This is a genomic window from Streptomyces sp. NPDC013187 (assembly GCF_042899705.1).
Taxonomy (GTDB): Bacteria; Actinomycetota; Actinomycetes; order Streptomycetales; family Streptomycetaceae; genus Streptomyces; species Streptomyces hawaiiensis_A.
This window is the reverse complement of sequence record NZ_JBIBAF010000015.1, coordinates 111,665-169,335: the sequence shown is the minus strand read 5'-3', so window position 1 is coordinate 169,335 and position 57,671 is coordinate 111,665. Positions and strand designations below refer to the sequence as shown.

Genomic DNA, 57,671 nt, shown 5'->3' with positions numbered 1-57,671 from the left:
AGCCGCGCGGCGGTCGCCGACTTGCCCTGCAGTTCGGTGACTTCCCGTTGCAGGTCCTTCTCGGAGTAGAACTCGGACATGTGCGATCACACTCCTCGGTCGGGGTTCGGTCAGAACGAGAACGGGATGTAGCAGGCCGCGGCCAGGACGACCGCGCCCCAGCCCAGCAGGGCCGGCTTGCGGTACCAGGCCTCGTCCCCGGGTGCGGGCGGCTCCGCCATGCCGGGCGAGCGTGTGCCGTAGACCAGCCCCTGCAGCTCCTCCGTGGGCTTCGGCGCGGTGAACAGCGACACAGCCACCATGACGACCGCGCCCGCGACGAAGCCCGCGATCGCCGAGACGAAGTTGGCCCCCTGGTCGGAGGGGATGTCGACGATGTCCCGCTTGTAGAGGACGAAGTAGTTGACCATCGCGGCGGTGGTGCCCGCGATCAGCCCCCAGAAGCCCGACTTCATGGACGCCCGCTTCCAGAACATGCCGATGATGAAGACGACGAACATCGGCACGTTGAAGAAGGAGAACAGCGTCTGGAGGTAGGCCATGATGTTGGAGAAGGAGCGGGCGAGGAACGCCGTGCCGATGGAGGCCATGACGCCGATCGCGGTGATGAGGCGGCCGAAGCGGACGTAGTACTCGTCCTCGCGTCCCTTCACGACGTACTTCGCCCAGATGTCCGTGGTGAACACGGTGTTGAACGACGACACGTTGGCCGCCATGCCCGCCATGAACGCCGCGAGCAGGCCGGTGACGGCGATGCCCAGCACGCCGTTGGGCAGCAGCTGGGACATCAGGTAGGGGATCGCGTCGTTGTACTGGAGGTCGGAGCCGGACGTGCCGATCTTCGGCACCAGCACCGCGGCGACCAGGCCCGGGATCATCACCAGGAACACGATGAAGATCTTCGGGAACGCGGCGATCAGCGGGGTGCGCTGGGCCGCCGAGAGGTTCTTCGCAGACAGCGCGCGCTGCACTTCGGCGAAGTTCGTCGTCCAGTAGCCGAAGGAGAGGACGAAGCCGAGGCCCAGGACGATCGTCAGCCAGTTCGCGCCGAGCGGGTTGTCGCTGCCGATGCCCGTACCGCCCCAGGACGTCATGAAGTCGGCGCCATGGCTCTTCGTGAGGGAGTCGGACAGGCCGTCCCAGCCGCCGACCTTCTTCAGGCCCAGCACCGTGATCGGGATGAGCGCGGCGAGGATGACGAAGAACTGCAGGACCTCGTTGTAGATCGCCGAGGACAGGCCGCCGAGGGTGATGTAGGCGAGGACGAAGAACCCGGCGACGACGATGGCCACCCACTCCGGCCAGCCCAGCAGCGCCTCGACGACGATGGCCAGGGCGTAGAGGTTGACGCCGGCGATGAGGATGGCGGCGAAGGCGAAGAGAATCGAGCTGAGCAGATGCGCCGCCCGGTCGAAGCGCATCAGCAGGAACTCCGGGACCGAGCGGACCTTGGAGCCGTAGTAGAAGGGCATCATCACCAGGCCGAGGAAGACCATGGCCGGGATGGCGCCGATCCAGTACCAGTGCGTGGTGTAGACGCCGTACTGGGCACTGTTGGCGGCCATGCCCAGGATCTCGGTGGCGCCCAGGTTGGCCGCGATGAACGCGAGACCGGTGACCCAGGCGGGCAGGGAACGGCCGGAGAGGAAGAAGTCGAGACTGGTCTTCACCGAGCGCCGGGCGGCGAAGCCGATGCCGAGGACGACGAGGAAGTAGATGCCGAGGATCGTGTAGTCGAGCCAGTTCGTGGGGAGTCGCAGCTCGGCCGACAGATATGTGGGGGTTTGCATGAGCCCTCGCTTCGTTGCGCGAACCGATACCTCGCCGGATCTTCTTCTCCGCGTTCAGCAATTGAACCCGTCTTTTGATGCACTTTGTTGGATTGTGATGTTGACGATTGGGGAGGGTAGTGTTTTTATATGTTGGGTTCTGTTTGAAGGACAAGGAGTCCGGCGTGAAGAAGACCTCGACCCGGCTGGCCGACGGTCGCGAGCTCATCTACTACGACCTGCGTGACGACAGCGTGCGGGACGCGACCGACCGCCGGCCGCTGGACCGCACCGTCACCACGTCCGAGATCCGCCGCGACCCCCTCCTCGGCGACTCCGTCGCCATCGCCTCGCACCGCCAGGGCCGCACCTACCATCCGCCGGCCGACGAGTGCCCGCTGTGCCCCTCGGCGGGCGATCGCCTGAGCGAGATCCCGGACTCCTCGTACGACGTCGTCGTCTTCGAGAACCGCTTCCCCTCGCTGGCCGGCGACTCGGGCCGCTGCGAGGTCGTCTGCTTCACCTCCGACCACAACGCCTCCTTCGCCGACCTCACCGAGGAGCAGGCGGGCCTGGTGCTGGAGGCCTGGACGGACCGCACGTCGGAGCTGTCCCACCTCCCCGCCGTCGAGCAGGTGTTCTGCTTCGAGAACCGGGGCGCCGAGATCGGCGTGACCCTCGGTCATCCGCACGGCCAGATCTACGCCTACCCCTTCACCACCCCCCGCACCGCGCTGATGCTCCGCTCGGTCGCCACCCACAAGGAGATGACCGGCGGGGAGAACCTCTTCGACGCCGTCCTGGAGCGTGAACTCGCCGGCGAGCGGGTCGTCCTGGAGGGTGAACACTGGGTGGCCTTCGTGCCGTACGCGGCGCACTGGCCGTACGAGGTCCACCTGTACCCCAAGCGCCGCGTGCCCGACCTGCTCGGCCTGGACGAGGGCGCGCGCACAGAGTTCCCCAAGGTCTATCTGGAACTCTTGAGGCGCTTCGACCGGATCTTCGGTGAGAGTGAGCCCCCGACGCCGTACATCGCGGCCTGGCACCAGGCCCCGTTCGGCGCGCTGGAGCAGTTCGACGGGGTCGTGCGCGAGGACTTCGCGCTCCACCTCGAGCTTTTCACCATCCGCCGCACTTCCGGCAAGCTGAAGTTCCTCGCGGGTTCCGAGTCCGGCATGAACGTGTTCATCAACGACGTGCCGCCGGAGCGCGCGGCCGAGCGACTGCGAGAGGTAGCGAGTTCATGAACGGGAAGTACCTGGTGACAGGCGGTGCGGGATACGTCGGCAGCGTGGTCGCGCAGCACCTGCTGGAGGCCGGCCACGAGGTCGTCGTCCTCGACAACCTCTCCACGGGCTTCCGCGAGGGCGTCCCGGCGGGCGCGTCGTTCATCGAGGGCGACATCCGGGATGCCGCCAAATGGCTGGACTCCTCCTTCGACGGTGTGTTGCACTTCGCCGCGTTCTCGCAGGTCGGCGAGTCGGTCGTGAGGCCGGAGAAGTACTGGGACAACAACGTCGGCGGCACCATGGCGCTGCTGGCCGCGATGCGCGAGGCGGACGTCCGCAAGCTGGTCTTCTCCTCGACGGCGGCGACGTACGGCGAGCCGGAGCAGGTCCCGATCGTCGAGTCGGCACCCACGTCCCCCACGAACCCGTACGGCGCCTCGAAGCTCGCGGTCGACCACATGATCACGGGTGAGGCGGCGGCGCACGGCCTGGGCGCGGTCTCCCTGCGTTACTTCAACGTGGCGGGCGCCTACGGCGAGTACGGCGAGCGCCACGACCCCGAGTCGCACCTGATCCCGCTGGTCCTCCAGGTGGCGCAGGGCAGGCGCGAGGCCATCTCGGTGTTCGGCGACGACTACGCGACGCCGGACGGCACGTGCGTCCGCGACTACATCCACGTCGCGGACCTGGCCCAGGCCCACCTGCTGGCCCTGACGGCCGCCGCCCCCGGCGAGCACCTGATCTGCAACCTCGGCAACGGCAACGGCTTCTCGGTCCGCGAGGTCATCGAGACCGTCCGCCGGGTCACGGGCCACCCGATCCCCGAGGTCGTGGCCCCCCGCCGGGGCGGCGACCCGGCGGTCCTGGTGGCCTCGGCCGCCACCGCCCGCGAGAAACTGGGCTGGAACCCGTCCCGCGCGGACCTCGCGGGAATCGTCGCGGACGCGTGGGACTTCGCGCAGCGACGCGGCAACTAGTACGTACGGAAAGGGTCAGGGGTCAGGCATGAGCGAGGCTGTGGCGCAGACGGTCGCCTCACGGTTCAGCGAGCTGTACGGAGCCGAGCCGCACGGCGTGTGGGCGGCGCCGGGCCGCGTCAACCTCATCGGCGAGCACACGGACTACAACGACGGCTTCGTCATGCCGTTCGCCCTGCCGCACACGGCGGTGGCGGCGGTGGCACGCCGCGACGACGGGGTCCTCCGCCTCCACTCGGCGGACGTCGAGTCAGGCGTGACCGAACTCCACCTGGACGACCTGTCCCCCGAGTCGGACAAGAACTGGACGGCGTACCCGGCGGGCGTGGTCTGGGCCCTGCGCGAAGCCGGCCACGCGATCACGGGCGCGGACATCCACCTGTCCTCCACGGTCCCGTCGGGCGCGGGCCTGTCGTCCTCGGCGGCGCTGGAAGTCGTCGTCGCCCTGGCCCTGAACGACCTGTTCTCCCTCGGCCTGCGCGGCTGGCAGCTGGCCCGCCTGTGCCAGCGCGCGGAGAACGTCTACGTCGGTGCGCCCGTCGGCATCATGGACCAGACGGCGTCGGCCTGCTGCGAGACCGGCCACGCCCTGTTCCTCGACACGCGCGACCTCTCCCAGAAGCAGATCCCCTTCGACCTGGCCGCCGAGGGCATGCGCCTGCTGGTCGTGGACACCCAGGTCAAGCACTCCCACAGCGAGGGCGAGTACGGCAAGCGCCGCGCCGGCTGCGAGAAGGGCGCGGCCCTGCTGGGCGTCGACGCACTCCGGGACATCCCCTACGCCGACCTGGACGCGGCTCTGGCCCGCCTGGGCGACGAGGAGGAGGTCCGCCGCCTGGTCCGCCACATCGTCACCGAGAACGCACGCGTCGAACGGGTCGTCTCCCTCCTCGAATCCGGCGAGACCCGCGCGATCGGCCCGGTCCTGATCGAGGGCCACGCCTCCCTCCGCGACGACTTCCGCATCTCCTGCCCCGAGTTGGACCTGGTCGTCGACACGGCCCTGGCCTCCGGCGCCCTGGGCGCCCGCATGACCGGCGGCGGCTTCGGCGGCTCGGCGATCGTCCTCGCGGAGGAGCAGGACGTGGACGCCATCACCAAGACGGTGACGGAGGCCTTCGCGTCGGCCGGCTTCACGACCCCCCGCGTCTTCGAAGCGGTCCCGTCCCCGGGAGCCCGCCGCCTCCACTGACCGACCGAAAAAGCGGCGCCCTCACTCCCATGAGGGCGCCGCTTTTCGTGATCCCTGTCAGCGGTTGACAGAGGGCGCGCCGTCCGTGGCCCGGAGGTGGCGGCCGCCACACGGCGGAGTCCGGTCGGCACCGCCCCTTGTGTACAGGGGCTTGGCCGTGGTCCCCGCCCGGACACCGGCCCCGGGCAGCGCTTTCGTGCACCGCATCAGCTGCATGCCCCCGGAACGGTGGTCAGCGCCGTGGTCTTCCACACGCCCTGGACGGACTCGTCCAGCCGGAGGCGGTACTGGACGAGCGACTCGGGCTTGTCCGGAGTCCTGACGATCTTCTCGGTCTTGCGGTTCTTCGTGGACGCCTGGCGTTCGTCGACGCAGTAGAAGAGCACACCCGAGCCGGTGTCGCTGAGACGAACCTGGGGGTCGAAGACCCTGACCTTGCCGATGATGCTGTCGTCGTCGTCCGTGAACTGCCTGATCCACTTGCGGGCGGTCGCCTGGGTGGCGTCGGAGTTGTAGAACACGACCGCCTGCGACTCCGGGTCGGCGTCGATGATCGCCGCGTACTTCGACCGGAGTTCCTCCCGGCCGTCGTTCAGGATCGCCTGCAGCTTCGGATCACTGTTCGTCCAGTTCTCGAAGTCCGCCTGAAAGTCCTGGGACAGCCTGATCTCCGGGCGCTTGACACCGCCCTGCGAAGTCGAGGCGGAGGGGCTGGCCGACGTCTTCCCGTCTCCACTGCCCGCGCCCTTGACCGGGTCGGAGGGCGAGTCGCCGCCTCCCGGCCCGCATGCGGTCGTCAACACGGCCATGGTCGCGGTGAGCACGGCTGCCGCGAGCCGGGCGGGGTGGTTCACTCAGGTCTCCCGTTGAAGCGAAGTCAGCTCAAGCGAACTCACGTTATCCGCGCTCGCGTTGTCCTTCGCACCGCGGTCGTTGCCCTCCCGGCGTCAGGGCCGGCACTTCTGCGACCCCCGGTCTTCGGTGAGATCCCAGGTCTGCCAGACACCTTCCTTGTTCTTCCTCAGGCCGAGGTTGTAGAAGACGTAACTGTTGGGCGTGGTCTTGGTGCCCTGCAGCTTGTTCGTCTCGCGATCCTTGAGGTCTGCTTTGCTCTCGTCGACGCAGTACGTCAAAGCGGCCGACTGCTTGTCGAACACCGTCACCTTGCGGTCGTAGTAACGCAGCGTGCCGGCCCAGCTGGTCTTCTTGTCGATGGCGCGCTTCGCATACTGGTAGACGCCGACCAGGGCATCGTCCGTGTAGTAGAAGGCCATGCCCGACTTCTTCGTGTCGCCGTACGCCATGGCTTGCCACACCGTACTGTCGGCCCGTTCGTTGTCCGCGAGAATCGCGTCCTTGGTGGCATCGCCGGTCTGCCGGTCCTCGAACACCAGCTTCATGTCTCCGGGCAGCTTGATCTCCGGCCGGTCGATCCCGTCCTCCGAGGCGGAAGCGGAAGGAGAAGCCGACGCCTTGTCGCCCGATTCCGCACCGGCGATCTTGTCGGAAGACGATGAACCGTCACCTCCCCCCTTGCCGCAGGCGGTCAGCAGCAGGGCCGCGGATGCGGTGAGCGCGGCTGTCACGAGCCGAGCGGGGCGGTTCACTGTGTCTCCCGTTGATCATGTGGGGGGATAACGCAAGCGAACCAACGCTATCGGTGAGGGAGGATGAGACATCAGCGAGGGTTTCGCCCGCCCGCGTTCGGCTCTCAGAGCCTCAAGGATCACGCGCTGCGCCTCACGGCTGGCACCTGCGGGAACCACGGTCCTCGTGCAGACTCCAGATCTGCCAGACGCCTTGCTCGTCCTTCTTCACGCCGGCGTTGTAGTACACGTAGCTGTCAGACGAGGTCGCGACCACCTTCACCTTCTTCGTCTTCAGGTCCTTGACGTTCGCCTTGCTCTCGTCCACGCAGTACGTCAGGGCCCCCGACGTCTTGTCGAACACCGTCACCTGGCGGTCGAAGTAGCGCAGGGTGCCGGCCCAGCTGGTCTGCCTGGCGTTGTTGTCCTTCGCGTAGTGGTAAACGCCCCTCAGCGCGGCGTCCGTGTAGTAGAAGCCCATGCCGGACTTCTGCAGATCACCGAAGGCGACGGCCTGCCATACGGTGCTGACGGCTCGTTCGTTGTCGGCCAAGATCGCGTTCTTGGTCGCGTCGCCGGACTGCTGTCCCTCGAAGACCAGCTTCATGTCGCCCGGGAGTTCGGGCTCCGGCCGGCTGCTGTCCTCCGCAGACGCAGCTCCCGGTGATGGCGCAGCTGGTGGTGTCTCAGCTCCCCCCGAGCCGCAGGCGGTCAGCAGGGCTGCGAATGATGTGAGCGCGGCCGACGCGAGCCGGACGGGGCGGTGCACTTGGAACTCCCGTTGAGGTGGGGGACTCAAAACGGATCAACGCTATCTGGTCTCCGGTCGCCTCATCGCCGCTACCCCAGCCTCTTCGTCAGCATGTACTCCGTGACCCCCGGCGGATAGTCCGGCACCGCGCACACCACCTCGTACCCCTGCTTCACATAGAACTGCGGTGCCTGGAAGTCCCACGTCTCCAGGCGGGCCGCTTTGCAGCCACGGGAGGTCGTCGCGATGTGTTCCGCCTGGGCGAGGAGCCGTGCGCCCAGGCCCCTGCCGCGGTGGCGTTCGTCGACCCACAGGTACGTCACGTGCAGCCACGTCGCCCAGGTGTAACCGACCAGTCCGCCGGCGAGATCGTCCGTGTCGTTCACAGCCCACACGTGCAACGGGACGTCCCGCTCGCCGGGTGTCCCGCGCAGGGCGCGCAGGACCGGAGAGGCGGCTGTGTTCGTGTCCCGCAGGCGTGTGCGGAGCAGATCACGTCGGGCCTTGTCGACTTCTGTCTCAAGACGGAACATGCGGCACACCATAAACGCGTCGGACAGTCAGTTCTGCAAATAACCTTCCGCTCCGGGCCCCCGTCCGTACTCTGATGAACAGCACCGGTGGGGGCCGGTGCCGATCAGGGGGCGAGACAGCCGGGTACGACGCCCGGGGTGGGGGTGGCGGTACTGCACGGCGGCGGCCGTGCGGCTGCTGCGACCCGGACGGGCTGCTGCCGCACCGACGGAAGTCGGACGCGGCAGACCCGGATACCCCGGAGTCGTACCCGCGCGGTGTCAACCCCCGACGATGGGGTATCCCCTGCTCTTCGGGAGCACTGGGGAAGGGGGTTACGTGGTTCGCATCCGAGTCCTGGTCGTCGACGACCATCGCATCTTCGCCGAGTCACTCGCGGCGGCCCTGGCCGCGGAGCCCGATGTCGACGTCTCCGCGGCCGGCAGCGGCCCGGCCGCGCTGCGCAGCCTGGAGCGCGCCGTCGCCGAGGGCCGGCGGTTCGACGTGCTGCTCGTGGACGCCGACCTGGGCGGCAAGGTACCGGGCGCCCGCCCGGCCGTACCCGTGCAGGAGGGCAACGAGGACGGGCTCGTCGACGGGATCTCCCTCGTCACGGGAGTGCGCTCCGCGCAGCCGAACGTACGGATCGTCGTGCTCGCCGAGAAGGACGATCCGCGGCGGGCGGCGCTAGCCCTGCAGGCCGGTGCCTCCGGCTGGGTCGCCAAGGACTGCTCGCTGTCCCGGCTGCTCACGGTCATCCGGGGCGTGCTGCGGGAGGAGACCCATCTGCCGCCCGCCCTGCTGACGGGGGTGCTGCGGGAGCTCACCGCCGCCCGCAAGCACCGCACCGAGAGCGAGCGCCTCGTCGAGTCCCTCACTCCGCGTGAGCGTGAAGTGCTGCGGTGCATGGTCGCGGGGCTGGGGCGCAAGGCCGTCGCCGAGCGCCTGTTCCTGTCGCCGCACACCGTGCGGACCCACATGCAGAACGTCCTCGGCAAACTCGGCGTGCACTCCACCCTCGCCGCCGTCGCCCTGGCGCGGCGGGCCGGGGTCGGGCCCGTGGACCTAACCGGGGATGTTGTCGAACGGGGCGGTCAGCTGGCGTAGCAGCGCCGCCAGCTCGCCGCGCTGGGCTCGGGAGAGCTCCGCGAGGATCGCGCGCTCCTGGTCCAGCAGACCCGCCAGGGCCTGGTCCGCGCGGTCCCGGCCCTCGTCCGTCAGCCGGACCAGGACGCCGCGGCGGTCACTGGGATCGGGGAGCCGTTCCACCAGGCCCTTCTTCGCCAGGCGGTCGATGCGGTTCGTCATCGTGCCCGAGGTGACCAGGGTCTGGGTGAGGAGCTGTCCCGGCGAGAGCTGGTACGGGCTGCCCGCCCGGCGCAGGGCCGTCAGGACGTCGAACTCCCACGGCTCCAGGTGGTGCTCCGAGAACGCCAGCCGCCGGGCCCGGTCCAGATGCCGGGCCAGCCTGCTCACGCGGCTGAGCACCTCGAGCGGTTCCACGTCGAGGTCCGGGCGCTCCCGGCGCCACGCTGCGACCAGCCGATCGACCTCGTCCTCCATGACGATCAGTGTAGTGGTTGTGTCGACGTAGAGTCTCTTGACGTCTAGTTTCTTGACATCGAGATATATCGGGGATCACGCTGGGTGTGCGTCCCGTACCGGCACCACCAGACACCAGGAGGACCCATGCCCGCAGCCGCCCCCACCTGGGACCCGGCCCAGTACCTCCGTCACGCCGATCACCGCGCCCGCCCCTTCACCGACCTCCTCGCCCGCGTCCCCGGCCTGCCCGGCGAGCCGGCCCGCATCGCCGACCTCGGCTGCGGCCCCGGCAACGTCACCACCCTGCTCGCCGCCCGCTGGCCCACCGCCCGGATCACCGGCTACGACAACTCCCCCGAGATGCTCGACAAAGCCCACGTCGAGCACGAGGGGCCCACATCCGGGGGCGGCCGTCTCGACTTCGGGCCCGCCGACGTACGGACGTGGACACCCGCCGAGCCCCACGACCTGATCATCAGCAACGCCACGTTCCAGTGGGTGCCCGGGCACGTCGAACGGTTCGCCGACTGGGTGGCCGCGCTGAAACCCGGCGGCACCCTCGCCTTCCAGGTGCCGGGCAACTTCGACGCCCCCAGCCACCGGCTCATGCGCGAACTCGCCGGTTCACCGCGCTGGCGGGCCCGTCTCGCCGACACCCTGCGCCACGCCGACGCCGTCCACACCCCCGAGGCCTACCTGGAGCGGCTGACGACCCTCGGCTGCGCGGCCGACGTGTGGGAGACGACCTACATCCACCTGCTCCAGGGCGAGGACCCGGTGCTCGACTGGGTGAAGGGGACCGGACTGCGGCCCGTGCTGACCGCGCTCGCCGACGAGCCCGAGGCGAGGGAGGCATTCGTCGCCGAGTACCGGGCGGCCCTGCGCGAGGCCTACCCGGCCGGTCCGCACGGCACGCCGTTCCCCTTCCGCCGGGTGTTCGCCGTCGCACGGAAGGAGCGCTGATGATCACCGCCCTCGATCACGTCCAGCTCGCCGCCCCGCCCGGGAGCGAGGAGCGGCTGCGGGCGTACTACGTCGACGTCCTCGGCATGACCGAGGTGCCGAAGCCGCCGGGGCTCGCCCTGCGGGGCGGGTGCTGGTTCCGGGCTGGTGCCGTGCAGCTGCACCTGGGGGTCGAGGAGGACTTCCGGGCGGCGCGGAAGGCCCACCCCGGGCTGCGGGTGACGGGCATCGACGCCTACGCCGCCCGGCTGGAGGCGGGCGGCGTAGCCGTCCAGTGGGACTCCGCCCTGCCCGGTCACCAGCGGTTCTACGCGCAGGACCCGGTCGGCAACCGTCTGGAGTTCCTCGAACCGAGCCGGTCCTGCTAGGCCTTGCGGCGCCCTATCAGGTGCGGCTTGGCCTCTATCCCGTCCAGGCCGTGCCAGGCCAGGTTCACCAGGTGCGCGGCCACCTCGGCCTTCTTCGGCCGGCGCACGTCCAGCCACCACTGGCCGGTCAGGGCGACCATGCCGACCAGGGCCTGGGCGTACAACGGGGCCAGCTTCGGGTCGAAGCCGCGGCTCTTGAACTCGCGGCCCAGGATGTCCTCCACCTGGGTGGCGATGTCCGAGATCAGCGAGGCGAAGGAACCCGTCGACTGAGGGATGGGGGAGTCGCGGACCAGGATGCGGAACCCGTCCGTGTACTCCTCGATGTAGTCCAGCAGCGCGAACGCCGCCTGTTCGCACAGTTCGCGCGGGTGACCGGCCGTGAGCGAACTGGTCACCATGTCCAGCAGGCACCGCATCTCACGGTCCACCACGACCGCGTACAGCCCCTCCTTGCCGCCGAAGTGCTCGTACACCACCGGCTTGGACACCCCGGCCTTCGCCGCGATCTCCTCCACCGACGTGCCCTCGAAACCCTTCGCCGCAAAGAGCGTGCGACCGATCTCCAGCAGTTGCTGACGGCGCTCGGCACCGGTCATCCGGGTGCGACGCGCTCGCCGCGGCTTGTCGTTGCCTGGGGTGCTGCTCGAGTCGGTCGCCACAGCGACCATCATGCCGCCTCGACGGGCTCCTTCCCGCGCGGGGAGCCGCCTTCCCCGGTGTTACGGCGCGAATCGATACGGGAGCGTGACGGCCACCGCACGTCGTACGCCCAGCCCGCCATCTCGAACCAGCGGATCAGGCGGGCGCTCGAATCGAGCTGGCCGCGCATCACGCCGTGCCGGGCGGACGTCGGGTCGGCATGGTGCAGGTTGTGCCAGGACTCGCCGCAGGACAGGATCGCCAGCCACCACACGTTGCCCGAACGGTCACGCGACTTGAACGGGCGCTTGCCCACCGCGTGGCAGATCGAGTTGATCGACCAGGTCACATGGTGCAGCAGGGCCACCCGGACCAGCGAGCCCCAGAAGAACGCCGTGAACGCGCCCCACCAGGACATCGTCACCAGACCGCCGATCACCGGCGGCAACGCCAGCGACACCACCGTCCACAGGACGAACTGACGGGAGATGGTGCGCAGCGTCTTGTCCTTGATCAGGTCCGGAGCGTACTTCTCCTGCGGCGTCTGCTCCTCGTCGAACATCCACCCGATGTGCGCCCACCACAGGCCCTTCATCAGGGCCGGGAGCGTGTCACCGAACCGCCACGGCGAATGCGGGTCGCCCTCCGCGTCGGAGAACTTGTGATGCTTGCGATGGTCGGCCACCCAGCGCACCAGCGGGCCCTCGACCGCCATGGACCCCGCGATCGCCAGCGCGATCTTCAACGGCCGCTTGGCCTTGAAGGAACCATGGGTGAAGTGACGGTGGAAGCCGATCGTGATGCCGTGGCACCCGAGGTAGTAGAAGAAGACCAGCAGACCGAGGTCCAGCCAGCTCACCCCCCAGCCCCACGCCAGCGGCACCGCCGCCAGCAGCGCGAGGAACGGGACGGTGATGAAGAGAAGGAGGGCGATCTGCTCGATGGACCGCTTCTGCTCGCCGCCCAGCGTGGCCAAGGCGGCGTCGGTGTCTTGACCGGGCGCCTTGGGAGCGTCCTCGATCACGTCGGAACTACTGGTCATACGCGTCCCCTGGGGGGTATGTGGAGGGAGAAGGAGTGGCCGGGCACGTGAACCGTGACCTGCTTCCTACGGTTCCGTAACCTACGGCATCGTAAGTATGACAGCGCGTCGCCCGGCGGCAAGAGCCCGCGAGCCTGCGCGTCCCGGCCGACACCTATCCTGGAGTCGGTCGGACAGCGCGGTCCGCTCTGATTTCTTCCCGGATGTCCGATCCGTATGCGGCGCCCCGCCGCGCGAGACGCCGTCCGGGTTCCCCTCCCAGACGAGCTTCAACACTGCAAGGAGCCGCACCTGTGAGCAGTGCCGACGACCAGACCACGACGACGAGCAGCGAGCTGCGAGCCGACATCCGCCGGCTGGGCGACCTCCTCGGCGAGACGCTCGTCCGCCAAGAGGGCCCCGAGCTGCTGGAACTCGTCGAAAAGGTCCGCCGCCTCACCCGCGAGGACGGCGAGGCCGCCGCCGAGCTGCTGCGCGGCACCGAACTCGACACCGCGGCCAAGCTGGTCCGCGCCTTCTCCACCTACTTCCACCTGGCCAACGTCACCGAGCAGGTCCACCGCGGCCGCGAGCTGCGCGCCCGCCGCGCCACCGAAGGCGGACTCCTCGCCCGTACGGCCGACCGGCTCAAGGACGCCGACCCCGAGCACCTGCGCGAGACGGTCGCCAACCTCAACGTCCGCCCCGTCTTCACGGCCCACCCCACCGAGGCCGCACGCCGCTCGGTTCTGAACAAGCTCCGCCGCATCGCCGCGCTCCTGGAAACCCCGGTCATCGAATCCGACCGGCGCCGCCTGGACACCCGCCTCGCCGAGAACATCGACCTCGTCTGGCAGACCGACGAACTGCGCGTGGTGCGCCCCGAGCCCGCCGACGAGGCCCGCAACGCCATCTACTACCTGGACGAGCTGCACGTGGGCGCCGTCGGCGACGTCCTGGAGGACCTCACCGCCGAGCTGGAGCGCGCCGGGGTCAAGCTCCCCGACGACACCCGCCCCCTCACCTTCGGCACCTGGATCGGCGGCGACCGCGACGGCAACCCCAACGTCACCCCCCAGGTGACCTGGGACGTCCTCATCCTCCAGCACGAACACGGCATCAACGACGCCCTGGAGACCATCGACGAACTCCGCGGCTTCCTGTCCAACTCCATCCGCTACGCCGGCGCCACCGAGGAACTGCTGAGCTCCCTCCAGGCCGACCTGGACAACCTCCCCGAGATCAGCCCCCGCTACAAGCGCCTCAACGCCGAAGAGCCCTACCGGCTCAAGGCCACCTGCATCCGGCAGAAGCTGGAGAACACCAAGAAGCGCCTCGCCGAGGGCACCCCCCACGTGGCCGGCCGCGACTACCTCGGCACCGGCGAACTCCTCGCCGACCTGCGGATCATCCAGGAGTCCCTGCGCGAACACCGCGGCGGCCTCTTCGCCGACGGCCGCCTGGCCCGCACCATCCGCACCCTCGCCGCCTTCGGCCTCCAGCTCGCCACCATGGACGTCCGTGAACACGCCGACGCCCACCACCACGCCCTCGGCCAGCTCTTCGACCGGCTCGGCGAGGAATCCTGGCGCTACGCCGACATGCCCCGCGACTACCGCGCCAAGCTCCTCGCCAAGGAGCTCCGCTCCCGCAGGCCGCTCGCGCCCACCCCGGCACCCGTCGACGCCCCCGGCGAGAAGACCCTCGGCGTCTTCGGCACCGTCAAGCGCGCCCTGGAAGTCTTCGGACCCGAAGTCATCGAGTCCTACATCATCTCCATGTGCCAGGGCGCCGACGACGTCTTCGCCGCCGCCGTCCTCGCCCGCGAAGCCGGTCTGATCGACCTCCACGCCGGCTGGGCCAAGATCGGCATCGTCCCGCTGCTGGAGACGACGGACGAGCTCAAGGCCGCCGACACCATCCTCGAAGACATGCTCTCCGACCCGTCCTACCGGCGCCTCGTCGCGCTCCGGGGCGACGTCCAGGAGGTCATGCTCGGCTACTCCGACTCCTCGAAGTTCGGCGGCATCACCACCAGCCAGTGGGAGATCCACCGCGCCCAGCGCCGCCTGCGCGACGTCGCCCACCGCTACGGCGTACGCCTGCGCCTCTTCCACGGCCGCGGCGGCACCGTCGGCCGCGGCGGCGGCCCCACCCACGACGCCATCCTCGCCCAGCCCTGGGGCACCTTGGAGGGCGAGATCAAGGTGACCGAACAGGGCGAGGTCATCTCCGACAAGTACCTCATCCCGTCCCTGGCCCGGGAGAACCTCGAACTGACCGTCGCGGCGACCCTCCAGGCCTCCGCCCTGCACACCGCCCCCCGCCAGTCGGACGAGGCCCTCGCCCGCTGGGACGCCGCGATGGACGTCGTCTCCGACGCCGCCCACGCCGCCTACCGCCGCCTCGTCGAGGACCCCGACCTGCCGACGTACTTCCTCGCGTCGACGCCCGTGGACCAGCTCGCCGACCTGCACCTGGGCTCCCGGCCCTCCCGCCGCCCCGGCTCCGGCGTCTCGCTCGACGGCCTGCGCGCCATCCCGTGGGTGTTCGGCTGGACCCAGTCCCGGCAGATCGTCCCCGGCTGGTTCGGCGTCGGCTCCGGCCTCAAGGCCCTGCGCGAAGCGGGCCTCGACACCGTCCTCGACGAGATGCACCAGCAGTGGCACTTCTTCCGCAACTTCATCTCCAACGTCGAGATGACGCTCGCCAAGACCGACCTGCGGATCGCCCAGCACTACGTCGACACCCTCGTCCCCGACGAGCTCAAGCACGTCTTCGATACCATCAAGGCCGAGCACGAACTCACCGTCCGTGAAGTCCTGCGCGTCACCGGCGAAGCCGAACTCCTCGACGCCGCACCCGTACTGAAGCAGACCTTCACCATCCGCGACGCCTACCTGGACCCGATCTCCTACCTCCAGGTCGCCCTGCTCAAGCGGCAGCGCGACGCTGCCGCCGCCGGCGAACAGCCCGACCCGCTCCTCGCCCGCGCCCTCCTCCTCACCGTCAACGGCGTGGCAGCCGGCCTGCGCAACACCGGCTGAACCACCCCCGGACACGACCGTGCCCCCGAGCCCGTACAGGCTCGGGGGCACGGCCCTTTCCGATCAGCCGCGGCCGGACTTCCGGCGCCGCAGCACCAGGAACCCCCCACACGCCACCAGCGCCGCCGCGACACCGGACAGCACACCCACCGGCGCCCCGTTGCCCGTCTCGGCGAGATCACCGTCGCCACCACCCTGCGACGACGGCGACGAGGACGGCGACGCCGGCACACCCCCACCGGCCGACGCGCTCGGCGACGCCGACGCACCCGGCTCACCCGACGGCGTCCCCGACGCCCCCGACGAAGGCGACGCGGACGCCGAACCCGACGGCGTCGAACCACCCGGCTCCTGCTCGTCCTCGCAGTCCGACCAGAACACCTTGTGCTTGGCGGACCCCTTCTCCCCCTCGAACTTCCAGAACAGCTTGTAATGCCCGTCCGCCAGCGACAGATCCCCGGTCCGGCCGTGACCCTCGGCGTCCAGCGTCAGCACACCGGACTCCACCGTCTCCCCCTTGTTCTCGCTCGGAGGGATCGCGTCGATGTGCCAGTCCACCTTCTGACCACCGTCGAAACCGAAGGCGTCCAGGTAGAAGGCGCACACATGCGGCTCGTTACGGGTCAGCTCCGCACCCGTCGAGGCGTCATGGATCTTCACCGTGCCGTTGTCGCCGGGCGGAGTGGCATGGGCGGCCGGAGCGAGCAGGAGGACCGCGGAAGCGGCAGCGCAGACAGCGCCGAGGCGCGAGAGGGTTCGCATAGCGGGGAGTCCATCTTCGAGAAGTGACCGAGAAGATGTGGAGGGGGCGGCTCAGCTTCCAGCCTCGCCCGGCAGCACGTCAATCACGAACACACAACGCTCGCCCCTCCACGAAGAGAGGCCCCTCCACGAAAAAGAGAACGACCCAACCCTCAGACGGCTACGAACGCCGCCGTCACCAACGCCACCCCGGACAACACCATCACCCACGCCGACCGCGTCCGCAGCAGACCACCCGCCACCACGACCGACGCCAGCAACAACGCCCCACCCAACGGAACCCACGCGTACAGAACCCCCGCCGGACCCGAACGCACCGCGTCATCACCACCGGGCTTCACGACCACCGTGTAGGTCCGCCCCCGCTCCACCGCGACCGACTTCTCCAGCACCACCCGAGCCCGCGGCTGCGAACCCTCCGACAACGGCGTGAACCGGCCCCAGCACGCGTCCGCCCCGCACCGCGCCACCTCGACCGTGCCCTGCTCCCGGCCCTTCGTCAGCATCACGTGCTGCGCCGTACCCCACGACGCCCACACCCCCGCGATCAGGATCAGCACCGCGACCGTACCCATCGCCGCGAACCGGCAGAGCCGCAGCACAGCGGAGGAGGTCTGGCGAGAGAGGATCACAGAACTCATGGCCGTGATCGTTGGCCACGACCGTGCGTTCGGTCAACCCTGGCAAGGGCCGGCGGGGGCAGAACCAAAGGACCTCGAGTCGGGAGACGCTGCCCCGCAGCAGGACGTTGACCGCCGCCGTCGAGCCCTCGTCGTGTCAACGTTGCGGCGCAAGCCCCAGCAGCTTCACCACCCATGCGTCAAAATGAGGACAGGCGGCTCGCAGGGCGGTCAGTCCCAGTTCCATTACCGCCACCGGGCCGTCCTGTGTTTTCACATACCTCGGGTACAGCTTGAGGATTCGCTTCGACGGAGCCGTCTCCGGTCCGTCGTTCACGTTCTCGGCTCCCCCGGCTTGATCGGCCTGACGCTTGAGCTCACGCGCCAGAGACAAGTCGTCGGCCCAGTCCCCGAGCTGTTCAGCCGCGGCGAAGACCCAGGTCTCCGTCTCGTGCAGGACGACATGGGGGAGAAAACGAGGATGGCTGACGCGTTCTGCGAGGCACCGCTCGACATGCGTCACCTTGTCTGCTGCGGATCCTGTAGGCCGGTCCGACATACCCGGACTGTCCACAGGGAGGCCGTAATAATCGAGAAGTGTGGTGACCGCCGCCCAGTGGGTGCTGGCCAGTAGTCTGTGCAGATCTTTCTCGATCTTCGCCCATTTGCTGACCCCCCCTTTTCCGGCGGGACCACCTGCCGCCACCCGGGTCGTGAGGATGGTCGGCACCAGGCAGATGCCGTAAGCAGCCAGCTCGGGCCCGAGGAAGTCGTTGACCATGTTCTCCTCGGTCTGCCCCTCGCACAGCACCCCCACCATGATCATTCCGCACGGCCCCGCAACGGAAGTTCCGGGGAAGGCCGTCCACCCAGCACGTTCTTCTCCCACAGCTCCCCGAGGGAGTAGTCCTCCAGCCACCCCTGGAGTTCCTCGGGAGCGGGACGCCTCAGCTGCGTCGCCCCTTCCTCCCGCTCCACCACCACGATGTCGTCGAGGGAGAACTGGTTCAGAAGGGTCACGGACTGCGTAGCGATCACGATCTGGCTGCGCACAGCGGCCGACCGGAGCATGTCCGACAGTTGGACGATCGCGTACGGATGCAGCCCGAGCTCCGGTTCATCGAGGGTGAAAAGGGCCGGTGGATCAGGCTGGAGGAGCAGGACGCACAGACAGATGTACCGCAAGGTGCCGTCCGAGAGCGCCTCGGCGGGAAACACCGCGTCGATCCCCTCCTGCATCCAGCGCAGGCGAATCCTGCCACCGGGCTCCTCCTTCAGAAGGAAGTCCCGGAAGAACGGAGCCACGGATTTGACGGCCCGCACGATACGCCGATAGGCCTTCGGCTCGCCCTCGCGCAGCCGCAGGAGAAACGCCGCGAGGTTCGCCGCATCCGGCCGCAGCGCCTCATTGTCCGCCGCGTACCCGAACTGCTTGACCGGCGCCTCACGGCTGGTGTCCTGGAAGTGGAAGACCCGGCAGCCTGCGAGGATGTGCCGCACCGGGCCCGCCAGACGGGAGAGCTGCTCCTCCTCTTCTTGCCGCAGCAGTGATTCGCGGTGTCCACGGCCGAAGCTCTCCTCCATCGGCAGGCCGGGGCCCGGCTCGTGGAAATGCCCCTTCTCCTCGGCGAAGACGAAGCTGTCGTTCGTGGCGGGAACGAGGTGCGCCTCATAGCGGTACGGGGGAGCACTGACTTTCAGCCGGATACCCTTTTCGGTGCCGCGCCCCGCGAACTGCAGGGCCTGGGCGCCGCCGTGAATACCCACCTGAAGTGCCAGGTCCCCGTCGGCCATCCATCCCAGCAGTTCGAGCGCGCCGACGACATTGCTCTTGCCCGCCCCGTTCGCGCCCACCAGGACGGTCACGCCGTCGCCCAGCCTCAGCGTGCTGGATCGGAGGGAGGTGTACCCCTCGATGGTCACCTCTGAGAGCTTGTACGACGGCATGGCTCCAACCCTAGGTCAGGGCCCCGGCTCCATGGGGAGCAGAGAGCCCAACAGACGGTCTGTTGTGATCGCCTGTCCACAGGATGCCGGTGCACGCTGCCGGCCCTTCGGTCGTGGTCGATAGGCTGGGCCACCTGCACGATCCGGCCACCGGCAGGAAAAGGGCGAGACGACGAGATACGGAAAGGGGCGTCGCGGTCATGCGAGACGGCAGGTGGACCACTGTCACCGAGTCGCAGTTCCAGCACGAACGCAGCGGACTGCTGTATCTCAAGGAGAGGCTTCCGGACAACGAGCCTTACCGCGCCTGGTCGAACTTCACCTTCACCGCGCACAGCGGCCATGTCCGCGAGGTCGACCTGCTGGTCGCCACCCCGGCCGGTCTCTTCCTGGTGGAACTGAAGAACTGGCAGGGCACGGTCACCTCCTCGGGAGCGAGCTGGGTGCAGACCCTCCCCGGCGACCGCACCCGCATCCACCGCAACCCCCGCCACCTCGCCAACCAGAAGGCGAAGGAACTCAAGGGCCTGCTCAAGGACGCCCTGCGGAAGACCGACCCCCGACGCCATGTCCCGTACATCCAGGAACTGATCTTCTTCACCGACCCCGGCCTGCGTATCCGTCTCGCTCCGAACGACCTGGCAGGCGTCTTCGGCAAGGCCGGGCACAGCGGGCTGGACGACATCCTCGCCGAGCTCCAGCGCCCCGCGCGCGACGTCAAGTCGGGCATCGACCGCGAGTTCTCCCGCGGTCTGGGCAGGCTCCTGGCCGAGGTTGGCGTCGGCCGTTCCGACGCGGAGTTCCACGTCGGCACCTACCGCCTGGACCGCACTCCTTTCGACACCGGGCCGAACTGGGCCGACTACCTCGGCCGCCACGACTCCCTGAGCAAGACCCGCCGCGTACGCATCTACCTGCGCGAACGCGGAGCTGACCGGCAGGCCCGCGAGTCCATCAGCCACACCGCCGAGCGTGAGGCGCGAGCGCTGGAGGGCCTCAGGCATCCGGGCCTGGTCGCCCTGGAGAACTTCGACGAGAACGGCCACAGCGCCGGACCCGCCCTCCTGTACGCCTACGATCCGCGCACGCTCCGCCTGGACGACTACCTCCTCCAGTACGGCGCGAAGCTGGACGCCCAGGCACGGGCCGTCCTCCTGCGCCGCCTGGCCGAAACGGTCCACTACGCGCACCGGCACCTCCTCTTCCACCGCGCTCTGCACGCCCGCGCCGTCCATGTCCTGCCCGGCCCGCGCACCGGCACCGGCAGCGAGGAGGACCGCTGGCTCAACCCGGTCCTCCAGATCGCCGAATGGCAGACGGCCGTCCGCCGCCCCCGCACCAAGGGCGCCGCGGGAGGCTCCGGCTCCAGTCTGAGCAGCGGACACGAGATAATCCCGTCGAACAACCTCGCCGCGTACGTCTCCGAGGTCGCCGACCCCTACCTCGCCCCCGAGGTGACCGCCAAGTCCCCGGACCCCACCGCCCTCGATGTCTTCGGGCTCGGCGTACTCGGCTACCTGATCTTCACCGGCAGGCCGCCGGCGAGCAGCCAGGCCGAACTGGGCGCCAGGCTGGAACAGGGCCGCGGGCTCGTGCCCTCCGCCGTGGCCGACGGCCTGACCAAGGACGTCGACCAGATCATCCTGGACGCCACGGCCTTCGACCCGCACCGCCGCATCCGCACCGCCGCGGAATTCCTGGAGTGGCTCGACGTCGTCGAACAGGGACTCAGGCCCACGAAGCCCGAACCGCAACCGGCCCTCGACACACAGGGCGAGGAGGGGGACCCGCTGGAGGCCACCCCGGGCGACGTCGTCGGCCGACGCTTCCGCATCAAGCGCAGCCTGGGCCAGGGCTCCACCTCACGCGCTCTGCTCGCCGAGGACCTCGAACGCGACAACGCACCGGTCGTCCTCAAGATCGCCCGCAAGGACAAGTACGCCGAGGCGCTGCGCCGCGAGGCCGACGTGCTGTCCCGGCTGCGCAACGACTCCAAGGTCATCCACCCTGCCCTGCCCGAGCCGATCCGCATCGGCCCGCGCACCGTCCTCGTCCTCGACCACGCGGGCGACCGCACCGTCGCCCGCCAGCTGCGCGAGCGGGGCCCGCTCCTCACCGACCAGCTGGAGACCTACTCCACCTACCTCTTCGCCGCCGTCGACTTCCTCGACGGTGAAGGCGTCTGGCACCGCGACCTCAAACCCGACAACATCGCCATCCGGGTCCGCCCCAACGGCACCCGGCAACTGGTCCTCTTCGACTTCTCCCTCGCCGGCCTCGACGTTGACGCCGTCCGGGCCGGTACCGAGGGCTACCTCGACCCGTTCGTCGAGAACATCACCCGGGGCCGCTACGACGCCCACGCCGAGTGGTACGCCCTGGCCGTCACCCTCCACGAGATGGCCTCCGGAGAGCTGCCCCAGTGGGGCGACGGCTCCGTCCTCCCACGCCAGACCGATCCCAAGGAGTGGCCGCACCCCAGGATCGCCTCCGAGGCGTTCGACTCGGCTCTCCGCGACGGCCTCACCGAGTTCTTCCAGCGTGCCCTGCACCGCGACCACCGCAAGCGGTTCCCCGACCTGAAGGAGATGCAGCGCGCCTGGCAGCGCGTCTTCGCCCTCGCCGACCTGCCCGTCCAGGGCCGCTCCGGCGGTCACCCCGAGGACACCACCTCCTCGGCCGCCGCGCTGCCTGTCGGCGAACTCCCGCCCCTCGACCCCGCGGCGGACGAGGACGCCCGAGAGGAGGCCGCGGCCAAGGCCGGCCGTGACACCGCCCTCCTCGTGGCGGGACTGTCCCTCCGCGCGGTCTCCTTCCTCAACGGCCTGGACGTCCACACCGTCGGCGACCTCCTCGACTACTCGACCCGGCGGCTCGTCAACCGTCCCGGCCTCGGCGCCCGCACCCGCGACGAGATCAACCGCCGCATCAAGCAGTGGCGCCTCGCCCTCGACGTCCGCCAGCCCTCCCCGCTCTCCCCGGCCGAACGCGGCGACTCCGCGGAGGAGATCGCCGAGGCACGCTCCGAGCAGCGCGAAGAGGGCAGCGACCTGCCCCTGCGCCGTCTCTCCCTCGACGCCCTGGTCACCCTCCTGGTGCCCAAACCGGCACCCCGGGGGCGCAACGCCACCGAGGTGGAGACGGTACGGCTGCTGCTGCGCCTCCCCGACGAGGAGGGCCGGCTGCCCGAGGGACTGCCCAGCTGGCCCCTGAACAAGTCGGTCGCCCCGCTCACCACCGACCAGGTCACCGAGGGCCGCATCGCCCAGATCCTCGGCGCCCAGCGCAAACGCTGGGCCAAGGACCCGGCACTCGTCGCCCTGCGCGACGAGATCGTCGAGATACTCGCCACCCTGGGCCGGGTCGCCTCGGCGACCGAACTCGCCGAAGCACTGATCGGCCGCCGCGGCACCTCCCAGTCCGACCCCGCGGTGCGGCGCGCCCTCGGCACGGCCGCCGTACGGGCCGCGTGGGAGGTCGATTGGGGGATGACTCCGCGCCGTATGCGCAGCCGCCGCCACGGCGAGACCGGCGACAACCGGATGATGCTGGCCCTGGAGGTCGACGAGGACAGGGACGCCCCGGACACGCCCTCGGCCCCCGCCCTCCTCAACTACGCCGACCGACTGGGCAAGGCGGCCGACACCCTGGCCGCACGCGACACCCTCGCCGGCCCCGGCACCGTGCTGGAAGTGATCGTCGCTGCCGACGCCGCCTACCGGGCCCGCTGGCCCGAGGCCCAGATCACCATGGGCGAGGCACGCATGGTCACCCTGGCCGCCGCGGCCTCCCAGGGCGCGGCCGCCAACGCCCGGCTGGAGATCTACGCCCGGTCCCTGGAACCGGTGCGTGCCCTCCGCCTCGCCCAGGCGGGCCTGCTGCTGCCGCTCGCGGGCACGCCGGACGACGAGCAGGACGGCCTGACCGTCGAGCAGATCCACGACCGGGTCCGCGCCCGTTTCCCCGACCTGTCCAGCCGCCTCCCGGACGACCGGGTCCTGCTCGGCCGCCTGCTGCGGCAGGCCGGCTTCGAGCTGGAGTGGCGGACGAACCGGAAGCGCCCGCGCGGCTGGTTCGTTCCCAGGCGAGAGACCGTCGGCGGCGGTGACGTCACCTCGGTCGTCACCCAGCGCCGCCCCAGCCGGGTCAGCCGTACCGACCACTGGACGGCACGCGACCCGGAGCAACGCGCCCGGCTGAAGGCCAGGGCCCAGCTGATGGAGTCCGGCGGCCGACCCGGCTTCCGGGTCCTCACCGTCCGCTTCGACGACCAGCGCCTCGCCCTGCGGACCCTCACCGAGCAGGGGCGCGAGTGGCAGGCCGAACCCGTCGACGTCAGCGCCCTCTTCCTGGCCAGTCTGCGCCGCCTGGTCGAGGCGCGACCCCGGCCTACCTGGGAGACCATCCTGGAGGCGGACAACGCCGAACCGGGCTCACGGGACGCGATGAAGTTCGGTGAGTACACGGCCGCCGCGTGGCGCGACGTGGAGAAGGACATCCTGGCCTCCCTGAAGGCACCGGCGGGCCCCGGCACGGCGAGAACGGGGGAGGACGGCGCGGCGGCGGGCCGCCGGCCGGTGCTTCTGCACGACGCCTATGTCATGGCCCGCTACGGCGGTATGGGTGTCCTCCAGCGGCTCGCCGATCTGGCACGGCGGGGCGGCCCGGACGGGCGTGGCCTCTGGCTGCTCAGCCCGCTCACGGACCCGACCCTCGGGCCACGGCTGGACGCCGCGACTGTGTCGATCGAGGACCGCGAGGAGTGGATCAGCCTCAACCACGCATGGGTCGTCAACGACCCGGGGGAGGAGCAGGCGGCGTAACCGCCTGCTACTGCCCGTGCCCTGTTCTAGCCCCGCCCTGCCGGGTCGGGCGGAAGGGCCCGGCTCCGGGCGTTGGCGGCGGCCACGGAGGCGCGCAGCCGCTCGGCGGAGGAGGCGGCGCGGACCCGTGCCGGGAGCGCGTCCCACTCCCGGCCGCCGCCGACCGGCCGTAGCTGGAGGTAGGGACCGACGTGGTCCATGACGACCCCTGTCCGACCCGTGCGCTCGTCGACGACGACCGTCCCGGCGGGCGGCGGCGGGGACGGGGTGGCCGTGTTCGGGCCCGGGAGGGGGCCGGGCGGGGGTGCAGTCACCGGTCTGTTCCGCCGCCGGTTCCGTTGTCGTCGCCAGTGCTCGGGCGGGCCGCTGCCTTGCGCGCGTCCGCCGCGTCGGTGAGTACGGCAGTCAGGCGGTGGGCCGTGGACAGGTTCACCCGGCCCAGCTCCAGGAGAGGACGGTGCACCGTGGACGTCGTGCAGGACGCCAGCTCTGGTCCGAGGGACGGCAGGGTGTTGCCGTGCAGGGCGAGGCCGGCACTGAGCTCGTCGGAGACGGCGAGCGCGGAGGCGAGGGGGCTGTCCGGGAACGGATAGGCGAACGGGACGGTCGGGTGAGCGTGTTCGGTCCGGGTGCGGGAGGGGTGATTGCTGCTGTTTATGCTCACAGCGTGCTCGTATAGAGCTACTCTCGGTAGAGGTCGCCTGCCAGCAACGGAGTTGCAGGCAGTGAGCGGCACTCGACCCCGCGGAACCGGCGGGCGCGCACAGGGAACACCGCAAGGGGGCACAGCCGATGGCCGGCCGACAGAACCGTAACCAGGACATGGACCCGTTCACCTCGCCGAGGACCTTCTTCGGCAGCGAACTCCGCCGGGCCCGCGAAGCCGCCGGCCTCTCCCAGGACCAGCTCGGCGAGCGGGTCTTCTGCTCCGGCACGTACATCGGCCAGTTCGAGTCGGCGACCAGGCGTCCGCAGCCGGACCTGTCCCGGCTCCTGGACGAGGTCCTCGGCACGGGCGAGCACTTCCAGCGCCTGTGCGAACTGGCCCGCAAGTCCAAGCACGCCGACTACTTCGCGGACGCGGCGGAGCTGGAGACGCGGGCCAAGACCATCAGCGAGTACGCGCCGATGCTGGTGCCGGGGTTGTTGCAGACGGAGGGGTATGCGCGGGCGATCACGACGGCGACCATGCCGTACGCCACAGCGGAAGTGGTGGACGGATACGTGGGTGCGCGGCTTGAGCGGCAGAAGATCTTGGCTGATCCTGCAAAGCCGTTGTTGTGGGTTGTGCTGAACGAGACTGTGGTACGGGTGCCGGTGGGAGGGCCTGCTGTGATGGCCTCACAGCTTCAGCACGTTCTCCAGATGGCTCAGGCGCACACAGTCATGGTGCAAGTGCTGCCGTTTGTGCGTGCAGCTGAGGCATTCATGACCAGCATGGCTTCGATCATGACGTTCGCGGACGCTCCCCCCGCTGTGTACGTGGAAGCACCGTGGACGGGCCAACTGATCGAGGAACCGACTCTCGTTGATCTCTACATGAGGTCGTACGATCTCGTCAGGGCCGCTGCGCTGCCGCCAGCGGAGTCTCTGACCTTGATCGAATCGTCAGCGAAGGACTACACCAACCATGAGCATCACACCTCATCTGAGCACGGTTGTCTGGCGTAAGTCGTCCTACAGTGATGGTTCGGGTGGTAGCTGCATCGAGATCGTCGATGGGCTGCTGGGAGTGGTTCCGGTGCGTGACAGCAAGGTTGCTGATGGCGCCGTGCTCCTCATCTCGAGTGCTGGCTGGGCGGCCTTCGTGAACTCAGTGAAGGAAGAATCGATGACGCGAGCTTGATCGCCTTGCTGCATGCCGTAGAGCCCTGCCACTCATGTGAGCGGCAGGGCTTGGGCATGGCGCAATGGGCGCCTGCGCGTCAGAGGCGCATTCCGTGACTAAACACCTCAACGGTTGGTGGGATCAGTGATTGACAGCGATCGCCTGCGCGACGATCTTCAGAAGCAACTCCTCGTAGTAGAGAAAGATCTTCAAGATCAGCTGGAGACACTTCCTGAGGTCAAGCGGATACTGCGTGATGAGTATCACGGCGCTCTGAAGGCAAAGAGAACCGCAATTTCACAAACTGAATGGGTCGGTGAGCGCATCACGCAATCCGCCGTCGCTTGGCTGCTGGGCACAGTATTTGTGCGATTCTGTGAGGATAACCTAATCCTAATTGACCCGTATGTGGCTGGGTCAACAATTGCACGCCAGACGCATGCAGAGGAACGGCATGTCCAATTTATGACAGACGACCCCGCTCGAACGCATCGAGATTGGTTGCTCGAAGCGTTCAAGGAGATTGGCTCATGGCAAGCCGGGAGATTGCTTTTCGATGAAGAGCATAACCCGCTTTTTCAAATCCCGATGTCGCATGAGGGTGCGAAAGGATTGATTGAGTTTTGGCGTAAACACGAAGAGGTGGAAGGCGGGACAAGGATCATCCACAATTTCCAGGACAGTGAGTGGAATACTCGCTTCTTGGGGGACCTCTATCAAGATCTTTCATCGAGTGCCCGTGAAAAGTACGCACTGCTGCAGACGCCAGAATTTGTCGAAAAGTTTATCCTTGAGAGAACCCTGGATCCCGCGCTAGGGGAATTCGATCATTCTGATATCAGAATGATCGACCCGACCTGCGGTTCGGGACACTTCGTCTTGGGAGCTTTCCATCGAATCCTGCAAGAATGGGAGATTAAGGCGCCTAGCGTTGATGTCCACGACCGAGTTCGTGGAGCATTGCGGTCGGTTCACGGTGTAGACCTTAATCCATTCGCGGTGGCGATTGCTCGATTTCGTCTAATCATCGCAGCGCTGCGAGCTGCGGGCGTAGCTGACATCATGGAGGCTTTGAAGTATGAGTGGCCGCTCAATTTGGCTGTCGGTGATTCCCTAATTTACAATTCGGATGAGGTTATCGAAGGACTCAGGGAAGCCTCAGATGGAGAGCTCGCAGATTACCTATATTCTACCGAAGACTTGGATAGGTATCCGAAAATCCTCGACAGTGGAAGGTATCACGTTGTTGTAGGGAACCCTCCTTATATCGTACCTGGGAGCGACTCCCCTAAGAGCGCATATAAGAAGTTGTATAAGTCGTGTTCAGGGAAGTATCAGCTGACCGTTCCTTTTGGTGAGCGGTTCTTTCTCCTGGCGATTCGATCGGTTGGTGGGGCAACTTCTTCGGGTTATGTTGGCCAGATTACGGGAAGCGCTTTTACGAAGCGTGAATTTGGCGAAAAATTTATCCAGCATTACCTTGCAGTGGAGGTCGATCTTACTGAAGTTATCGACACCTCCGGGGCCTACTTGCCGGGTCATGGGACCCCCACTGTAATCCTTGTAGGACGCAATAGGCCTGCTCGGGATGGAGCAAGGACTGTGCGGTCCGTGCGTAGGATCCAGGGTGAACCTAAAGTCCCTGATGTTCCAGCGGAAGGTAAAGTTTGGTGCGATATCACGAGCAGGATCGATGCTCCAGGGCGAAGCGTTGGTGATTGGGTTTCTGCCGATGATTTGGACCGTAAGCGGTACTTCAGCAAGCATCCTTGGATCCTCGATGACGGCGGACTTGAGACCGTTGAAGAGATCAATTCAGCTTCGGGGAAGATCCTTCGGAGCATTCTGTCGCGCGATATCGGATTTGCTAGCTTCCCTGGGCAAGATCCGGCCTTCATTGGTACTCGCAGATCATTGAGTAGGCGAGATGTCGAGTGTGCGCGCCCTCTAATTACTGGCGATATCGTCCGTGATTGGGATGCGCACTTCTCAGAATCTGCTGTCGTTCCGTATGACCCTCAAATGAAGCCGCTAGCATACGATCATGTATCTCCGTGGGGCAGGTATTTGTGGCCTTCTCGGCAAGTGTTGCGTGCAACTCACGGATTTGAGAAGGTTACTGATAGCCGGGACCTGACGCCTTGGTGGGGGTGGTATCGGTGGGTTAGTGATCGATATCGCGGTAAGTACTCTATCGTGTGCGCCGAAGTGACCACTCATAATCAATTTATATTGGATCGCGGTGGAAGTTGCTTCAAGCAGTCTGTATCTATTGCCAAGCTTGGGGATGGCGCGTCAGTCGACGATTATCTGAGTTTGGTTGGGCTGCTTAACTCGTCTGTCGCTTGTTTTTGGTTGAAGCAGATGTGTCAGATCAAGCCGAGTAATGGTGTAGGGCGAGGGCTCGAAGCTGAAAAATGGACGGTCTGGTACCAGTTTAATGGTGCGAATGTTCAGGAATTCCCTCTTCCTGAGGAGTATCCGCTTACTCGCGCAACTGAACTAGACACCCTCGCCCAACAGCTCGCCGCCGTAACCCCCTCCACGGTCGCAGCCGACCCGGAGAAGCCGCCCACGGCTGAAGTGCTGGCACAGGTCAAGTCGGAATGGCACCGTATTCGTGCCCGGATGATCACCATCCAGGAAGAACTAGACTGGGAGGTCTACGGCATTTACGGACTGCACGACGACCTCACCGCGCCCGAAGATGCCCTTCCCGCCGATGGAATCGCCCTCGGACAGCGAGCCTTCGAGATCGACCTCGGTAAGCGGGTCAAAGAGCAGGGTGTCAAGACGGAGTGGTTCCGGCGCCACAAGTCGAAGATGATCAGCGAGATCCCGGCCGAATGGCCCGAGGCCTACAAAGAGACGGTCCGCCGTCGGCTCGACGCCATGAAGAACTCCTCCGTGATCGGGCTCATCGAGCGCCCCGAATACAAGCGGCGCTGGCTCACCGACGGGTGGGACGTCCAGCAGCAGGCCGCGCTCAAGGAGTGGCTGCTTGCGCGCATGGAGCGCCGGGAGCTCTGGTACGAGACGGACTACGACGGTACGGAGCGCCCCCGTACCCGTTCCCTCCCCGAGCTGGTCGACGACCTCACCGGCGACCATGACTTCGTGGCCGTCGCCGAGCTCTACGCGCCCGGTGAGGAACTGTCCGTGATTGTGCCCAAGCTGGTCGAGGATCAGCACGTGCCGTTCCTCGCCGCCCTGCGCTACACGGAGGCGGCGCACAAGAAGAAGCGGGAGGTATGGGAGCAGGTCTGGGAGCGGCAGCGCGAGGAGGACGCGGCCACCGCTGCCGGGGATCACCTGAAGGCGATGGAGATCAGGGACGGTACTCCCGTACCGCCGAAGTACACGACGGCCGACTTCCGCAAGGCTTCCTACGCCGCCCAGCGCGGTGGTCTCGACGTGCCCAAGGAGCGGTTCATCTCCTACAGCCGCACCCTCAACCCGGCGATCGAAGTTCTGGGCTGGGGCGGCTGGGACCACCTGGAGCAGGCCGCGGCCCTCACCGAGACCATCGATAACCGTGCGAACTCCGGAAACTGGGAGCGGGAGGACTTCATTCCGTACCTCGCCGGTCTGCTGGAGTTGCTGCCATGGCTCAAGCAGTGGCACCCCGAGGACGCCGGCATGTTCGAGGAGGCGCTGCTGGACTGGCAGCGGGAGGAGGAGTTCGCGGTCACCGACGAGGAGCTGCGCGCCTGGCGTCCCGTCCGCAAGGCGGCGAAGAAGGCCACCGCCAAGCCCGCCGGCGGGAAGAGCGCGAAAAAGAGCACGCAGGCGAAGGAGTAGCCACCCCTTCGAGGGGCCCCACCAAGCCCCACCACCCCGCCCGGACCCCGCCCACCCCCGCAAACCCGACAGATCCGTGCTCCCCGCACGTTACGCTGAGGCGTTCGGGTGACGCGGGCCGGGCGGGTCCGGGGGTCCGGTATGCCGTGCGCAGGTCGTGCGGCGGACAAGGGCGCCGGTCCGGTGAGTCGAGACGCGCGGAATCCGAGGCAGGGGGCGGACGGCCCGGCGAGAGCGGCGGCAGTGCCGCTCAGGCCGGCGCTCGGCCGGCCGAGCGGTCGACAACGGGACACACGAGGAGTACGCGATGGCACACCCCACCCAGCCACTGCTGCGTGAGGTCATCGACATCCCCACCGTCAGTCACGAGAGCTTCGTCCTGAAGCTCACCGAGGCGCTGGGCAGCGACGAGGAGCTTTCGAAGGCGCTGGACGCGTATGTCCTCACCGACAGCCTCGTGGAGCGGTTCGGGGAGGCCCTGTCGCTCATCGAGGCCGGGCTGACCAGCGGCAGCTCGAAGGCCGCCTACCTCCACGGTTCCTTCGGTTCCGGCAAGTCGCACTTCATGGCGGTGCTGGCCGCGCTGCTCGGCATCCAGGAGCGGGCGGCGCTCAGGGTGCGCGGTCTCGAGAAGTTCGCCGGGGCCATGCGCGAACACGCCTGGCTGCACAGTACGAAGTTCCTGCTGCTGCCCTTCCACATGCTCGATGGCAAGTCGCTGGAGCAGAAGGTGCTCGGCGGGTACGTCGAGCACATCCGCCGCCTCCACCCCGACGCCTCGATCCCGCAGGTCTACCGCACGGACGCGCTCTTCGAGAACATCCGCAGCCACCGGGAGCGGATGGGCGACGAGGCGTTCATCGACGGGCTGCCGGGCGGGGACGCCCAGGACAAGTGGGGCGACTCGGTCTTCTGGACCACCGAGAAGCTGGACACCGCGCTCGCCGCCGAGCAGATGGACGAGGACACCCTCAGCGAGGAGGACCCGCAGTGGCACCGTGAGCCCGTAACCGCCGGCGGGCTGCGCGCCAAGCTGGTTTCCGACGCGCTCTCCACCTGGTTCAAGGGGCTCTTCCAGGACGCAGCCGAGGACCGGCATGCGTTCGTCTCCCTCGACCGGGGCCTCGGCATCATCGCCGCGCACGCGAAGTCCCTCGGGTACGACGCGCTGGTCCTCTTCCTCGACGAGCTGATCCTGTGGCTCGCCAACCACATCCGGGACGAGAAGTTCGTCTCCGAGCAGGCCGCGAAGATCACGAACTTCGTGGAGGGCAGTGATGCCCGCCGCGCGATCCCGGTGGTCTCCTTCATCGCCCGTCAGCGTGATCTACGGGACCTGGTCGGCGACGAGGCCGTGCTCGGCTCGGCCGAGGTGTCCATCCAGGACACCCTCTCCCTGGCCGACGATCGGTTCCGCACGATCCCGCTGCCCGACAGCGACCTGCCGGCGATCGCGCACGCGCGGCTGCTGAAGCCCCGCGAGGACGTGCCCGACGCGCAGGCCCGCATCGACCAGGCCTTCGCCAACATCAAGCGCGTCAAGCCGGACGTGTGGGACGCGCTGCTGGGCGACAGCAAGGACATCACGACCGCGGACGAGGAGGCCTTCCGCCGGGCCTTCCCGTTCTCGCCGGCCTTCATGGACACCCTGGTACGGGTCGCCGAGGCTCTGTCCCGCTCCCGTACCGGCCTGAAGCTCATGGGTCAAATGCTGTTCGACCAGCGCGACACCCTCCGCCTGGGCCAGCTCGTCCCTCTCGGCGACCTCTACGAGGTGCTGTACCGGGGCGGCAGCGACCCCTTCACCCAGACCCTGCGGGAGCAGTTCCGGTCCGCGCAGGAGCTGTACAAGAACAAGCTCCAGCCGTACCTGCTGGGCCGGTACGAGCTCACCCTGGACGACACCGAGGCGTACCGACGCGACCCGGACGGACTCGACCCCGCCGTACGCGGCCGGATGGAGTCGTTCATCGTCGACAACCGGCTCATCGGCACCCTGCTGCTGTCCGCCCTCGTGCCGTCCGTGCCCGCCTTCCAGAACCTCACCGTCAAGCGGCTCACCGCCCTCAACCACGGCATCGTCACCTCCCGGGTACGCGGCTTCGAGGCCAAGGAAGTCGCGAAGAAGGCCAAGGAATGGGCCGACGAGTTCGGCGAGATCAAGTACACCGAGGGACCCGACGCGGGGATCTCGCTGGAACTCGTCGGGGTCGACTACGAGTCGATCATCACCCGCGCCCAGACCAACAACAACCCGTCCAACCGCCGCGGCCTCCTCAAGCGCATGCTGTGGGAGGAGCTGGGGGTGAGCGAAGGCCAGCTCGACGACCAGCTCAACCTGTCCTGGCGCGGCTCCAAGCGGTCCGCCGAGATCCTCTTCGGTAACCTCGCCGACGCCAACACCCTGGACGACGACAAGGTCAGGCCGCGCCAGCCGGGCAACTGGCGGCTCATCGTCGACATGCCCTTCGACGACGTCTACGGCGAGGCCGAGGACCGCGATCGCATCATGCGGCTCAAGAACCTCCCCGACCATGACGAACTCCGTACTATCGGCTGGATCCCCGCGCACTTCACGCACGCCACCTACCTGAAGTTCCAGCGGCTCGTCATCATCGACTACGTCCTCAACGGCCAGCGCTTCGAGTCCTACGCCGGACACCTCAGCCCCAACGACCGGGAACGCGCCAAGGACGCCCTGCGCAACCAGCACCGCCGCCTGTCCAGCACCGTACGGAACGCCCTCAAGCAGGCCTACGGCCTCCTGCCGAAGGACCCGGCGGTCGTCGGCGGCTACGACGAGCACATCCTGCCCGTCCCCGACATGCAGAAGATCGTCCTGGAGTACAACCAGTCCCTGTACGACGCGGCGCGGCGCATCATCTCCCATGCTCTCGCCCACCAGTACCCGGCCCACCCCGACTTCGACCCGCAGGGCGAGCAGCTGTCGGTGCGCACGGCCGACGTCAAGACCGCCTTCGGCTACCTGCGCACCGCCTCCGACGAAGGCACCGACGTCGTCGAGATCCGCCCCAAGGACCGCCCGCTGATGGCCCGCATCGCCGGGCAGAAGGGCCTCAAGCTGGGCACCATGTTCGAGGCCCGCTTCCAGCTCGGCCGGCACTGGGAGGAACACTTCGGGCAGAAGGCCGGCACCGCCTACGACGACCAGGACATCCCCGTCCGCACCCTCCTCGAGTGGATCGACGAGCCCCTCCCGTACGGCCTCGACCCGGTCCTCGCCCACCTGGTGCTGTGCGCCTACGCCGAGCGCACCGACCGTGTGTGGACCTATCACGACGGGCCCGTCGAGGTCGCCGACCCCACCGCCCTCAAGACCGTCTACAGCCTGCGGGCCCAGGAACGCCCCACCGAGGAGGCGTGGAACGAGGCCGTCGAACGCGCGGCACTCGTCTTCGGCGAAGCACCGCTGTCGCCGATGCGCCGGGCCCGCATCATCGCCGAGTTCAGCGACCGCGTCCGGGCACGCGCCGCGCAGCTTCGCACCGCGGCGCGGAAACTCGTCGACGAGCTGGAGACGCACGCCGGCTACCTCGGCCTGGACACCGACGACGACGAGGGCCGTCTCGGCACCGCGCGCCGGGCAGCCGTCCTCGTGGACGACCTCGCCGACGCCGACCGGCACGACCCGCTCGCCGTCGTCACCCTCCTCGCCGGTGCCGACACCGGCGACCGGGCCGGACAGGAGCGGATCGGCAAGTCCCTGTCCAGCGCGCCCGCCGTCATCAGCGCCCTGGCCGGCGTGCCCTGGTCCAGCGTCTACGACATGGCCCGCGACGTGCGTGAACCGTACGCAACCGAGACCCGCGCCGTACTCGACTCCCTGCATGGCACCGCACGGGCGGACGAGAACACGGCCGTCCTCGGCACCGCGCTGGAGAAGACGACCAGGGAACTCACCGCGATCCTGCGCCGCGCCAACGCCGCGCAGACCCCGCCGCCCGCTCCCCCCGCCACCCCGCAGCCCGGCCCCGCGCCGGTCCCCGCCCCCAGCCGATTCCCCCTGGACGACCACGGCACCCCGGGCCGCAACGGCAACGGTGTGTCCGCCACCGTCCCCGAGCAGCCGTACGGACAGTACGAAGCGGAGGCCGCGGACGCCGTCGACCGGCTGCGGACGGAACTCACCGACGTGGCCGAGGCCCACCCGCACGCCCGTATCCAGGTCACGTGGCAGGTGATCGACCAGCCGTGAGCACGCACAGCACCACCGCTCCGCCGCCCGGCCACGGCACCGGGCGGCCCCGGCCCAGGCCCGCGCACCCCGCCGCGGTCGTCCAGGTCCTGGAGGCCCGCTCCTTCACAGAGGGCGAGCCCCGCATCGTCCTCATCCGCGCCGAGCCGCACTGGAACGGGCCCCGCCTGCTGCCGCTCGGCGGCGGCCGGACCGCGCACATCGCCACCGCCGTCTCACCGCTCGCCGTGCTGGACACGCTCACCGGATGGCAGCGGACCGACACCGGCGAGCGGGATGTGCTCGCCGTCCTCACCGACGTCGAGGAAGCCGACCTCGGCCCCGGCCTCCTCGCCCGGGTCTACCGCAACCGTGTCTACCCCATAGAGTCTTGGGCCGTCGTCCGCCGCCTCTTCGGCGCCGTGGACCTCGACCCCCGCCTGACCGCCGAGAGCTGGGCCGCCGAAGCCCTCATCGACGCCGCCGGCCAGGAGAGCTGGCCCAAGACACCCGGCACCGTCCTCTCCCGCGACACCGCCCTGTCCCGGCTCGCCGCCGGGCGGCTGTCCACCACCGCCCACCGGCTCGACCCCGACCGGCTCGACCTGCACGCCCTGATGGCCTGGTCCCTCGCCCCCGGCGCGGTCGAACGCGTCGCCTCGCTGCGTGACCAGGAGCGTCGCGGACTCGCGTCCTGGCTCGCCGACCCCGACCGGGTGGGCCTTCGGGCACACCAGGCGCTCACCGCCCTGTTCGCCCTCTTCGAGGCCGGCAACGGGGCCGACGCGGTCCCCATGGGACTGGTGTGCGCCGCTCTCTGGGGCGAGAAGGCGCCGGCGGGAGTGGACCGTGCCCGCGGCCGCGCGGAACTGAAGTTCGGCGGCCGGCGACTCGACGACGACAGTTTCGCCGCCTTCGGCGCCGAGACCGAGGACTACGTCAGGGTCCTGCTGACCACCCGCTCCGCGGACGTGACCGAGGACGAACCGGTGCTTCCGGGACCCGACCCCCGCGCCCTCATGGCCCGCGCCGACGCCCTCATCCGTGAGATGGGAGCAGAAGACGCGGCCGCCGCCAGCGACCTGCTCGAAACCGGGCAACGGGCGCGCTACGGAGCCGTCGCCCGTGCCCTCACCGCCTGTGTCCCCTCCCGCCCGGACAAGGCGCCGGCCGAGCGGCGCATCCGCGACCTGAAGCACGCCGTCGACCACCTGGCCGGGCACGAGCTGTCCCGGCTCGCGAGCCACCGCGCGACGATGACCCGGGTCCGCATGGCACAGCGGCTCGTGCACTGGCTCGGCCGGCCCCCGGTCACCGCATTCACCACCGCGGCCGAAGCTGTGCAACAGCACATCACCACCTACGGTTGGGTCGACCTCGCCCACGGCTGGATCAGCGACGGCGACCACACGCACCCGGAACTGCCCGGTGCCCTCGCCGCACTGAGCACCGCCGTACGGGCCCGACGGCACACCCTCGACGAGGCGTTCGCCACCCGCCTCGCCGAGGAGACCCGCAGCGGCGCCGCACCGCGCGACGCCCTCGTCGTGGAGGACTTCGCCCGCCGCGTCCTCGCCCCGGTCGTCAAACCCGCCCGCCCGTCGAGCGCCGGAAACCCGCCGCTCCTCCTCGTCGTCCTCGACGGGGCGAGCGCCGCCGTGGCCGCGGCCCTCGCCGAACAACTGCGCACCCGGTCCTGGGCGGAATACGACCCCGTGGCCGACACCGCGGGAGACCGGCGACGACGCGGCATGCTCGCCGCGCTGCCCACGATCACCCGCACCTCCCGCGGCTCCCTCTTCGCCGGCGAACTCACCGAGATCGACCAGCAGGAGGAACGCAAGCGCTTCGCGGCACACCGCTTCTGGGGCGGAGCCGACGTCCGGCTCTTCCACAAGGCGGACCTGCGAGGAGACACGGGACACGCCCTCGGCAGCGAACTGGCCGAGGCACTCGCCGACCCCGACACCCACGTCGCCGTCGTCGTCAACACCATCGACGACCGCCTCGGTGAGGACCGGGCCATGTCCCACTGGCAGCTGAACGAACTCCTCGGCATGGAACAACTGCTGGCCCAGGCCCGCACCACCGGCCGCGCCCTGGTCATCACCGCCGACCACGGACACGTCATCGACCACGGCACCGACAAGGAGAACGTCCCCGACGCCCTCTCCGCACGGCACCGCCGAGGCACCACGCCCGCCGGCCGCGGCGAAACCGTCCTCGCCGGACGGCGCGTCGTCGCCGAAGGACAGCGCATCACCGCCCTGTGGGACACCGGACTGCGCTACGGAAACCGGCAGGCCGGATACCACGGCGGCGTCGCCCTCGCCGAAGCCGCCATCCCCGTACTGGCCTTCGCCCCCTACGGCGCACCCGTACCCAAGGGCTGGCGCGAGCTCGGCCCCCAGCGGCCCTCCTGGTGGTCCCTGAAAGAGGACGCCGTCACCGGCACCGAGGTCCCGGCCACACAGGCACCGGGCATCACGCCGTCGGCCAGGCGCACACCCTCGGCCGCCGAACTGCGAAAGAAGGCGGAAGAACAGCAGGCAGCCGAGCACGAGACCGGCCAGGGAGCGCTGCTGTCCTTCGACGAGGTCAGCACGGCCGAGCCGACCGAGACGGCCGCACCTCCACAACCCGCCCCAGCCTCGGCAGCCGCACAGCTCACCGAGGCGCTGCGCGCATCGGACATCATGAGCGCCCAGCTCGGCGCACTGCCGCGCCCCGAGGACTTCGACACCGTCGCAAAGGCCGTCCAGGCCCTCGTCGACGCCCACGGAATCCTGCCGGTCACCGTCGTCGCCGAACGCGCCGGGAAACGCGCCACGCGCGCCGCGGGCTTCGCCGCCACACTGCAACGCGTACTCAACTACGACCAGGCGGAGGTCCTCACCCTCACCGACAACGGGCGCTCCCTCCGGCTCGACGTACCACTGCTGCGACGACAGTTCCGCCTCGACACGACAGGCGGAGCACGGACGTGACACCCCAGGGCATCAGTCCCGAACGCCGCCTGCGACTGATCGACGCGCTGCGCCGGGGCGCCGTACCCGAGAGCGGGCTCGGAGTCCTCGCGGTCGGCCTCGGCCGGTTCGAAACCGCGGTCGACGCGGAACTCGACGCGGTCGCCACCGGGTCGGCCGTGTTCAAGGCTGTACGGGGCGAATACGGCTCGGGCAAGACCTTCTTCACCCGCTGGCTCGCCGAACGCGCCAAGCAGCGCAACTTCGCCGTCGCCGAAGTACAGGTCTCCGAGAACGAGACACCCCTGCACAAACTGGAGACGGTCTACCGGCGGCTCACCGAACGCCTCGCCACCAGCACCTTCCCGCCCAGCGCCCTCCGGCCGGTCGTCGACGCCTGGTTCTACGCCCTGGAAGAGGACGCCCTCGCCGCCGGCGCCACCGACGACGAACTGCCACAAGCCGTGGACGGCCTCCTCACTGCACGCCTCGCCGAGGTCTCCCGCGTCGCACCGGCGTTCGCCACGGCCCTGCGCGGCTACCGGCGCGCCCAGGACACAGGAGAGGACGCCACCGCCGACTCCGTCCTCGCCTGGCTCGGCGGACAGCCCCACGTCGCCGCGGCGGCCCGCAGAAGCGCAGGCGTCCGCGGCGACCTGGACCACTTCGGAGCCCTCGGTTTCCTCCAGGGACTGCTGACCCTCCTCAAGGATTCCGGCCATCCCGGGCTGCTCCTCGTCCTCGACGAGGTCGAGACCCTACAGCGGGTCCGCTCGGACGCCCGGGACAAGGCACTCAATGCACTGCGCCAGCTCATCGACGAGGTGCACTCCGGGCGGTTCCCCGGCCTCTACCTCCTCATCACCGGCACACCCGCCTTCTTCGAAGGACCCCAGGGCGTCCAGCGGCTGGCACCGCTCGCACAGCGCCTGGCCACCGACTTCACCACCGACGCCCGGTTCGACAACCCGCGCGCCGTGCAGCTCAGGCTCCCTGGCTTCACCGTGGAATCCCTGACCGAACTCGGCGGCAAGGTCCGGGACATCTACGCCTCAGGCACCGAACGAGAAGCCGCAGAACGCGTACGCGGCGTCGTCGACGACTCCTACGTGACCGACCTCGCGCGCGCCGTGGCGGGCAGTCTCGGAGGCAAGGTCGGCATCGCACCGCGAGTCTTCCTCAAGAAACTTGTGGGCGACGTCCTCGACCGCGTAGACCAGTTCGAGGACTTCGATCCGCGCAAGCACTACGCACTCACGATCACGGAATCCGAGCTCACCGGCACTGAGAGGAACGCCGCGGCAGGCTCGGCCGACGACGTCGAACTCCCTCTGTGAAGCGCCCGTGAACACCGACGACACCTCGGACGCGGTCGGCCGGCTCCACCCCGTCGTCCTGCACCACATTGCCAACACCCTCGGCTGGCCCGATCTGCGGCCCCTCCAGAAGGCTGCTGTCCATCCGCTCATGGACGGCACGGACGCGCTGCTCCTCGCCCCCACCGCCGGCGGCAAGACCGAAGCCGCAGCCTTCCCGCTGCTGTCGAAAATGGCCCAGGCACGGTGGACAGGAACCTCGATCCTCTACGTGTGTCCCCTCAAGGCACTCCTCAACAACCTGCTGCCGCGCCTGGAGAGCTACACCTCGTGGCTCGGACGCTCTGCGGCCCTCTGGCACGGCGACATCTCGCAGACCCGACGCAAACGCATCCTGTGGGAACGCCCCGACATCCTGCTGACCACGCCGGAATCACTGGAAGCGATGCTGGTCAGCGCCAACGTCGACCACCGTGCCTTCTTCTCGGGACTGCGGGCGGTCGTCGTGGACGAGGTCCACGCCTTCGCGGGCGACGACCGCGGCTGGCACCTCCTCGCCGTGCTGGAGCGCCTGGAGCGGGTCGCCGGCCGTCCGGTGCAGCGGATCGGTCTCTCCGCGACCGTGGGCAATCCGCCAGAGCTCCTGGCCTGGCTACAAGGATCCGGTGCCGGGGAGCGACCCGCGCACGTGGTTTCCGCCGACGGTCCCGCACCAACGGCCGACACCCCGCCGCCCGGAGACATCCAGCTCGACTACGTGGGCTCCCTGGAGAACGCCGCCACCGTCATCGCCGCACTCCACCGGGGAGAGAAACGCCTGGTCTTCTGCGAGACCCGGCGACATGTCGAGAAGCTCGGCGAGTGCCTGCGCGCCAAAGGCGTGACCACCTTCCTCTCGCACGCCTCCCTCGCGGCCGACGAGCGCCGACGCGCCGAGGAGGCGTTCAGCGAGGCGCGTGACTGCGTCATCGTCTCCACCAGCACCCTCGAACTCGGCATCGACGTGGGCGACCTTGATCGCGTCATTCAGATCGACGCCCCGCCCACCGTGGCTTCTTTCCTCCAACGCCTAGGCCGAACCGGCAGACGGCCCGGATCCTCGCGTAACTGCCTCTTCCTCACCCTTGACGAGGACGGTCTGCTCGCTGCCGCGGCCCTGCTCCTGCAGTGGTCACGAGGCTGGGTCGAACCAGTGGTGGCCCCGCCCGAACCCCGGCATATCGTCGCTCAGCAGGTACTCGCTCTCTGCCTCCAGGAGAACACCGTCGGGGAACACCTCTGGCAGGAATGGTGGGGTGGGCTGGGCCCCTTCGGGCCCTCGGCCGAACCGATCGTGAAACACCTGATCGGAGAGGGCTACCTCGAACGGGACGGCGGCATGCTGTTCATCGGCCCCGAAGCGGAGCAGCGCTTCGGTTACCGCCACTTCATGGACCTGACGGCGGTGTTCACCGCCGCGCCGGAGTTCACCGTGCTCTTCGGCCGCAAGGAGATCGGATCGACCGACCCGGCGCTGCTGACCGAGAAAGTGGCCGGACCACGACGGCTCCTGCTGGCAGGTCGCAGCTGGCAGGTCACCTACATCGACTGGTCCAGACGCCGGTGCTTCGTCGAACCCGTGGAATCCGGAGGCAAGGCACGGTGGGCCGGAGCGGGCTTCGCCCGGGGAGCCTCGTATGAACTCACACGCGGCGCCCGCGACGTCCTGCTCGGCGCCGATGCGCCTGTAACAGTGACACGGCGCGCCCGCGACGCCCTGGCCGCCGCCCGCGAGAACGCCGCGGAGCGTGTGCACCCGGGCGGAACTGTCGTCGTCCGCGGTGGTCGTGACACCGGCGTGCGCTGGTGGACCTGGGCAGGGCAACAGGCGAACGCTACACTCGCGGCCACCCTCAGCGAGATCGCCGACCCTCTCCAGTACCCCACGGACGCCTGCATCCGCCTCAGGGAGGACCTGACAACCACCGGGTGGCAGCAGGCCAGGGGCCGGGCGATAGAGCAGCTCAGCCTGCCCTCCGTGGATCCGCGGGCACTGAAGGGACTGAAATTCAGCGCTGCCCTGCCGGAACGCCTTGCCACCGCCACGCTGGCCGCTCGCCTGGCGGATCTGGAGAAGGCCGCCTCGGTCCTCAGAGAACCGGCACGGTTCACGGCGCTGGCTCACTGATGCACTGGCATGTGAACGGCTACCTCACGAGTTGTACGTGCCCTGCGCCCGCTCCAGCCCCTCGATCACCAGACACTCCACCGCGTCCGCCGCCCGGTCCACGAAGTAGTCCAGCTCCTTGCGCTCCGCCGACGAGAAATCCTTCAGCACGAAATCCGCCACCGGCATCCGCCCCGGCGGCCGCCCGATCCCGAACCGCACCCGGTGATACTCCGCACCGAACGCCTTCGTCATCGACTTCAGCCCGTTGTGCCCGTTGTCCCCGCCACCCAGCTTCAGCCGCAGCACCCCGTAGTCGATGTCCAACTCGTCATGCACCGCCACCACATGGTCCACCGGCACCTTGTAGAAATCCCGCAGCGCATTCACCGGCCCACCCGACAGGTTCATGTACGACATCGGCTTCGCCAGCACCACCCGCCGGTTCAACGGCCCCGGCGGCCCGATCCGGCCCTCCACGACCTGCGCCTGCGCCCGCCCGGCCCGCTTGAACCTCCCCCCGACGCGGTCCGCCAGCAGATCGGCCACCATGAAACCCACGTTGTGCCGGTTCCCCGCGTACTCCGGCCCCGGATTGCCCAGCCCCACGATCAGCCACGGAGCGGCCGCATCGGTCGTCACGTCCATGTCTCCTTCATACATACGCGTCGGCCGCTGCCCCGCACGGGAACAGCGGCCGACGAAAACGACGACGCAGAGGATCAGGCCTCGGCGGCCTCTTCACCCTCGGTCTCTTCGCCCTCAGCGGCCTCCTCGGCCTGCGCGGCCAGAACCTGCAGGACGACGGTGTCACCCTCGACGGCCAGCGTCGTGCCCTTCGGCAGCGGGATGTCCTTGGCGAGGATGGAGTCACCGGCCGTCAGACCCTCGACGGAGACGGTCACGGACTCCGGGATGTGCGTGGCCTCGGCCTCGACCGGCAGCGCGTTCAGCACGTGCTCCAGCAGGTTGCCGCCCGGGGCCAGCTCACCCTCGGTGTGGACGTAGATCTCGACGTTGACCTGCTCGCCGCGCTTGACCAGCTGCAGGTCCACGTGCTCCAGGAAACCCTTCAGCGGGTCACGCTGCACCGACTTCGGAATCGCCAGCTCGTTCGTCTTGCCGTCGATGTCCAGCGCGATCAGCACGTTCGGCGTACGCAGCGCCATCAGCAGGTCGTGCCCCGGCAGGGTCAGGTGCACCGGGTCCGAACCGTGCCCGTACAGGACACCCGGAACCTTGTCTTCACGACGGATACGGCGCGCGGCACCCTTGCCGAACTCGGTGCGCGTCGCGGCGGAGATCTTCACCTCGGACATGGTCACTCCTCATAGTCAGAAACGGACGTGGTCACCCGGCCACGAACGGCCTGCTACGAAGAGCGCGTCGATAACGGACAACCGCATCCCCAAACGGGAACGGCCTCCCTCGCCGAGCAACTTCAGCAGTCTACTCGGCAAGGGAGGCCGCACCCAAAACGATCTACAGAAGCCCGACCACGGACTCCTACTGCTCGTCGAACAGGCTCGTCACCGAACCGTCCTCGAACACCTCACGCACCGCACTCGCGATCGTCGGCGCGATCGACAGCACCGAGATCTTCTCCAGATCCCGGCCCAGCTCACCCGGCGTCGGCAGCGTGTCCGTGAACACGAACTCACTGACGCGCGAGTTCTTCAGCCGGTCCGCAGCCGGACCCGACAGCACACCGTGCGTCGCCGTCACGATCACATCCTCCGCACCGTGCGCGAACAGCGCGTCCGCAGCGGCACAGATCGTCCCACCGGTGTCGATCATGTCGTCCACCAGCACACACACGCGACCCTTCACCTCACCCACGACCTCGTGGACGGTGACCTGGTTCGCGACGTCCTTGTCACGCCGCTTGTGCACGATCGCCAGCGGCGCACCCAGCCGGTCGCACCAGCGGTCCGCGACCCGCACCCGGCCCGCGTCCGGCGACACCACCGTCAGCTTCTCCCGGTCCACCTTCCGGCCCACGTAGTCCGCCAGCAGCGGCAACGCGAACAGGTGGTCCACCGGACCGTCGAAGAAGCCCTGGATCTGATCCGTGTGCAGATCCACGGTCAGGATCCGGTCCGCACCCGCGGTCTTCATCATGTCCGCGATCAGACGCGCCGAAATCGGTTCACGTCCACGGTGCTTCTTGTCCTGCCGCGCGTAACCGTAGAACGGCACGATGACCGTGATGGAGCGGGCCGACGCACGCTTCAGCGCGTCGATCATGATCAACTGCTCCATGATCCACTTGTTGATCGGAGCCGTGTGGCTCTGGATCAGAAAGCAGTCCGCGCCACGCGCCGACTCCTGATAACGCACATAGATCTCACCGTTGGCGAAGTCGAAGGCCTTCGTCGGGACAACCCCGACACCCAGCTGTTGGGCGACCTCCTCCGCAAGCTCGGGGTGGGCGCGGCCGGAGAAGAACATCAACTTCTTCTCGCCGGTCGTCTTGATCCCGGTCACAGCACTGTCTCCTCAGAGGTGTCGCAGCTGGGTGTTTGAGAGACCTCGCAGCCGGCTTGCCGGAGGCCGTCTCAGCTGGTGGGGGTGCGGGTGTGCACTTATCACCGTACGCCGTGTTTCAGGCGCCGGTTTCCGGTCAGCCCTCACCGGCCGGCTCCCGGGAAGCCGCCTCAGCCGCCTTCGCAGCCGCGCTCCCCGGACGCTTCCGAGCCACCCAACCCTCGATATTCCGCTGCTGACCACGGGCCACGGCCAACGAACCCGCCGGCACATCCTTCGTGATCACGGACCCCGCAGCCGTGTACGCACCGTCCCCCACCGTGACAGGCGCCACAAACATGTTGTCCGAGCCCGTCCGGCAATGCGAACCGATGGTCGTGTGGTGCTTCTCCTGCCCGTCGTAGTTCACGAACACGCTCGCGGCACCGATGTTGGTCTGCTCACCGATCGTCGCGTCCCCCACGTACGACAGGTGCGGCACCTTCGTTCCGTCACCGATCGACGCGTTCTTCGTCTCCACGTACGTCCCGATCTTGCCCTTCACACCCAACCGCGTCCCCGGACGCAGATACGCGTACGGACCGACCGTCGCCTCGGCGCCCACCTCGGCACCGGAGGCCACGGTGTTGTCGACCCGCGCACCCGCACCCACCCGGGTGTCCGTCAGCCGGCAGTTCGGCCCGACCTCCGCACCCTCCGCCAGATGCGTCGCGCCGTGCAGCTGCGTACCCGGGTGGACGACGGCGTCCTGCTCGAAGGTCACGGTGACGTCGACCCAGGTGGTGGCGGGGTCGATGACGGTCACACCGGCCAGCATCGCCTCGGTCAGCAGCCGGTCGTTCAGGATCCGGCGGGCCTCCGACAGCTGCACACGGTTGTTGATCCCGGCGATCTCACGGTGGTCACCCGCCACCGACGCCCCCACCCGGTGCCCCGCCTCACGCAGGATCCCGAGCACATCGGTCAGGTACTCCTCGCCCTGACTGTTGTCCGTCCGCACCTTCTTCAGCGCGTCCGCCAGCAACTGCCCGTCGAACGCGAACACACCCGAGTTGATCTCACGGATCGACCGCTGCGCGTCGGTGGCGTCCTTGTGCTCCACGATGGCCGTGACGGCCCCGGTGGCGTCGTCCCGCACGATCCGCCCGTACCCCGTCGCGTCCGGCACCTCGGCGGTCAGCACGGTGACCGCGTTGCCGTCGGCGGAGTGCGTCTCGGCGAGGGCCCGCAGGGTGGCGCCGGTCAGCAGGGGCGTATCCCCGCACACGACGACGACCGTCCCGTCGACGGACCCGCCCAGCTCCTCCAGACCCATCCGGACGGCGTGCCCGGTGCCGTTCTGCTCCGCCTGCACGGCGGTACGGACGTCCGGGGCGATCTCGCCGAGATGCGCGGTGACCTTCTCACGGGCGTGGCCGACCACGACGACCAGATGCTCGGGCTGCAGCTCGCCGGCGGCGGCGAGGACATGACCCACGAGACTGCGACCGCAGAGCTCGTGCAGGACCTTGGGTGTGGCCGACTTCATACGGGTGCCCTCACCCGCTGCGAGAACGACGACGGCTGCCGGGCGGTTGGCGCTCACGGGATGCCCTTCGGCTGTGGATGGGGTGGGGTGACATCCGCAGGATACCGGGGGGTTTTGTGGGGGGCATGGGTGCGGGGCCTGACCGGCGTCGCATTAGCCAGGACCCGAACTGAGTGTGTGCTCCCCTGCCAGGACTCGAACCTGGAACAAATCATCCAAAGTGACCCGTGTTGCCAATTACACCACAGGGGACTATAAACCCGGCTAATCGGACATCTCGCCAATCGGCTGGGTGGCTCCCAACACTATGCCGTACCAAGAGCCTTCGATGCGACGGTACAGGTCGGCGCTCTTCCGCACCTTGATCACGAGGCAACCTCGGTACGCCTCGCCGGTGTTCTTGCGGACGGTCTTGGGGTTGTGCTTCTTCAGCGTCGTCTTGTTGAACGCGGAGCGCTCGGCGTCGACCAGCTCGGCCCAGTACTGCTCGGCGCCAGGAACGTCGGCGGTCTCGTGAATCATCACCGTGTAGCTGACGCGCTCGCGCTCCACGCCGAGCAGGTCGAGCCAGGCGAGGAAGACCCGGATCATCCCGGGGTCACTGTTGACGAAGCAGACCTTCTCGCGGCGGTCGTATGGCTTGTCCTTGCTGCCCTCGGCCCAGTACAGGCCGATGCCCAGGAGGAACAGCTCGCGCAGTGTCAGTGCGCCGACCGCCTGCTTGGCGGCCTCCTTGGTGCGCTGCCGCTCCTCGTCCCGCAGGCGCAGGGTGGCTTCCCAGCCGCGCCTCGCGATGGCCGAGGCCTCCTCGGCGGTCCGCTTGCGCTCCGGCTTCGGCAGGTCCCGTACCCACAGCGAGATCGAACTCTTCGAGCACCCCAGCTCCACCTGGATCTGGTCGTACGTCCAGCCCTTGAGGCGGAGCTCCCTCGCCTTCTCCCGCAGGTCGTCCTTGGCGTTCGGGCGCTTAGTCCAGGCTGGGGGTGGTTCGCCTTCCAGCAGTCGGTTGAGGAGGTCGTTGTTGTCGACGTGGAGGCGGTCGCGAATCTGGCGTCGGCTCAGTCCCGCGCGGCGCAGGGTCACCGCCTGCTTCCTCAGTCCCTCGAAGTCGGCGTACTTGCCGGATGCATGTGTCATACGCATACCGTCCGGCCGGAATGGAGGCCTCCAGGGTCGAACGGTGAGCGATTCAGCAGTTCGAGGGATATCGGGTGGTATCGCAGCCGAACGGTCACGGAGTGTGGTGTAGGCCAGTCCGGGAAATGGGACGGAAAACCGGCGGGGGCCGCCCGTAGGCTGGGATGCATGACCGCGACGGGGGAAGAGCATGTGACGGCCCGGGGAGGGCCTTGGTGGTGGGCCAGGCGGCGTAGTGCCGTGTTCGATGTGAGTCTGGCCGTGGTGTCCGCGCTGGAGTGCGCGCTGGAGGGGATCCCGTTCGCCAGGGACGCGGGGATCCCGGTGGCGGTGGGGGTCGTCTTCGGCCTGCTGGCCGGTTCCGTGCTGGTCGTGCGGCGGCGGTGGCCGGTCGCCGTGGTGCTGGTGTCGATCGCCATCACGCCCGCCGAGATGGGCTTCCTGATGGGCGTCGTCGGTCTGTACACGCTGGCCGCGGCGGAGCTGCCCCGGCGGATCATCGGCTCGCTGGCGGGGATGTCGCTGGTGGGGACGCTGATCGTGACGTTCGTGAAGACGCGGCAGGACATGTCGCGGGGGGATCTGGACATAGGGGACTGGTTCGTGCCCTTCGCGGCGATCACCATGTCGCTGGGCTTCACGGCCCCGCCGGTGCTGCTGGGTCTGTATGTGGGGGCGCGGCGGCGGTTGATGGAGAGCTTGCGGGAGCGGGCGGACAGTCTGGAGCGGGAGCTTCAGTTGCTGGCGGAGCGGGCGGAGGAGCGGGCCGAGTGGGCCCGGAACGAGGAGCGGACGCGGATCGCGCGGGAGATGCACGATGTGGTCGCGCATCGGGTGAGTCTGATGGTGGTGCATGCCGCGGCGTTGCAGGCGGTGGCCCGGAAGGATCCGGAGAAGGCCGTCAGGAATGCCGCGTTGGTGGGGGACATGGGGCGGCAGGCGCTGACGGAGCTGCGGGAGATGCTCGGGGTGCTGCGCAGTGGTGGGGACGGGCCGCCGCGTGAGCCGTCGGCGTCGTCATCGGCGTCTGCGTCTGCGTCTGCGTCGGTGCCGTTGGCGGCGGTGGGGGTGGCGGCTGCGGCTGCTGCGGCTGCTTCGCGGGTGGCGGACGACGAGGGGCCGTGCCTGGCGGAGATCGAGGAGCTGGTGGGGCAGTCGGCTGCGGCGGGGATGGTGGTGGCGTTGTCGGTGGAGGGGGATGTGCGGTCGTATGCGCCGCTGGTGGAGCAGACGGCGTATCGGGTGGTGCAGGAGGCGTTGACGAACGTCCACAAGCACGCGGCCGGGGCGAAGACGTATGTGCGGTTGGCGCATCGGGTGTCGGAGATCGCGATGCAGGTGGAGAACGAGCCGCCTGAGGAGGCGGCGTCGTCGGCACGGTTGCCGTCCGGGGGGAATGGGCTGGTGGGGATGAGGGAGCGGGTTTCGGCGTTGGGTGGGGTGTTCGTGTCGGGGCCGACGGATGCGGGGGGTTTTCGGGTGTCGGCGGTGATCCCGGCGTCGTAGCCCGTTCCGGCCGGTGTCGGCCGGGGGGTCAGCCTGTGGTGAGGCGTGGGGGTGCGGTGCCGGCGATGAGGGTGGCGAGGGCTTGGTCGATGTCGTGGCCGAGGTACCAGTCGCCGGTGTGGTCGAGGGTGTAGACGCGGCCGTCGGTGTCGATGGCGAGGAGGGCCTGGCTGTCGGTCTCGGCGCCGAGGGGGCAGACGTCGGTGCCGAGGGCGCGGCCGAGGTCGCCGAGGGTGCGGGCCATGTGGAGGCCGTGCAGTGGGTCGAGGTGGAGGTTGGCGGGGGCGACCTGGCGGCCGGGGCCGGTGGGGGTGATGTGGAGTCCGCCGAATTCGGCCCAGGCCTCGACGGCGGCGGGGAAGACGGTGTGGCGGTGGCCCGCGGGGGAGGTGTGGTCGCGCAGGGCGTCGGCCCAGATCTCGGCTTGTTTGATGTCCCAGCGTCCGGGTTGCCAGCCGGCGGCACGCAGGGCGGCGTCGACGGGTACGGCGAAGCGGGTGGTGGAGGTGCGGTCGGTGTGCATCTGCCCTTCGTCTCGTCGAGGCCATGGGGTGGCGCGGGTGTGTGGGCGCGCCGGTTCGGTGGCGGTGCGGTGTGGGGGTGGGGTGCGTCAGCTGTTCTGGGACGCCGGGTCGACTATGCGGACGCCGAAGTGTGCGCTGAGCGCGGTGCAGGCGCGGCAGGGGGTGGCGAAGCTGCCGTGGAGGGGGTCGCCGTCTTCGCGGATGCGTCGGGCGGTGAGTTTGGCCTGCTTGAGGGCTTTGCGTGCCTCGCCGTTGGTCATGGGTTTGCGTGCGGCGCGTTTGCTGCGGGCGGCGTCGGCGGCGGCGATGTGGCGGGAGATGAGGATGGTTTCGGCGCAGCGGCCGGTGTAGCGGTCGCGTTGGGCGCTGGGGAGGGTGTCGAGGAAGTCCTGGACGAGGGGGTGCAGGGCGGGGGGTGTGTCGGCGCGTGCGGCGGTGCCGGTGAGGGTGGCGCCGCGGACGGAGAGGGCGGCGGCGACGGTGGGGAGGATGCCGTCGCGGCGGTGCCGGAGGGCGGGGGCGTGGGTGGTGTCGGTGGTGCTCCAGCCGATGCGGGGGTCGCCGCCTCTGGGGTCGCCGTTTCGGGGGTCGGCGTTTCGCGGGTCGCTGTTTCGCGGGTCGCCGGCCAGGGGGCCGGTGTGGCGGCTGCCGCTTCCGGGGTCGCCGTTTCGTGGGTCGGCGGACCTGCCGGTGTGTGGTCCCGTCTGCGTCGCGTTCATGATCGTCTTCCCCTCCGTGCATCCCCCCGGGGGTCACAGACTGCCAAATGCCGTGGCTGGTGCGGAAGCTGGGGCGCGGCGACACGCCCGTAGAGGGGTGTGTCGTCACGGTGGGGTGACGGCCGGTCACGGAAGCGGAGGGGGCGCCGACCGGTGCCGGTGACCGGTGTCGTCGTACCGCATAGGCTGTCGGCACCGTGGGCGATGCGGTGATCCGTTCGGGGTTCGATGCAGTGAACCGGAGGGGGGATCCGCGAGGTCGGCGCGTGCGGTGAAGTGCAGAGAAGTCGAAACAGCAGACGTGACAGTCGATACGGGTCGTAGTGCGCCGAGGGTGGTCAATACGGGTCGTACAGAGTGCCGCAGGGGGCAACCGCCATGACGACAGGTCGGCTCGGGCAGCAAGCCGCGCCGCCGAACGCGGCCTACGCCGGGCAGGTCGTGCATTTCCCGGATCCGGTCCGGGCGGCCCGTCACCCGAGAGGGGTACGGGTCGACGAGCGCGGTTACCCCGACTTCTCGGCTTACGCGCGGGCGGCCGCGGAGATCGCGGAGCCGCCGGAGGGTTTCGGCGTCGACGAGTTGCGGCTGACGGACTACGTGTCGGCGAACACGGCGTTGTCGGCGTCGGGGCACGAACTGTGGGACACGGTGCCGGCGGTGGCGACGCCGCACGGCTGGACGTGGCACCACGTGGTGGGCACGCGGCGGCTGGAGCTGGTTCCGGTCGAGGTGAAGGCGCTGCTGCGGCATCACGGGGGTGTGGCGACGTCGGGTGTCGACCATGCCAAGCGGGGGACGCGGCCGTTGCAGGAGACGCGTCCGGCGCACTTCGGGCTGCCGAAGTCGGGTGTGGCGGTGACGGAGTCGCAGGTGCAGGGTGTGGAGGAGGACCTGGGCTACCGGTTGCCGGGGGCGTACCGGTCGTTCCTGAAGGCGGCGGGTGGTTGCGCGCCGGTGGGTGCCGCGTTGGACGCGGAGCTGGGGCTGCTGGTCGATCAGCCGTTCTTCACGGTGCGCGACGAGGCGGCGGTCAATGACCTCGTCTACGTCAACAAGTGTCTGCGTGATCATCTGACCAAGGACTATCTGGGGATCGCGTTCGTCCAGGGCGGGTTGCTGGCCGTGAAGGTGAAGGGCGAGCGGATCGGTTCGGTGTGGTTCTGCGCGTACGACGACGCGCGGGACGTGGATCCCTCGGTGCCGCCGGCGGAGCGGGTGGAGCGGTTGTTGCTGCCGTGCGGGGACGACTTCGACGTCTTCCTGTCGCGGCTGGCGGGCGATCCGCCGGAGTTGGAGACGGTGGCGAACCTGATGGTGGACGGCGGGTTCGCGCGTGTGGTGCCGGTGGGCGCGGTGTCGTCCTCGGCTGTGGGGGAGTGAGGTCGGCGATGGTGACCTTCGCGCAGGCGCAGGAGCGCGCCGAAGAGTGGATCAACGGGGATGTTCCGTCGTACCAGCATCGTGAGGTGCGGGTGCGGGAGTTCGACCTCGGGTTCGTGGTGTGGGCCGAGGACCGGGCGGACGGGCCGCGCTCGGACGGCGGTGCGCAGCGGCTGGTGATCGCGCGGGACAGCGGTGAGGCGACGTTGTGGCCGGGGTTGCCGGTGGGTGAGGTGATCCGCCGGTACGAGGAGGAGTACGGCCGTCCGGACGCGGTGGACGAGCCGGCCTCGGCGGCGCCCGTGGCGCGGGTGGATCTGAACCAGACGTCGTTCCTGCTGACTCCGCCGGAGTGGTTGCAGGACGCGGCGGACAAGCTGGGGATTCCGGATCGGCGGGGTGCGGGTGCGGGTGCGGGGGCCGAGGCTCGGGTGGCTTCTGCTGCCGGGGAGTCGGGTTCCGGCTCTGCTGCCGGTGCTGGTCCTGGTTCCGGTTCCGGTTCCGGTTCGGTGGTCGGCGGGGGCTTCGGCGGGGGCGCTGTGACTCCTGCGCACGGTGCGCCCGCCGCGCCGGGGAGTGGTGCGGCGTGGCCGGCTGCCGGGGGCGAGGACTCCGGGGCCGACGCGGGTGCTTCCGGGGCTCCGGCGGGGCCGGGTGCGTCGGGTGCGTCGGGTGCGTCGGGTGCGCCGGGGGGTGCGTCGGGTGTGCCGGAGGGGGCGACGCCCTGGTCCGGTACGGACACCACCGCGGACGCGGGTGACGACCGTTCCGTGCCGCTGCCGGCGACGGTCTTCGCGCCGCCGCTGAGCGAGTCCGACGGCGACGTTCCGCCGCCTTCGACGATGCCCGAGGCCAAGACGACTCTGATGTCGGGTGGCAGTCAGCTTCCGCCGACGGCGCTGTCGCCTGCGGTCGACGACCCGAACGCGCAGGGCCCGGGGGCGGCGCCCGCGCCCGGTGGCCCGGGGTACGGCTATCCGGCAGCTCCGGGAGGTGCTCCTGGAGTGCCGGGGACACCGCCCGCTGGTGTGCCGCAGGGCAGCACGCCTCCGCCGCCGCCCGGTGGCCGGCCGTATGGGTATCCGCAGCAGCCGGGGAGCACCCCGCCACAGGGGAGCACCCCGTCACAGGGCAGTACGCCGCCGCCGGCCGCCGTGCCGGGTGGGGCGACGTACGGGTATCCGCAGCAGCCGGGGAGCACCCCGCCACAGGGCAGTACGCCGCCGCCGGCCGCCGTGCCGGGTGGGGCGACGTACGGGTATCCGCAGGGGGGCGTCGGCGCCGCGGGGGCGGGCGGCCCAGCCGGGTCCGGTCCTGCTGGTCCCGTTGGTCCTGGTCCCGTTGGTCCTGGTTCCGCTGGTCCTGGTCCCGCCGGTGTGCCGCAGCCGCCGGCCGGGCAGAGGGCCGCTGCGAACGCCGGGGACATCGCCGACGCCGCGACCAGCAAGGCGTCTCCGCCGCCCGGGCGTCGGGGTCCGGGTCCGTCCACTCCGCCCCCTCCGGGCGCCCCGGGGACGCCCGGTGCTCAGCGGGGCAGTACGCCGCCGCCGTCGGGGCCCGGGGCATCGGGCACTCCCGCGGGCGGGTACGTCCCCACGCAGATGGTGTCGGCGCTCGGGCCCGACGGTCCGGGTGGACCCGGGGGCTCCTCGGGCACGGGCGTGCCGATGCCGCCGCCCGGGGCCCCTGGCGCCCCGGGTGCGCCCGGCGTTCCGCAGGCGGGCCCGGGTGCTCCTGGCGCTCCGGGCACACCTAACCAGCCCGGCCCGCCCACCCCGCCCGGCTCGCCGAACCCGCCCGGGCCTCCTGGCGCGCCGCAGCCGCCGGGCGCCCCGGGCGGTACGCCGCCCGGCGGTGTCCACCACGCCGCCACGATGCTCGCCGACCCGGGCCGGATGGGCCCGGGCACGCCGCAGCCGCCCGGACCGCCGGGCGCTCCCGGCGCTCCCGGCGCTCCCGGCGCGCCCCAGCCTCCGGGTGCCCCCAACGCGCCTGGTGCGCCTGGCGTTCCGCGGCCTCCGGGCGCCCCGGGCGGTACACCGCCCGGCGGACCGGGGCCCGTGCACCACGCGGAGACAGTGCTGGCCGCGCCCCCGGCGGGCGGGCCCGGTGTGCCTCCGCCGCCGCAGGCCCCCGGCGCACCACCGGCCGCCCCGGGTGCCGCCCCGGGTGCTGCCCCGGGCGCCCCTGGTACGCCCGGCGCGCAGCCGATGCCGCCGGGGATGCCGGGTGCGGTGCCGCCGGGTGCGGTGCCGCCCGGCATGCCGCCCGGTGCCATGCCTCCGGGTGCGATGCCGCCGCCCGGCCCGCCCGGGCCCGGGCAGCCGTCGGCGTACGGCTATCCGCAGCAGCCCACCGGGCAGCCGACCGTCGGCCCCGGCTACCAGGCCGTGCTGCGCTACCGCGCGCAGGACGGTTCCGAGCAGCAGCTGATCCGGCGTTCGGCGCCGGGCACGCCGCACCCGGAGTGGCAGATCTTCCACGAGCTGCGGGCCATGAACGTGCCCCCGGACCAGGTGCTGGAGCTGCACACCGAGCTGGAGTCGTGCGAGCTGCCGGGGGCGTACTGCGCGCGGATGATCCGGGAGCAGTGGCCGCAGGCGCGGATCACGAGCATCGCGCCGTACGGCACGGACCACGCGAGCCGGCAGCAGGGCATGCAGCAGCTGCTGGCCCACCAGGGCGAGTTGCACCAGGTGGCGGACGGTCCGGCGCGTCCGGCTCCGGTGCGTGCTCCGCTGCCGCCGGTGCAGGCGGCTCCGCCGATTCCGCCGGAGGCCATCGGGCAGGAGCTCGGGGCGGCGTTCGGGCCGGGGGTGTTCCGGTTCGAGCAGGCCGCCGTGTCGCGGCAAGGCGTGCCGCCGATCGTGGCGCACACGCTGGTGGCGGCCGGGCTGCCGATGGACATGGGCCCGTTCTTCTGGGCGCAGGCACAGCCGGGGCGGCCCGTTCCGACACTGGCGGAGCTGGCGGCCGAGCGCGGTGTGCAGCCGGCCTCGGACGCGGGTTCCTATCTGGTGATGGGCAGCGACTTCGGCAAGGCGATCTGCGTGCAGTACGGCACGGCGAACATCGTCGCCGTGCCGGTGGAGGCCGGGCCGGGCGGGGTGCCGGTGCCGCCGCAGTTCGTGAACACCGGGCTGCCGGAGTTCGCGCGCTGCCTCGCCCTGCTGGGCCGGATGTGGCGGCTGCGGTTCGGCCTGAACCAGGAGCAGGCGGGCCGCTGGACCGTCGACTTCCAGGCCCAGTTGGCGGCGCTCGACCCGGCGGCGCTGGGGTCGCCGGAGAGCTGGTGGTCGGTCCTGCTGGAGGAGATGTGGGACGGACTGCTGTGACGCGTCGCCGCTGACGTGCCGTAAGGGAGCCGGGTCCGGTCGCTCGCACGACCGGGCCCGGCTCTTTCGTGCCCGCGGGGAAAAGCTTCGCGCCGGGCTGTCACACATCCCTCCGCCGTTCCGTCAGTGCAGTGAAAGCGACGCACCGCCGACTCAGGAGGCAGAGATCATGCAGGCACGGATGACGAACCCGGCATATGTCCTTTCCGGCGCGATGAAGGGCATCGGCACCCTCTTCCAGGCGATCGGCGAGGGCGGTCTGGCGCCGGACGTGGCGGAGATCGTCGGGCTGCGCGCCAGTCAGATCAACGGCTGCGGGGCCTGCGTGCACGGTCATGTGGCCAATCTCCGCAAGAGCGGGGTGAGCGAGGAGCGCATCGCAGCCGTGGCCGCCTGGCGGCACGCGCCCTTCTTCTCGGACGCCGAGCGGGCCGCGCTGAAGCTGACGGAGGCGATGACGAGGCTTTCCGATCTCTCGGGGGAGTCGGTCCCCGATGCGCTGTGGGACGAGGTGGCCGACCACTTCGACGAGAAGGAACTCTCCGCCCTGATCCTCACCGTCGCCGTCACCAACATGTTCAACCGCATCAACACGACCATCCAGGAGCCCGCGGGCACCACCTGGGGCTGAGCGGCGTGCGGCCCGGCCGTGGTTCCGTGACCTCTGTGCGGAGTGTCGCGTTATGAACGCTTCCGTCTGATCCACCAAGATGTGCGCGAAATCATCCCGTTTCTAGCGCGACGTCACATCGGTGTGGTGGAGAGGGGTCCGGATGAGCGGCACGACGGGGTCACCGCACGGCTTCACGGCCGTGCGGGGGCGTGGCTACCGTCCCGAGCAGGTCGACCAGTACGCCGAGGCCCTGTCCGCGAACCGGGACGCGGCCTGGGAGAGGGCAGCCCGGCTGACGGTGCTCGCCCGGCAGATGGACGAGGAACTGGGGCGGCTGCGCGAGGTTGTGGACCGACTGGCCCCGCAGCACTACGAGACGCTCGGCGAGCGAGCCCGGCGGCTCTTCGAACTCGCCGAGCAGGAGGCCGCGTCCGTACGGGAGGAGGCACGCCTCGAGGCGCTGCACCTCCTGGACGGGGCGCGGGCGTCCGCGGCCGACGTGGGCCAGTCCGCCCAGACGCACGCCGAAAGCGTGCGCGCCGACGCCGACGAACGTGTCCGGCAGCGGCTGCTCGCCGCGCACGCCGAGGCCGACGAGATCCGGAGCGCGGCCCGGCGTGAGGCGCAGGAGGAGCGGGGCGAGGCGCTGGCCGCGTTGCGGGAGATGCAGCAGCGCACCTCCGGGATGCTGGCCGAGCAGGACAAGGAGCGCGCCGAGCGGTGGGCTCAGTCGGAACGGGCGGAGGCCGCCAGGGGGGCCGCGCTCGACGCCGAGTACGAGCAGGAGACGACGGCCGCCCAGGACGCGTTGTGCGAGGCCGAGCAGGCCTTCGCCGACGCGGAGGCATCCGCCCACGACTTGGAGGACGACGCCCAGGCCCATGCGGCGGAGTTGATCGCCCAGGCCCGTGAGCGCGTGGCGACCGTGGAGGAGGAGACGGACCGCCTCCTGCGCGAACACGCCGGGCAACGAGACGAGGCCCGGGCCCATATCGACCGTGTCCACGCCGGCCTGACGGACTGGGCGGGCCAAGTGACGGCGGAGTGACGCCCGGCGGCCGGTTGGGGGGCGGCGGCGAGGGACTCATCTCGCCCCGAGCGGCGTCGCCTGACACGCCGTAGGGCCCCGGGGGGGCCGGACCGGTCGTGTCTCCCGCCCGGCCCCTCCGCCCAACCGGCGGCACCGCACGCCGCGTCGGCTGCAGTGCCGTCCGTGTCAGTGGTCCCTGCGGGCCGCGCCTGCCAGGATCCAGCCCTCCACCGCCTCGTACTGGTGGCGCTGTTCCTCCGACTGCCGGTGGCCGGAGGCCATCGTGCCCAGCCAGCCGCAGGCGAAGCCCAGGGGTATGGAGAGCAGGCCGGTGGTGGTGAACGGGAACCAGTTGAAGTCGGCCTCGGGGAAGGCCGAGACGGGTGAGCCGGAGACCAGGTTGGTGCCCGGCATCAGCAGCAGGACGGCCAGGGAGCCGCCGATGAGGGTGCTGAGCAGGCCCGTTCGTGTGTAGCGGCGCCAGAACAGGCTGTAGACCAGCGCGGGCGCGATGGCCGAGGCGCCCAGACAGAAGGACAGCGTCACCAGTGGTTGCAGGCTGCGATGCTGGACCTGGGTGGCCAGCAGGATCGCGGGGAGACCCACGGCCAGGGCCGACAGCCGTGCCACGGTCATCTCGCGGCGCGGTGACATCTCCTGCACCCGCGCCGCGAACACGTCGTGCGCGAGGGAGTTGGCGCAGGCGAGGATCATGCCGGCGACGGAGGCGAGCAGCGTGAGGAAGACCGCCGTCGTGACGGTCGTGAACAGGAACGTCTCCGCCGCCGACACATCCGCCCCGAACGCCGCCTGCGATCCCAGCAGATACGCCGTGTTGCCCTGCGGGTCGACCTGCGCGATCAGTTCCCGTCCGACCAGCGCGGTCGCGCCGAAGCCGACGACCGTGATGACGAGCACGAACAGGGCCACACCCGACACCGCCCAGGACATCGAGCGCCGTACCTGCCGGGCACTGGAGGCCGTGTACATGCGCATGGTGACGTGTGGCAGCACGCCACCGCCCAGGACGACCGTCAGTTGCGCGGTGATCATGTCCAGGTCGGGGCTGGGGCCGCCGGCGAACTGCAGGCCCGAGGAGAGGAACGCCGAGCCCACGCCGCTGTTCTGTGCGGCCGCGCCGAATACGGCGCCCGGGTCCCAGTCGAAGCGGTTCAGGATCAGAACCGAGACCACCAGGCCGGAGCCGAGCAGCATCACGATCTTCAGGATCTGGATGAGGGCGGTGCCCTTCATCCCGCCGATCGCCGCGTAGCTGATCATCAGCGCGCCCACGCCGATGATGCAGCCCGTCTGCAGTGACTCGCCGGAGAAGCCGAGGATGAACGCCATCAGCTGCCCGGTCCCCGCCAACTGCACGAGCATCAGGGGCAGCAACGCCGCCAGGGTCACCGCGCAGGCCGCGATGCGGACACCGCGTCCGGGCATGCGCCGGGTCAGCGCGTCGCCCATGGTGAACCGGCCCGCGTTGCGCAGCGGTTCCGCCAGCAGGAACATCAGCAGCATCAGCGACAGGGCCGTACTCAGCGCCAGCACCACCCCGTCGTAGCCGAACAGCGCGATGACGCCGCCGGTGCCGAGGACGGTCGCGGCGGAGATGTAGTCGCCGGCGATCGCCAGGCCGTTGCGCATGGGCGACAGGGAGCTGTAGCCGGTGTAGAACTCGTCCAGGTCGTCCCGGTCCGGGCCGGTCATCACGCACAGCAGCAGCGTGATCGTGGCGACGGCGGAGAAGCCGACCAGGGACATCGTCTGGGCGTTACCGCTGAAATCGGTGGTCATCGGGCCCCCTCCCGCTTCGCGTCCAGCTCGGCCAGCTTGCGTATCCGGTCCGCGATGGGGTCGACGCGGCGGCGGGCCGTCTGCTCGTAGAGGGCGATCGCCAGCCAGGTGACGGGGACCTGGATGAGCGCGAGCAGCAGTCCGGCGGGCAGGCCGTCGGTGACGGTGCTCGTCATGAACGACGGCGCGAACGCCGACAGGATCAGGAAGAGGGTGAAGTAGCCGAGCGCCGTGAGTGTGGCCACGCGCCGCTGCCAGCGGTAGGCGCTGCGCAGGACCCGGAGGTCGCTGTGGTGTCCGAGCGCGGCGTGGCGCTGGGGACGCCGTCCGGCCGGTTCGGGCGCCTCCGACGGGGCCCAGGGGTAGGTGTCGTACGTATACGTGTACGGGTCGTAGGGCGGGGGCGGATCGGGTGGTCGGTACCGGTGGGACGGGGACGGGTCGTAGGACATCCCGGTTCTCCTTGCGAGGGTGGGATCCGGTGCGGCGGGCCGCAGGGAGGTGGGGGGCGGGAGCCACGCACGCTACTTCGGAGTAGGGGTCCTGCGCGAGGGTTTCGGCAAACTGATCGGTCGGTACGCGCTTACCTTTCCGACCTCGGGTGTTACCCGCGTTAACTCAGTCTTCTCGCAGTTCCCGGTGCCTCATGTGAGGTGGATCAGCGCCACGGACGCCGGTATGTCGGTGCGGTCGTCGAGCATCGCCCGGAAGGTCAGGCGCCGGTCGACCCGGCGCTGAACCGAACGGCCCGCGGCCAGTGTGAAGTTGACGCCGACGCGCCCTCCGGCCGGTACCCGGGTGCGCGTCGCCCGCTCCGCCCGCACCGTCCACCCGCCGCCCACCGGCTGTGCCGAGAGGGTCACCTCGCGTGCCCTGTCGCCGAAGTTGTAGACGTCGACGGTCATACGGGTGCGGCGGCCGAGGCGGTAGCCGTGCGGTGGGGGCGCGTCCCCGTCCTCCTTGCCGGGGGCGGCGTTGCGGGCGGGGAAGCGCTGAGCGAGGACGATGTGTTCGGCGGGGGAGAAGGGAGCCCCCGACCGGGGGAGGGTCTGCTGTGAGGAGGCCGTGGGCGCGGGGGACGTGATGTACAGCGGGTCGCGTGAGACGGTCACCGGCCGTCCTGCGGGAAGGAGCCTGCCCATGATGTCGTGGGTCGTCCCCGCAGGGCACCGCTCCCAGCGCACGGGCCGCTCCGCCCAGACCACCGTGACCCGCTCGCCGCGGCCGCTGTCGAAGGCGAACCCGTGGGCACCGTCCGGCAGCAGGGGCGCGGGGCCCATGAAGTGGGCCGCGCCGAGCAGTGAGGTGAGGGCCGCGAACGCGCTGTAGGCGGGCAGGGGACGGAAGGCGCGGTCGAGGAGCCCGAAGTAGACGCCGTCGTCGTGCAGCGGGGGGCCCGCGAACCAGAACTGCCGGGCGTTTCCCGCCGCCAGCCCCTCCACCATCGAACGCACCACGTACCGCGCCTGCTCGATCTCCTGCTCCGGTGTCAGGTCCGTGCCCGGCCGCGCCTTCTGGAACGCGCCGCACTCCGTCATCCACAGCGGTAGGTCCGCCTTGTGCCGGCGGGCCAGTTCGTGCTGTTCGTCCGCGGCGCCGGGG

Annotated in this window: 45 protein-coding genes and 1 tRNA gene (2 of these 46 running past the window's edge); 20 read left to right on the top strand and 26 right to left on the bottom strand. The window is 69.5% G+C overall.

The annotated features are described in order from the left end of the window. Together ACFY5B_RS29730 and ACFY5B_RS29725 are read right to left on the bottom strand one after the other, a co-directional pair. Window positions 1-80, bottom strand: partial view of a hypothetical protein gene (locus ACFY5B_RS29730; RefSeq protein ID WP_389975080.1) — the start only. 226 nt of this gene lie to the left of the window's left edge; only the first 80 of its 306 coding nucleotides appear in the window; it begins with the start codon at window positions 78-80; the stop codon falls past the left edge of the window. A gap of 30 nt (window positions 81-110) precedes the next feature. After that, entirely contained in the window at window positions 111-1,790 is a 1,680-nt protein-coding gene (locus tag ACFY5B_RS29725) for a sodium:solute symporter family protein (protein WP_389975077.1), read from the bottom strand. Between the two features lie 164 nt (window positions 1,791-1,954). Between ACFY5B_RS29725 and galT the strand changes: the two genes are divergently transcribed. Genes galT through galK form a run of 3 tightly spaced genes read left to right on the top strand, consistent with a single transcriptional unit; the run spans window position 1,955 to window position 5,167 of the window. Further along, window positions 1,955-3,016 carry a galactose-1-phosphate uridylyltransferase gene (gene galT, locus ACFY5B_RS29720; protein ID WP_389975074.1) on the top strand — a complete coding sequence of 354 codons (1,062 nt, stop codon included), beginning with the start codon at window positions 1,955-1,957 and terminating at the stop codon, window positions 3,014-3,016. Continuing rightward, a complete protein-coding gene (gene galE, locus ACFY5B_RS29715) occupies window positions 3,013-3,975 on the top strand; it encodes a UDP-glucose 4-epimerase GalE (protein ID WP_389975071.1) in 963 nt (320 codons plus the stop codon). The genes galT and galE overlap by 4 nt, the downstream gene beginning before the upstream one ends. Before the next feature lie 28 nt (window positions 3,976-4,003). After that, entirely contained in the window at window positions 4,004-5,167 is a 1,164-nt protein-coding gene (galK, locus tag ACFY5B_RS29710) for a galactokinase (RefSeq protein WP_389975068.1), read from the top strand. Between the two features lie 206 nt (window positions 5,168-5,373). Here galK and ACFY5B_RS29705 read toward each other — a convergent pair whose 3' ends face one another. The 4 genes from ACFY5B_RS29705 to ACFY5B_RS29690 form a co-directional block, all read right to left on the bottom strand. Further along, window positions 5,374-6,021, bottom strand: coding sequence for a hypothetical protein (locus ACFY5B_RS29705; protein ID WP_389975065.1), 648 nt, complete (start codon window positions 6,019-6,021; stop codon window positions 5,374-5,376). Between the two features lie 93 nt (window positions 6,022-6,114). Then, complete coding sequence (locus ACFY5B_RS29700; RefSeq protein WP_389975062.1) at window positions 6,115-6,753, bottom strand: hypothetical protein; 639 nt, start codon at window positions 6,751-6,753, stop codon at window positions 6,115-6,117. Window positions 6,754-6,907: 154 nt separating this feature from the next. After that, the gene (locus tag ACFY5B_RS29695; protein WP_389975059.1) at window positions 6,908-7,360 is read right to left on the bottom strand and encodes a hypothetical protein; all 453 of its coding nucleotides are present in this window, start codon (window positions 7,358-7,360) and stop codon (window positions 6,908-6,910) included. A gap of 233 nt (window positions 7,361-7,593) precedes the next feature. After that, a complete protein-coding gene (locus ACFY5B_RS29690; RefSeq protein ID WP_389975056.1) occupies window positions 7,594-8,049 on the bottom strand; it encodes a GNAT family N-acetyltransferase in 456 nt (151 codons plus the stop codon). 307 nt (window positions 8,050-8,356) lie between these two features. Between ACFY5B_RS29690 and ACFY5B_RS29685 the strand changes: the two genes are divergently transcribed. After that, complete coding sequence (locus ACFY5B_RS29685; RefSeq protein WP_389975054.1) at window positions 8,357-9,124, top strand: LuxR C-terminal-related transcriptional regulator; 768 nt, start codon at window positions 8,357-8,359, stop codon at window positions 9,122-9,124. Here the strand turns inward: ACFY5B_RS29685 and tamR are convergent. Next, window positions 9,083-9,580: a MarR family transcriptional regulator TamR gene (tamR, locus tag ACFY5B_RS29680; RefSeq protein WP_389975052.1), complete on the bottom strand. Its 498-nt coding sequence runs from the start codon at window positions 9,578-9,580 to the stop codon at window positions 9,083-9,085. The genes ACFY5B_RS29685 and tamR overlap by 42 nt on opposite strands. 126 nt (window positions 9,581-9,706) lie before the next feature. Between tamR and ACFY5B_RS29675 the strand changes: the two genes are divergently transcribed. Then, entirely contained in the window at window positions 9,707-10,525 is an 819-nt protein-coding gene (locus ACFY5B_RS29675; RefSeq protein ID WP_389975049.1) for a trans-aconitate 2-methyltransferase, read from the top strand. Further along, complete coding sequence (locus ACFY5B_RS29670; protein ID WP_389975046.1) at window positions 10,525-10,893, top strand: VOC family protein; 369 nt, start codon at window positions 10,525-10,527, stop codon at window positions 10,891-10,893. Before ACFY5B_RS29675 ends, ACFY5B_RS29670 begins: the two co-directional genes overlap by 1 nt. On the opposite strand, the gene ACFY5B_RS29665 is transcribed toward ACFY5B_RS29670, so the two are convergent. Both ACFY5B_RS29665 and ACFY5B_RS29660 read right to left on the bottom strand, forming a co-directional pair. Continuing rightward, a complete protein-coding gene (locus ACFY5B_RS29665; protein WP_389975043.1) occupies window positions 10,890-11,567 on the bottom strand; it encodes a TetR family transcriptional regulator in 678 nt (225 codons plus the stop codon). The genes ACFY5B_RS29670 and ACFY5B_RS29665 overlap by 4 nt on opposite strands. Further along, complete coding sequence (locus ACFY5B_RS29660) at window positions 11,564-12,577, bottom strand: acyl-CoA desaturase (protein WP_389975040.1); 1,014 nt, start codon at window positions 12,575-12,577, stop codon at window positions 11,564-11,566. Before ACFY5B_RS29660 ends, ACFY5B_RS29665 begins: the two co-directional genes overlap by 4 nt. Window positions 12,578-12,870: 293 nt before the next feature. On the opposite strand from ACFY5B_RS29660, the gene ppc reads away from it, so the two are divergent. After that, window positions 12,871-15,603, top strand: a complete 2,733-nt coding sequence (gene ppc / locus ACFY5B_RS29655) for a phosphoenolpyruvate carboxylase (protein WP_389975038.1) — start codon at window positions 12,871-12,873, stop codon at window positions 15,601-15,603. A gap of 63 nt (window positions 15,604-15,666) precedes the next feature. Here the strand turns inward: ppc and ACFY5B_RS29650 are convergent, their stop codons facing one another. From ACFY5B_RS29650 to ACFY5B_RS29635, 4 genes are all read right to left on the bottom strand, one after another. Beyond that, window positions 15,667-16,365, bottom strand: a complete 699-nt coding sequence (locus ACFY5B_RS29650; protein ID WP_389975035.1) for an LPXTG cell wall anchor domain-containing protein — start codon at window positions 16,363-16,365, stop codon at window positions 15,667-15,669. Between the two features lie 152 nt (window positions 16,366-16,517). Then, complete coding sequence (locus ACFY5B_RS29645; RefSeq protein ID WP_389975032.1) at window positions 16,518-17,006, bottom strand: hypothetical protein; 489 nt, start codon at window positions 17,004-17,006, stop codon at window positions 16,518-16,520. 136 nt (window positions 17,007-17,142) lie between these two features. After that, window positions 17,143-17,805, bottom strand: coding sequence for a DUF4276 family protein (locus ACFY5B_RS29640; protein WP_389975030.1), 663 nt, complete (start codon window positions 17,803-17,805; stop codon window positions 17,143-17,145). 2 nt (window positions 17,806-17,807) lie between these two features. Next, window positions 17,808-18,932, bottom strand: coding sequence for an AAA family ATPase (locus ACFY5B_RS29635; RefSeq protein WP_389975027.1), 1,125 nt, complete (start codon window positions 18,930-18,932; stop codon window positions 17,808-17,810). A 200-nt stretch (window positions 18,933-19,132) separates the two neighbouring features. Between ACFY5B_RS29635 and pglW the strand changes: the two genes are divergently transcribed. Then, the gene (gene pglW / locus ACFY5B_RS29630) at window positions 19,133-23,755 is read left to right on the top strand and encodes a BREX system serine/threonine kinase PglW (RefSeq protein ID WP_389975024.1); all 4,623 of its coding nucleotides are present in this window, start codon (window positions 19,133-19,135) and stop codon (window positions 23,753-23,755) included. 26 nt (window positions 23,756-23,781) lie between these two features. Here pglW and ACFY5B_RS29625 read toward each other — a convergent pair whose 3' ends face one another. Then, window positions 23,782-24,069: a hypothetical protein gene (locus ACFY5B_RS29625; protein ID WP_389975022.1), complete on the bottom strand. Its 288-nt coding sequence runs from the start codon at window positions 24,067-24,069 to the stop codon at window positions 23,782-23,784. Next, window positions 24,066-24,419 carry a hypothetical protein gene (locus ACFY5B_RS29620; protein WP_389975019.1) on the bottom strand — a complete coding sequence of 118 codons (354 nt, stop codon included), beginning with the start codon at window positions 24,417-24,419 and terminating at the stop codon, window positions 24,066-24,068. The genes ACFY5B_RS29625 and ACFY5B_RS29620 overlap by 4 nt, the downstream gene beginning before the upstream one ends. A 128-nt stretch (window positions 24,420-24,547) precedes the next feature. On the opposite strand from ACFY5B_RS29620, the gene ACFY5B_RS29615 reads away from it, so the two are divergent. The 7 genes from ACFY5B_RS29615 (at window position 24,548) to ACFY5B_RS29585 (ending at window position 40,028) form a co-directional block, all read left to right on the top strand. Continuing rightward, window positions 24,548-25,426 (top strand): Scr1 family TA system antitoxin-like transcriptional regulator, encoded by an 879-nt coding sequence (locus ACFY5B_RS29615; RefSeq protein WP_389975017.1) that lies wholly within the window; start codon window positions 24,548-24,550, stop codon window positions 25,424-25,426. Further along, window positions 25,386-25,601, top strand: coding sequence for a DUF397 domain-containing protein (locus tag ACFY5B_RS29610; RefSeq protein ID WP_389975014.1), 216 nt, complete (start codon window positions 25,386-25,388; stop codon window positions 25,599-25,601). Before ACFY5B_RS29615 ends, ACFY5B_RS29610 begins: the two co-directional genes overlap by 41 nt. A 117-nt stretch (window positions 25,602-25,718) precedes the next feature. Beyond that, window positions 25,719-29,384 (top strand): BREX-2 system adenine-specific DNA-methyltransferase PglX, encoded by a 3,666-nt coding sequence (gene pglX / locus ACFY5B_RS29605; RefSeq protein ID WP_389975011.1) that lies wholly within the window; start codon window positions 25,719-25,721, stop codon window positions 29,382-29,384. A 307-nt stretch (window positions 29,385-29,691) separates the two neighbouring features. Beyond that, entirely contained in the window at window positions 29,692-33,600 is a 3,909-nt protein-coding gene (locus tag ACFY5B_RS29600) for a phage resistance protein (RefSeq protein WP_389975008.1), read from the top strand. Beyond that, the gene (pglZ, locus tag ACFY5B_RS29595; RefSeq protein ID WP_389975005.1) at window positions 33,597-36,566 is read left to right on the top strand and encodes a BREX-2 system phosphatase PglZ; all 2,970 of its coding nucleotides are present in this window, start codon (window positions 33,597-33,599) and stop codon (window positions 36,564-36,566) included. The genes ACFY5B_RS29600 and pglZ overlap by 4 nt, the downstream gene beginning before the upstream one ends. Next, window positions 36,563-37,882: a BREX system ATP-binding protein BrxD gene (gene brxD / locus ACFY5B_RS29590; protein WP_389975002.1), complete on the top strand. Its 1,320-nt coding sequence runs from the start codon at window positions 36,563-36,565 to the stop codon at window positions 37,880-37,882. The genes pglZ and brxD overlap by 4 nt, the downstream gene beginning before the upstream one ends. A 7-nt stretch (window positions 37,883-37,889) precedes the next feature. Further along, the gene (locus ACFY5B_RS29585; RefSeq protein WP_389974999.1) at window positions 37,890-40,028 is read left to right on the top strand and encodes a DEAD/DEAH box helicase; all 2,139 of its coding nucleotides are present in this window, start codon (window positions 37,890-37,892) and stop codon (window positions 40,026-40,028) included. Between the two features lie 24 nt (window positions 40,029-40,052). On the opposite strand, the gene pth is transcribed toward ACFY5B_RS29585, so the two are convergent. From pth to ACFY5B_RS29555, 6 genes are all read right to left on the bottom strand, one after another. Beyond that, window positions 40,053-40,655 (bottom strand): aminoacyl-tRNA hydrolase, encoded by a 603-nt coding sequence (pth, locus tag ACFY5B_RS29580; protein ID WP_389974996.1) that lies wholly within the window; start codon window positions 40,653-40,655, stop codon window positions 40,053-40,055. 74 nt (window positions 40,656-40,729) lie between these two features. Beyond that, on the bottom strand, window positions 40,730-41,326 hold the full coding sequence (locus ACFY5B_RS29575; protein ID WP_389974993.1) for a 50S ribosomal protein L25/general stress protein Ctc: 597 nt from the start codon (window positions 41,324-41,326) through the stop codon (window positions 40,730-40,732). A gap of 187 nt (window positions 41,327-41,513) precedes the next feature. Further along, window positions 41,514-42,494, bottom strand: coding sequence for a ribose-phosphate diphosphokinase (locus ACFY5B_RS29570; RefSeq protein ID WP_350705488.1), 981 nt, complete (start codon window positions 42,492-42,494; stop codon window positions 41,514-41,516). Window positions 42,495-42,630: 136 nt separating this feature from the next. After that, window positions 42,631-44,079: a bifunctional UDP-N-acetylglucosamine diphosphorylase/glucosamine-1-phosphate N-acetyltransferase GlmU gene (gene glmU, locus ACFY5B_RS29565; RefSeq protein WP_389974990.1), complete on the bottom strand. Its 1,449-nt coding sequence runs from the start codon at window positions 44,077-44,079 to the stop codon at window positions 42,631-42,633. 123 nt (window positions 44,080-44,202) lie between these two features. After that, window positions 44,203-44,274: transfer RNA gene (locus ACFY5B_RS29560), tRNA-Gln, on the bottom strand. Window positions 44,275-44,286: 12 nt separating this feature from the next. After that, a complete protein-coding gene (locus tag ACFY5B_RS29555; protein WP_389974987.1) occupies window positions 44,287-45,159 on the bottom strand; it encodes a hypothetical protein in 873 nt (290 codons plus the stop codon). 168 nt (window positions 45,160-45,327) lie between these two features. Between ACFY5B_RS29555 and ACFY5B_RS29550 the strand changes: the two genes are divergently transcribed. Then, a complete protein-coding gene (locus tag ACFY5B_RS29550; protein WP_389974984.1) occupies window positions 45,328-46,665 on the top strand; it encodes a sensor histidine kinase in 1,338 nt (445 codons plus the stop codon). Window positions 46,666-46,693: 28 nt separating this feature from the next. On the opposite strand, the gene ACFY5B_RS29545 is transcribed toward ACFY5B_RS29550, so the two are convergent. Further along, on the bottom strand, window positions 46,694-47,188 hold the full coding sequence (locus tag ACFY5B_RS29545; RefSeq protein WP_344464102.1) for an SUKH-3 domain-containing protein: 495 nt from the start codon (window positions 47,186-47,188) through the stop codon (window positions 46,694-46,696). An 87-nt stretch (window positions 47,189-47,275) separates the two neighbouring features. Next, window positions 47,276-47,908, bottom strand: coding sequence for a YwqJ-related putative deaminase (locus ACFY5B_RS29540; RefSeq protein WP_389974981.1), 633 nt, complete (start codon window positions 47,906-47,908; stop codon window positions 47,276-47,278). A gap of 378 nt (window positions 47,909-48,286) precedes the next feature. Here ACFY5B_RS29540 and ACFY5B_RS29535 point away from each other — a divergent pair, with 378 nt between their 5' ends. From ACFY5B_RS29535 to ACFY5B_RS29520, 4 genes are all read left to right on the top strand, one after another. Next, window positions 48,287-49,291, top strand: coding sequence for an SMI1/KNR4 family protein (locus ACFY5B_RS29535; protein ID WP_389974978.1), 1,005 nt, complete (start codon window positions 48,287-48,289; stop codon window positions 49,289-49,291). Between the two features lie 8 nt (window positions 49,292-49,299). Then, window positions 49,300-52,626: an SUKH-4 family immunity protein gene (locus ACFY5B_RS29530; protein ID WP_389974975.1), complete on the top strand. Its 3,327-nt coding sequence runs from the start codon at window positions 49,300-49,302 to the stop codon at window positions 52,624-52,626. Between the two features lie 169 nt (window positions 52,627-52,795). Next, a complete protein-coding gene (locus tag ACFY5B_RS29525) occupies window positions 52,796-53,257 on the top strand; it encodes a carboxymuconolactone decarboxylase family protein (protein ID WP_389974972.1) in 462 nt (153 codons plus the stop codon). A gap of 142 nt (window positions 53,258-53,399) precedes the next feature. Next, the gene (locus ACFY5B_RS29520) at window positions 53,400-54,287 is read left to right on the top strand and encodes a cellulose-binding protein (protein WP_389974969.1); all 888 of its coding nucleotides are present in this window, start codon (window positions 53,400-53,402) and stop codon (window positions 54,285-54,287) included. Between the two features lie 168 nt (window positions 54,288-54,455). On the opposite strand, the gene ACFY5B_RS29515 is transcribed toward ACFY5B_RS29520, so the two are convergent. The 3 genes from ACFY5B_RS29515 to ACFY5B_RS29505 all read right to left on the bottom strand — a co-directional run. Further along, a complete protein-coding gene (locus tag ACFY5B_RS29515; RefSeq protein WP_389974966.1) occupies window positions 54,456-56,069 on the bottom strand; it encodes a cation acetate symporter in 1,614 nt (537 codons plus the stop codon). Next, entirely contained in the window at window positions 56,066-56,521 is a 456-nt protein-coding gene (locus tag ACFY5B_RS29510; RefSeq protein WP_389974963.1) for a DUF485 domain-containing protein, read from the bottom strand. Before ACFY5B_RS29510 ends, ACFY5B_RS29515 begins: the two co-directional genes overlap by 4 nt. A 192-nt stretch (window positions 56,522-56,713) precedes the next feature. After that, on the bottom strand, window positions 56,714-57,671 hold the 3' portion of the coding sequence (locus ACFY5B_RS29505) for a hypothetical protein (protein ID WP_389974960.1). 1,451 nt of this gene lie beyond the right edge of the window; 958 of the gene's 2,409 nt are visible here — the last part of the coding sequence; its start codon lies off the right edge, out of view; the stop codon is at window positions 56,714-56,716.

What these genes read in the sequence shown, in the direction of transcription:
- ACFY5B_RS29545 (WP_344464102.1), bottom strand. Translation starts at nt 47,188, where the DNA reads ATGCACACCGACCGCACCTCCACCACCCGCTTCGCCGTACCCGTCGAC.
- pglW (WP_389975024.1), top strand. Translation starts at nt 19,133, where the DNA reads ATGCGAGACGGCAGGTGGACCACTGTCACCGAGTCGCAGTTCCAGCAC.
- ACFY5B_RS29600 (WP_389975008.1), top strand. Translation starts at nt 29,692, where the DNA reads ATGGCACACCCCACCCAGCCACTGCTGCGTGAGGTCATCGACATCCCC.
- ACFY5B_RS29670 (WP_389975046.1), top strand. Translation starts at nt 10,525, where the DNA reads ATGATCACCGCCCTCGATCACGTCCAGCTCGCCGCCCCGCCCGGGAGC.
- galK (WP_389975068.1), top strand. Translation starts at nt 4,004, where the DNA reads ATGAGCGAGGCTGTGGCGCAGACGGTCGCCTCACGGTTCAGCGAGCTG.
- ACFY5B_RS29660 (WP_389975040.1), bottom strand. Translation starts at nt 12,577, where the DNA reads ATGACCAGTAGTTCCGACGTGATCGAGGACGCTCCCAAGGCGCCCGGT.
- ACFY5B_RS29665 (WP_389975043.1), bottom strand. Translation starts at nt 11,567, where the DNA reads ATGATGGTCGCTGTGGCGACCGACTCGAGCAGCACCCCAGGCAACGAC.
- ACFY5B_RS29535 (WP_389974978.1), top strand. Translation starts at nt 48,287, where the DNA reads ATGACGACAGGTCGGCTCGGGCAGCAAGCCGCGCCGCCGAACGCGGCC.
- ACFY5B_RS29675 (WP_389975049.1), top strand. Translation starts at nt 9,707, where the DNA reads ATGCCCGCAGCCGCCCCCACCTGGGACCCGGCCCAGTACCTCCGTCAC.
- ACFY5B_RS29520 (WP_389974969.1), top strand. Translation starts at nt 53,400, where the DNA reads ATGAGCGGCACGACGGGGTCACCGCACGGCTTCACGGCCGTGCGGGGG.
- ACFY5B_RS29530 (WP_389974975.1), top strand. Translation starts at nt 49,300, where the DNA reads ATGGTGACCTTCGCGCAGGCGCAGGAGCGCGCCGAAGAGTGGATCAAC.
- ACFY5B_RS29650 (WP_389975035.1), bottom strand. Translation starts at nt 16,365, where the DNA reads ATGCGAACCCTCTCGCGCCTCGGCGCTGTCTGCGCTGCCGCTTCCGCG.
- ACFY5B_RS29515 (WP_389974966.1), bottom strand. Translation starts at nt 56,069, where the DNA reads ATGACCACCGATTTCAGCGGTAACGCCCAGACGATGTCCCTGGTCGGC.
- tamR (WP_389975052.1), bottom strand. Translation starts at nt 9,580, where the DNA reads ATGGAGGACGAGGTCGATCGGCTGGTCGCAGCGTGGCGCCGGGAGCGC.
- ACFY5B_RS29555 (WP_389974987.1), bottom strand. Translation starts at nt 45,159, where the DNA reads ATGACACATGCATCCGGCAAGTACGCCGACTTCGAGGGACTGAGGAAG.
- ACFY5B_RS29645 (WP_389975032.1), bottom strand. Translation starts at nt 17,006, where the DNA reads ATGAGTTCTGTGATCCTCTCTCGCCAGACCTCCTCCGCTGTGCTGCGG.
- ACFY5B_RS29690 (WP_389975056.1), bottom strand. Translation starts at nt 8,049, where the DNA reads ATGGTGTGCCGCATGTTCCGTCTTGAGACAGAAGTCGACAAGGCCCGA.
- ACFY5B_RS29525 (WP_389974972.1), top strand. Translation starts at nt 52,796, where the DNA reads ATGCAGGCACGGATGACGAACCCGGCATATGTCCTTTCCGGCGCGATG.
- ACFY5B_RS29640 (WP_389975030.1), bottom strand. Translation starts at nt 17,805, where the DNA reads ATGGTGGGGGTGCTGTGCGAGGGGCAGACCGAGGAGAACATGGTCAAC.
- ACFY5B_RS29510 (WP_389974963.1), bottom strand. Translation starts at nt 56,521, where the DNA reads ATGTCCTACGACCCGTCCCCGTCCCACCGGTACCGACCACCCGATCCG.
- ACFY5B_RS29550 (WP_389974984.1), top strand. Translation starts at nt 45,328, where the DNA reads ATGACCGCGACGGGGGAAGAGCATGTGACGGCCCGGGGAGGGCCTTGG.
- ACFY5B_RS29635 (WP_389975027.1), bottom strand. Translation starts at nt 18,932, where the DNA reads ATGCCGTCGTACAAGCTCTCAGAGGTGACCATCGAGGGGTACACCTCC.
- ACFY5B_RS29695 (WP_389975059.1), bottom strand. Translation starts at nt 7,360, where the DNA reads ATGAAGCTGGTCTTCGAGGGACAGCAGTCCGGCGACGCGACCAAGAAC.
- ACFY5B_RS29615 (WP_389975017.1), top strand. Translation starts at nt 24,548, where the DNA reads ATGGCCGGCCGACAGAACCGTAACCAGGACATGGACCCGTTCACCTCG.
- ACFY5B_RS29540 (WP_389974981.1), bottom strand. Translation starts at nt 47,908, where the DNA reads ATGAACGCGACGCAGACGGGACCACACACCGGCAGGTCCGCCGACCCA.
- ACFY5B_RS29610 (WP_389975014.1), top strand. Translation starts at nt 25,386, where the DNA reads ATGAGCATCACACCTCATCTGAGCACGGTTGTCTGGCGTAAGTCGTCC.
- ACFY5B_RS29575 (WP_389974993.1), bottom strand. Translation starts at nt 41,326, where the DNA reads ATGTCCGAGGTGAAGATCTCCGCCGCGACGCGCACCGAGTTCGGCAAG.
- pth (WP_389974996.1), bottom strand. Translation starts at nt 40,655, where the DNA reads ATGGACGTGACGACCGATGCGGCCGCTCCGTGGCTGATCGTGGGGCTG.
- galE (WP_389975071.1), top strand. Translation starts at nt 3,013, where the DNA reads ATGAACGGGAAGTACCTGGTGACAGGCGGTGCGGGATACGTCGGCAGC.
- ACFY5B_RS29725 (WP_389975077.1), bottom strand. Translation starts at nt 1,790, where the DNA reads ATGCAAACCCCCACATATCTGTCGGCCGAGCTGCGACTCCCCACGAAC.